Annotated in this window: 42 protein-coding genes, 2 tRNA genes and 4 pseudogenes (1 of these 48 running past the window's edge); 12 read left to right on the forward strand and 36 right to left on the reverse strand. The window is 44.9% G+C overall.

Annotated elements, in window-relative coordinates:
• The 13 genes and pseudogenes from ACPEPR_RS06030 to hrpA all read right to left on the reverse strand — a co-directional run.
• Positions 1 to 690, reverse strand: a pseudogene (locus ACPEPR_RS06030) (HlyD family efflux transporter periplasmic adaptor subunit); it reaches 495 nt to the left of the window's first position.
• Positions 687 to 2,826, reverse strand: a pseudogene (locus ACPEPR_RS06035) (type I secretion system permease/ATPase). Before ACPEPR_RS06035 ends, ACPEPR_RS06030 begins: the two co-directional pseudogenes overlap by 4 nt.
• Positions 2,823 to 4,043 (reverse strand): annotated as a pseudogene (locus ACPEPR_RS06040) (TolC family protein). The pseudogenes ACPEPR_RS06035 and ACPEPR_RS06040 overlap by 4 nt, the downstream one beginning before the upstream one ends.
• A 239-nt stretch (positions 4,044 to 4,282) precedes the next feature.
• Positions 4,283 to 5,026: an LPS export ABC transporter ATP-binding protein gene (lptB, locus tag ACPEPR_RS06045; RefSeq protein WP_075166901.1), complete on the reverse strand. Its 744-nt coding sequence runs from the start codon at positions 5,024 to 5,026 to the stop codon at positions 4,283 to 4,285.
• Positions 5,026 to 5,592, reverse strand: a complete 567-nt coding sequence (gene lptA / locus ACPEPR_RS06050; protein WP_045794900.1) for a lipopolysaccharide transport periplasmic protein LptA — start codon at positions 5,590 to 5,592, stop codon at positions 5,026 to 5,028. Before lptA ends, lptB begins: the two co-directional genes overlap by 1 nt.
• Positions 5,582 to 6,124 (reverse strand): LPS export ABC transporter periplasmic protein LptC, encoded by a 543-nt coding sequence (lptC, locus tag ACPEPR_RS06055; RefSeq protein WP_005178816.1) that lies wholly within the window; start codon positions 6,122 to 6,124, stop codon positions 5,582 to 5,584. The genes lptA and lptC overlap by 11 nt, the downstream gene beginning before the upstream one ends.
• A gap of 40 nt (positions 6,125 to 6,164) precedes the next feature.
• Positions 6,165 to 6,704 (reverse strand): KdsC family phosphatase, encoded by a 540-nt coding sequence (locus tag ACPEPR_RS06060; protein WP_005178818.1) that lies wholly within the window; start codon positions 6,702 to 6,704, stop codon positions 6,165 to 6,167.
• A gap of 3 nt (positions 6,705 to 6,707) precedes the next feature.
• Entirely contained in the window at positions 6,708 to 7,685 is a 978-nt protein-coding gene (locus ACPEPR_RS06065; protein WP_005178820.1) for a KpsF/GutQ family sugar-phosphate isomerase, read from the reverse strand.
• Positions 7,686 to 7,995: 310 nt separating this feature from the next.
• A tRNA-Gly gene (locus tag ACPEPR_RS06070) sits at positions 7,996 to 8,071 on the reverse strand.
• 65 nt (positions 8,072 to 8,136) lie between these two features.
• Positions 8,137 to 9,558, reverse strand: a complete 1,422-nt coding sequence (gene cysS, locus ACPEPR_RS06075; protein WP_423562089.1) for a cysteine--tRNA ligase — start codon at positions 9,556 to 9,558, stop codon at positions 8,137 to 8,139.
• A 127-nt stretch (positions 9,559 to 9,685) separates the two neighbouring features.
• Entirely contained in the window at positions 9,686 to 10,447 is a 762-nt protein-coding gene (locus tag ACPEPR_RS06080; protein WP_423562091.1) for a lysophospholipid acyltransferase family protein, read from the reverse strand.
• A gap of 10 nt (positions 10,448 to 10,457) precedes the next feature.
• Positions 10,458 to 11,573, reverse strand: a complete 1,116-nt coding sequence (locus ACPEPR_RS06085; RefSeq protein ID WP_016659123.1) for a beta-ketoacyl-ACP synthase III — start codon at positions 11,571 to 11,573, stop codon at positions 10,458 to 10,460.
• A 30-nt stretch (positions 11,574 to 11,603) separates the two neighbouring features.
• On the reverse strand, positions 11,604 to 15,521 hold the full coding sequence (gene hrpA / locus ACPEPR_RS06090; protein ID WP_423562093.1) for an ATP-dependent RNA helicase HrpA: 3,918 nt from the start codon (positions 15,519 to 15,521) through the stop codon (positions 11,604 to 11,606).
• Between the two features lie 467 nt (positions 15,522 to 15,988).
• Here hrpA and ahpC point away from each other — a divergent pair, with 467 nt between their 5' ends.
• Both ahpC and ACPEPR_RS06100 read left to right on the forward strand, forming a co-directional pair.
• Positions 15,989 to 16,552 carry an alkyl hydroperoxide reductase subunit C gene (gene ahpC, locus ACPEPR_RS06095; protein ID WP_005178834.1) on the forward strand — a complete coding sequence of 188 codons (564 nt, stop codon included), beginning with the start codon at positions 15,989 to 15,991 and terminating at the stop codon, positions 16,550 to 16,552.
• A 156-nt stretch (positions 16,553 to 16,708) separates the two neighbouring features.
• Entirely contained in the window at positions 16,709 to 17,185 is a 477-nt protein-coding gene (locus tag ACPEPR_RS06100; RefSeq protein WP_168405512.1) for a hypothetical protein, read from the forward strand.
• Between the two features lie 47 nt (positions 17,186 to 17,232).
• Here the strand turns inward: ACPEPR_RS06100 and ACPEPR_RS06105 are convergent, their stop codons facing one another.
• Positions 17,233 to 18,333, reverse strand: a complete 1,101-nt coding sequence (locus ACPEPR_RS06105) for a zinc-binding metallopeptidase family protein (protein ID WP_005178839.1) — start codon at positions 18,331 to 18,333, stop codon at positions 17,233 to 17,235.
• Between the two features lie 280 nt (positions 18,334 to 18,613).
• Between ACPEPR_RS06105 and ACPEPR_RS06110 the strand changes: the two genes are divergently transcribed.
• Positions 18,614 to 18,823, forward strand: coding sequence for a KTSC domain-containing protein (locus ACPEPR_RS06110; protein ID WP_160241797.1), 210 nt, complete (start codon positions 18,614 to 18,616; stop codon positions 18,821 to 18,823).
• Positions 18,824 to 18,847: 24 nt separating this feature from the next.
• Here the strand turns inward: ACPEPR_RS06110 and ACPEPR_RS06115 are convergent, their stop codons facing one another.
• Complete coding sequence (locus tag ACPEPR_RS06115) at positions 18,848 to 19,069, reverse strand: DUF1653 domain-containing protein (RefSeq protein ID WP_005178842.1); 222 nt, start codon at positions 19,067 to 19,069, stop codon at positions 18,848 to 18,850.
• A 296-nt stretch (positions 19,070 to 19,365) separates the two neighbouring features.
• Between ACPEPR_RS06115 and ahpF the strand changes: the two genes are divergently transcribed.
• The 4 genes from ahpF (at position 19,366) to ACPEPR_RS06135 (ending at position 23,652) form a co-directional block, all read left to right on the forward strand.
• Entirely contained in the window at positions 19,366 to 20,931 is a 1,566-nt protein-coding gene (gene ahpF / locus ACPEPR_RS06120; protein ID WP_005179083.1) for an alkyl hydroperoxide reductase subunit F, read from the forward strand.
• A 193-nt stretch (positions 20,932 to 21,124) separates the two neighbouring features.
• Positions 21,125 to 21,469, forward strand: coding sequence for a hypothetical protein (locus ACPEPR_RS06125; protein WP_005178845.1), 345 nt, complete (start codon positions 21,125 to 21,127; stop codon positions 21,467 to 21,469).
• A 177-nt stretch (positions 21,470 to 21,646) separates the two neighbouring features.
• Positions 21,647 to 22,858 (forward strand): YeeE/YedE family protein, encoded by a 1,212-nt coding sequence (locus ACPEPR_RS06130; RefSeq protein WP_104498578.1) that lies wholly within the window; start codon positions 21,647 to 21,649, stop codon positions 22,856 to 22,858.
• A gap of 92 nt (positions 22,859 to 22,950) precedes the next feature.
• Positions 22,951 to 23,652, forward strand: a complete 702-nt coding sequence (locus ACPEPR_RS06135) for a VIT1/CCC1 transporter family protein (RefSeq protein WP_005178853.1) — start codon at positions 22,951 to 22,953, stop codon at positions 23,650 to 23,652.
• 47 nt (positions 23,653 to 23,699) lie between these two features.
• Here ACPEPR_RS06135 and ACPEPR_RS06140 read toward each other — a convergent pair whose 3' ends face one another.
• The 3 genes from ACPEPR_RS06140 to ACPEPR_RS06150 all read right to left on the reverse strand — a co-directional run bounded on the left by ACPEPR_RS06140 (position 23,700) and on the right by ACPEPR_RS06150 (position 26,319).
• Positions 23,700 to 24,218, reverse strand: coding sequence for a hypothetical protein (locus tag ACPEPR_RS06140; protein WP_005178855.1), 519 nt, complete (start codon positions 24,216 to 24,218; stop codon positions 23,700 to 23,702).
• Between the two features lie 62 nt (positions 24,219 to 24,280).
• A complete protein-coding gene (locus ACPEPR_RS06145) occupies positions 24,281 to 25,060 on the reverse strand; it encodes a TIGR03915 family putative DNA repair protein (protein WP_423562098.1) in 780 nt (259 codons plus the stop codon).
• The gene (locus tag ACPEPR_RS06150; RefSeq protein WP_423562100.1) at positions 25,060 to 26,319 is read right to left on the reverse strand and encodes a putative DNA modification/repair radical SAM protein; all 1,260 of its coding nucleotides are present in this window, start codon (positions 26,317 to 26,319) and stop codon (positions 25,060 to 25,062) included. The genes ACPEPR_RS06145 and ACPEPR_RS06150 overlap by 1 nt, the downstream gene beginning before the upstream one ends.
• Positions 26,320 to 26,528: 209 nt before the next feature.
• Here ACPEPR_RS06150 and ACPEPR_RS06155 point away from each other — a divergent pair, with 209 nt between their 5' ends.
• Complete coding sequence (locus ACPEPR_RS06155; RefSeq protein WP_423562102.1) at positions 26,529 to 27,572, forward strand: NAD(P)H-dependent flavin oxidoreductase; 1,044 nt, start codon at positions 26,529 to 26,531, stop codon at positions 27,570 to 27,572.
• A gap of 65 nt (positions 27,573 to 27,637) precedes the next feature.
• On the opposite strand, the gene ACPEPR_RS06160 is transcribed toward ACPEPR_RS06155, so the two are convergent.
• The 6 genes and pseudogenes from ACPEPR_RS06160 to ACPEPR_RS06185 form a co-directional block, all read right to left on the reverse strand.
• Positions 27,638 to 28,228 (reverse strand): hypothetical protein, encoded by a 591-nt coding sequence (locus tag ACPEPR_RS06160; protein WP_005178874.1) that lies wholly within the window; start codon positions 28,226 to 28,228, stop codon positions 27,638 to 27,640.
• A gap of 173 nt (positions 28,229 to 28,401) precedes the next feature.
• Positions 28,402 to 29,469 (reverse strand): annotated as a pseudogene (locus ACPEPR_RS06165) (RNA-guided endonuclease InsQ/TnpB family protein).
• Positions 29,470 to 29,642: 173 nt separating this feature from the next.
• On the reverse strand, positions 29,643 to 30,662 hold the full coding sequence (gene dusB, locus ACPEPR_RS06170) for a tRNA dihydrouridine synthase DusB (RefSeq protein ID WP_257219151.1): 1,020 nt from the start codon (positions 30,660 to 30,662) through the stop codon (positions 29,643 to 29,645).
• 229 nt (positions 30,663 to 30,891) lie between these two features.
• Entirely contained in the window at positions 30,892 to 31,101 is a 210-nt protein-coding gene (locus tag ACPEPR_RS06175; RefSeq protein WP_005178879.1) for a cold-shock protein, read from the reverse strand.
• A 200-nt stretch (positions 31,102 to 31,301) separates the two neighbouring features.
• Entirely contained in the window at positions 31,302 to 31,523 is a 222-nt protein-coding gene (locus ACPEPR_RS06180) for a hypothetical protein (protein ID WP_005178882.1), read from the reverse strand.
• Positions 31,524 to 31,698: 175 nt separating this feature from the next.
• A tRNA-Met gene (locus ACPEPR_RS06185) sits at positions 31,699 to 31,775 on the reverse strand.
• A gap of 407 nt (positions 31,776 to 32,182) precedes the next feature.
• Between ACPEPR_RS06185 and ACPEPR_RS06190 the strand changes: the two genes are divergently transcribed.
• Together ACPEPR_RS06190 and ACPEPR_RS06195 are read left to right on the forward strand one after the other, a co-directional pair.
• The gene (locus tag ACPEPR_RS06190) at positions 32,183 to 33,388 is read left to right on the forward strand and encodes a DUF1615 domain-containing protein (RefSeq protein WP_423562105.1); all 1,206 of its coding nucleotides are present in this window, start codon (positions 32,183 to 32,185) and stop codon (positions 33,386 to 33,388) included.
• Positions 33,355 to 34,029, forward strand: coding sequence for an HAD family hydrolase (locus tag ACPEPR_RS06195; RefSeq protein ID WP_423562107.1), 675 nt, complete (start codon positions 33,355 to 33,357; stop codon positions 34,027 to 34,029). Before ACPEPR_RS06190 ends, ACPEPR_RS06195 begins: the two co-directional genes overlap by 34 nt.
• 68 nt (positions 34,030 to 34,097) lie before the next feature.
• Here ACPEPR_RS06195 and ACPEPR_RS06200 read toward each other — a convergent pair whose 3' ends face one another.
• The 7 genes from ACPEPR_RS06200 to ACPEPR_RS06230 all read right to left on the reverse strand — a co-directional run bounded on the left by ACPEPR_RS06200 (position 34,098) and on the right by ACPEPR_RS06230 (position 40,339).
• Entirely contained in the window at positions 34,098 to 35,252 is a 1,155-nt protein-coding gene (locus tag ACPEPR_RS06200) for a hypothetical protein (RefSeq protein ID WP_423562109.1), read from the reverse strand.
• Positions 35,253 to 35,384: 132 nt separating this feature from the next.
• Positions 35,385 to 36,227: a PilW family protein gene (locus ACPEPR_RS06205; RefSeq protein ID WP_423562111.1), complete on the reverse strand. Its 843-nt coding sequence runs from the start codon at positions 36,225 to 36,227 to the stop codon at positions 35,385 to 35,387.
• 20 nt (positions 36,228 to 36,247) lie between these two features.
• Positions 36,248 to 36,697: a type IV pilus modification PilV family protein gene (locus ACPEPR_RS06210; protein WP_423562113.1), complete on the reverse strand. Its 450-nt coding sequence runs from the start codon at positions 36,695 to 36,697 to the stop codon at positions 36,248 to 36,250.
• On the reverse strand, positions 36,694 to 37,191 hold the full coding sequence (locus ACPEPR_RS06215) for a GspH/FimT family pseudopilin (protein ID WP_423562115.1): 498 nt from the start codon (positions 37,189 to 37,191) through the stop codon (positions 36,694 to 36,696). The genes ACPEPR_RS06210 and ACPEPR_RS06215 overlap by 4 nt, the downstream gene beginning before the upstream one ends.
• Positions 37,188 to 37,613 carry a type IV pilin protein gene (locus ACPEPR_RS06220; protein ID WP_423562117.1) on the reverse strand — a complete coding sequence of 142 codons (426 nt, stop codon included), beginning with the start codon at positions 37,611 to 37,613 and terminating at the stop codon, positions 37,188 to 37,190. The genes ACPEPR_RS06215 and ACPEPR_RS06220 overlap by 4 nt, the downstream gene beginning before the upstream one ends.
• A gap of 545 nt (positions 37,614 to 38,158) precedes the next feature.
• Positions 38,159 to 39,253, reverse strand: coding sequence for a fatty acid desaturase family protein (locus tag ACPEPR_RS06225; RefSeq protein WP_180048587.1), 1,095 nt, complete (start codon positions 39,251 to 39,253; stop codon positions 38,159 to 38,161).
• 15 nt (positions 39,254 to 39,268) lie between these two features.
• Positions 39,269 to 40,339 carry a ferredoxin reductase gene (locus tag ACPEPR_RS06230; RefSeq protein WP_156189208.1) on the reverse strand — a complete coding sequence of 357 codons (1,071 nt, stop codon included), beginning with the start codon at positions 40,337 to 40,339 and terminating at the stop codon, positions 39,269 to 39,271.
• Positions 40,340 to 40,546: 207 nt separating this feature from the next.
• Between ACPEPR_RS06230 and fabR the strand changes: the two genes are divergently transcribed.
• The gene (gene fabR, locus ACPEPR_RS06235) at positions 40,547 to 41,173 is read left to right on the forward strand and encodes an HTH-type transcriptional repressor FabR (protein WP_228151050.1); all 627 of its coding nucleotides are present in this window, start codon (positions 40,547 to 40,549) and stop codon (positions 41,171 to 41,173) included.
• Between the two features lie 20 nt (positions 41,174 to 41,193).
• On the opposite strand, the gene ACPEPR_RS06240 is transcribed toward fabR, so the two are convergent.
• The 5 genes from ACPEPR_RS06240 to ACPEPR_RS06260 all read right to left on the reverse strand — a co-directional run bounded on the left by ACPEPR_RS06240 (position 41,194) and on the right by ACPEPR_RS06260 (position 47,016).
• A complete protein-coding gene (locus ACPEPR_RS06240) occupies positions 41,194 to 41,994 on the reverse strand; it encodes an alpha/beta hydrolase (RefSeq protein ID WP_016659144.1) in 801 nt (266 codons plus the stop codon).
• A 108-nt stretch (positions 41,995 to 42,102) separates the two neighbouring features.
• Entirely contained in the window at positions 42,103 to 42,369 is a 267-nt protein-coding gene (locus ACPEPR_RS06245) for a PAAR domain-containing protein (RefSeq protein ID WP_005178913.1), read from the reverse strand.
• Between the two features lie 185 nt (positions 42,370 to 42,554).
• Complete coding sequence (rapA, locus tag ACPEPR_RS06250; RefSeq protein ID WP_104513564.1) at positions 42,555 to 45,392, reverse strand: RNA polymerase-associated protein RapA; 2,838 nt, start codon at positions 45,390 to 45,392, stop codon at positions 42,555 to 42,557.
• 139 nt (positions 45,393 to 45,531) lie between these two features.
• Entirely contained in the window at positions 45,532 to 46,176 is a 645-nt protein-coding gene (locus tag ACPEPR_RS06255; protein ID WP_163145690.1) for an RluA family pseudouridine synthase, read from the reverse strand.
• 141 nt (positions 46,177 to 46,317) lie between these two features.
• Complete coding sequence (locus ACPEPR_RS06260) at positions 46,318 to 47,016, reverse strand: phosphopantetheine-binding protein (protein WP_423562121.1); 699 nt, start codon at positions 47,014 to 47,016, stop codon at positions 46,318 to 46,320.
• 205 nt (positions 47,017 to 47,221) lie between these two features.
• Between ACPEPR_RS06260 and ACPEPR_RS06265 the strand changes: the two genes are divergently transcribed.
• Positions 47,222 to 47,818: a hypothetical protein gene (locus tag ACPEPR_RS06265; RefSeq protein WP_423562123.1), complete on the forward strand. Its 597-nt coding sequence runs from the start codon at positions 47,222 to 47,224 to the stop codon at positions 47,816 to 47,818.
• Positions 47,819 to 47,871: the final 53 nt, after the last annotated feature.

Below are 47,871 nucleotides of genomic sequence, written 5' to 3' on the forward strand. Positions count from 1 at the left end.
CTGTTGCTGGGTCTGTACATCGGTACTGGACTTGGACAGCTCTTCACGCGCTTTGACATAATACTGGTTACGAATATCATTCATCTGGTTGCGCAGGTCATTGGCCTCGCGTTTCAGACGCAGCACTTCCACCTCACTGGCCGCACCTTTGGCCACCAACGGCTCGGTCATACGCAATTCCTGCTCGACCAGCACCAGAGCCTGCCGTAAACCGGCCAGCGATTCTTCTAAGTTGGCCCGGCGCGAATTGTATAAAGCAGTTTCCTGCTGTACCAGTTTTGGCTCTTTCAGCACTTCTTCAGGAAAAACCAGAGGCGTGCCATTTACTTCAGCGCGTAACCGGGCCGAAGTGGCCAAGGAAGATACCAGTAAAGATTCCGATTCACCCACATTAGAAGCAAACCGGGTCGGGTCCAGCTGGGCCAGCACCTGACCCCGATTGACAATTTCCCCTTCACGGACATTCAAGGTGGTGAGAATCCCGCCTTCTAAAGACTGTACCACCTGCTCTTTCGAAGATGGCACCACTTTACCAGTGCCGGTGGATACTTCTTCCAGCTTGAACAGCCAGGCCCAGAGTAACAAAACTGCCAGTCCAATACAGATAATCCAGATAAACAGACTGGCTTTAGGTAAAGGTGGCTCCAGCTCGGTCACCTGCATTGAACGTTTGCTTAATTGTTCACTCATGACTTCGCTCCTGCCATCTGACGCGGTTGAGATGCAGACTGATTAAGAATCTGATCTCGTGGCCCGTCCATCACAATTTTCCCATCATTGACCACAATAATCCGGTCCACCAGCTCTAAGACTGCACGGCGATGGGTGGCCACCACCAAAGTCCGGTGCCCAAGCCACATTTTCAAATGATCAATCAACTGTTTCTCGGAGACATCATCAATTGCAGCCGTTGGTTCATCCAGCAATAAAATATTCGGCTGACGCAGCAGCAAACGGGCCAGCAACAAGGCCTGTTTCTGGCCACCAGAGAACCCCACACCACCTTCCAGAATCAGATGGTCCAGCCCTTCTTTCTTTTCCTGCACAAAAGCCAGCGCACCGGTAATTCGAAGTGCCTGTAAAATATCGTCATCATTGGCCAATGGTGCACCCAAAGTCAGGTTTTCCCGTACCGTGCCAAAAAACAGATGCGCATTCTGATTCAATAGCCCCATATCACGGCGTACATCAGCAGGATCAATCAGGCCCAACTCTACGCCATCGAGTTTAATTTTGCCCTGATTCGGGGTTTGCATGCCGGAAAAAAGCTGCAACAAGGTGGACTTTCCGGCACCATTCCGGCCCAGAATGGCAATTTTTTCACCGGCTTTAATTTCGAGCTTGGGTACCATCAAGGTTGGTTTAGGATCATCTTCGCCATATTTAAAGCTGACCCCGCTTAATTCATAATGACCATTTAACACCGGACGATGAATTAAGTGGCTATGTTCCGGCTGATCAACCGGTTTTTTCATTAATTCATCCAGTCCCTGTTTCGCCACTTTGGCCTGTTGCAAACGGCCCAGCACGCCGGCAATCTGTGAAATTGGCGCCAGCATCCGTGAAGATAAAATTGAACAGGCCACCAGAGCACCCGTGGTCATTTCCCCATCCATCACCGCAAAACAGCCCACCAGCACCACAATCGCAAAGGTCAGCCCCTGAATTTTCTGGGTCCAGGCGGTCATGACACCGACAATTTTACGCTGACGCATGGCAATATCGGCGGAAACTTCATTCATATGATTCCACTGATTCTGGAAGCGGGTTTCGGCGCGTAATAACTTGATGTCTTCAATGCCCTGTACCGATTCCACCAGCATGGCATTGCGGATTGCGCCTTCACGCATCCCCTCGTTGGCCAGTTTAGCCAGAGGCTTTTGCGCCAGAATGCCCGGAATAATCATGAGCGGTACCACAATCAGCATCACCCAGAACAGGTTCCCACCAATCACCCAGAACACGCCAAGGAACAGCAGGAAGAAAGGCAAATCAGCGATTGCAGAAATGGTGGTCGACGTCACCAGTTCACGCACCCCTTCTAGTTCACGGATTTGTGAAATAAAGGTCCCAGTCGATTTGGAGCGTTCACTGTTTTTAATCCGTAGCGCATGCCCATAGACCCGGTCTGAAATACGCAGATCAGCGCGCTTGCCGACAATATCGGAGAGATAAATCCGTGTGACCCTTAAACTAAACTCGAAAATGGCCGCAATCAGCACCCCGCCTGCCAATACCCACAAGGTTGGAACCGATTGCGCCGGAATTACCCGGTCATAGACATTCATCGAAAACAGGATGGTGGCCAGTGCCAGAATATTGGCCATCAGGGATGGCAAACATTACATCGATATAACGTTTCCAGTCCCGTAGCACAATTGACCAGAACCAGTTATCTTCATAGGGTTTGACATATTCATCTACCCGCGCATCGGGAACCGATTTTTCCGGGCGCAGGATATAGACATGCCACACATGCTCCGCCAAAGTATCGCTGGCCAGCGTTTGTGATAAACTCTGATCGCCACTGAACTGAATGCTCAGGTTGCCTTCGGCATCGACCTTGTCAATTACGCCCACCTGACCATCCTGGAATTCAACCAGTACCGGCAAACGCCAGGGATTGATCACTTCGGCGCTAAAGTCGGTTTTGCGCAGACTTAGGCCCACCTGACGGGCAATCAGATTTAAAATATCATCAATATTCTGGTTCGGATTCCAGTCCAGCTGCAAGCGGATACGTTCTGCGGATGGTTCAATCCGGTAATGCTTGGCAATGCTCAGTACTGCTTGAAGCCACGGTTGATAATTTATTTTAGTACTCATGGCTGAACTTCAAGCCCCTGAATGGATATATGGTTTAAATCATAAATATCGCGTGTCCGTCCGGTAATGGAGATATAGCGCGCAATGGCGGCTTAAATATCAAAACGCGTATTTTCAATTTCCTGGGCGGCACTATGAATTGCCTGTTCGGCATTCAGTAAATCGACAGCTGAGCGCGTGCCTAATTTATATTGTTCCTGATACAGCTCTTTGGTCTGGATGGTGGTGGCCTGACGCTTGACCAGAATATTCATCTGGCGCTGCTTGTTCTGGATTTCTTCACGCAGCATGCGGGTTTCATCCAGCACCTCTAGATACACACTATTGACCCGTGCCTTGGCCGCTTCTTCTGCATAACTGGCCGCCCGGGTTTGTGACGCAATTGCGCCGCCCTGATAAAAGTTGCTATTGGCTTCCAGCATGATCGAATTATAGAGGCCATCATCTTCATTGTTATTTGGATTACGACCATTGATGGCCTGACTTATAGAACCTTTCACATTTAAAGTGGGATAAGCACTTAAACGTGATTGCTGCTTGCGTAATTTGGCCACTTCAACTTCAGCCTGAGCAGCGATTAGTCCGGGAATCTGCTGAAAAACCGGCTCTGAATATAATTGCGCCTCTTTCACCAGCCGCTCTGGAATCTGCCAGTTACGCTATTGGTGATTTCCGCAATGCGGGCAATCCCCTGAATCTGCTCTTCAGCAATGCGGGTAATTTCCTGATAGCGTTTGATATTAATCATGGCATTGGCAGTCTGGTAAGCAATTGACCTTGCCGAAATCATAAAGCATTTGCGTGGCATTCAGGCTCAGCAGCTGACAGCCACGCTCGCCTTTGGTCAGGTCTGCTGTGGAAATACCACCAGATAATTGTGGATAATAACCGGACTTCGCCACATCAATACTGGCATTCTGGGCTGCCAGAGTGGAAATGGCCTGGGAAATTTCAGGATGACGCTGAACAGCGGTCCGAATGGTGTCATTAAAACTCAAAGGCTGTTGCACAGAGGATCGGGCTGATGCCGCTGTTTCTGGAACAGATGATGCTGGTACGACCCGAGGCATTTCCTGAATGTTTTGTGTATCGAGCTGAAACTGGCTCAGTTCACTAATACGGACACGATGAAAATTCTGGTCAGATTGGGGGCTAAAAATAGAGGCAAAATGCTGTTTTAAAGATGAATCTTCATGCGTGGAACTTTGTTCGGCCATCGACGGTTCCGTCAGACCACTGAACAATAAGATTCCCCCCAAATAGCATATACTTAACTTTATTTTTTTGGCCTATTACGGCTCTTGTATTACTCATCATTATAATTAAACGAATACGATGAAATATTTTGTGAAAGTTTAATGCTTTTTTAATTTAATTTTTTATATTTTTTCAACTTTATGACATTTAACAGATAAAACACACATCACAGCGAACCATGATGTGTATATTTTAATAACTACACCCTAAAATCTTCACCTAGGTAGACCTGTTTCACAGTTTCATTTTCCAGAATTTCCTGTGGGGTTCCTTCGGCAATCACTGCACCTTCACTGACAATATAAGCACGCTCACAAATTGCCAATGTTTCGCGCACGTTATGGTCGGTAATTAATACACCAATTCCGCGATCTTTAAGGGTGCTAATAATATCTTTAATATCCCCGACAGAAATCGGGTCCACCCCGGCAAAAGGTTCATCCAGCAACATGAATTTCGGATCGGCAGCCAAAGCACGGGCGATTTCTGCACGACGTCGCTCACCACCCGATACACTCATGCCCAGTGAATCTTTAATATGGGTAATTTTAAAGTCGGCCAGCAGTTCGGTTAAACGTTGCTGACGCTGCTGCTTGTTTAAGTCTTTACGGGTTTCCAGAATCGACATGATATTTTCAGCAATGGTCAGTTTTCTGAAAATTGACGCCTCTTGTGGCAGGTAACCGATGCCTTTGCGCGCACGTTCATGCATGGCCAGGTCAGATAAATCCAGTTCATCCAGATGAATTTCCCCCTTGTCCATACGCACCAGGCCAACCACCATATAGAAGCTGGTAGTTTTACCTGCACCATTTGGGCCAAGCAAGCCGACAATCTGGCCACTTTGCATACAGAAAGAAACATCTTTCACCACCCAGCGCTTACTGTAGTTTTTGGCCAGGTGTTTGATTGTCAGAGTTTGTGGCTGTACGACCTGATCCATTAATCGCGTGCTCCCGGGAATGATTTTGAACTGGATGGTGGAATCACAATCTGTACGCGACCTGAAGATGATCCGGTGTTGTTTGGCGTACCAATGGCTTCAATATCGCCTTTGTTCATACTATAACGCAAGGTATTGCCGCGAATACTGGCCCCATCCTGCTGTAAAAATGCCCCGCCCGACAAAGTAATAATACCGGTTTCCGCATTGTAGACAATTTTCTGCGCCTGACCTTTGGCCAGACCTTTATTCGGGTCAGTCTTTTGCTGGAACTGTGCCGGACTACCATTGGCGGTAATGGTGCTGATTTCTTTTTTACTGTTCAGATTGGCCACAATTGAATTGGCCTGCAAGCGCATTGTGCCCTGCTCGATAATCACATTACCGGTATAGGTGGTAATACCGGTACGCTCATTAAATGTCGCACGGTCAGCCACCAAGGTAATTGGCTGGTTCCGGTCTGAAGGCAAGGCCCAGGCTGTAGCTGAGGACAATACTGCCAAACCTACAAGCGCGGCTTTCTGCAGGAAAGTACGAGGTGTTGCAAGCTTCGGGTTAACGTTCATATGTTCCTCGAATATTAAAAAATTCGTATTGACCATCATTCAAATTGGCTTTCAGTCCTTGGCTTACAAATTCAGCTTGTGGAGACTGCACCATCACCTGTTTATCGGTTTCAATTTCCCGACTGTCCGGATAGCCCGTCAATTCTGTCGTCTGCAGTTCTAATTGACCTTGCGCTAAGATTTTGGTGGCACGCACCTGGTCAGATAACACCACTTTTTCATTGTCATTATAGCCATGCGCCTGCTTGGCATAAAAAGTGGCATCAACTTTCCCTTCTTTATACATCGACGCATTCAGGTTCTGTAATTGAGAGGTCTGCTTTTGCATATCCTGCTCTAAACGGTCAACCTGAGCGCGAACATATAAATTCCCCTGTTCATCGGTTTGAGTCAGGTTAATCTGCTCCGCCGTATAGGTCATACTTCTGGAACCCTCGGTATCCAGTTTATTGCCTTTACCGCTGTAATAGTAATAACCACCACTTACAGCTGCAATTGCAATCGCAGTAATATATAAAACTCGGGTATCCATAAGTGGGGTTTTAACTCAACTCAATCAGAGGAATATCTTATTAATGAGGGATCGCGGTATACTTTTCAAGTAACTGTTCGTATACGCCTTTTGACATTAGGATCATATCGCAGATTTCACGTACCGCACCGCGGCCACCCTGCGCCTGAGTCACCAGATCAGCACGACGACGCACTTCAACATGACCATTCGGCACCGTGACTTTCATCCCGGCAATGGCAAAGGCAGATAAATCTGGCCAGTCATCGCCCATATACAGACAGTCTTCTGGTGCCAGATTCAGCTGGGCACAGGCTTCACGTAAAGCTACGCCTTTATCTTCACGGCCCTGATAAATCAGGTCCACACCCAAGGCATTCATACGTTTTTCAACAATATGGCTGGTACGCCCGGTAATGATGATGACTTTCACCCCGGCCTGCTGCACCAGTTTCATGCCCAGACCATCACGAATATCAAAGTTTTTAATTTCATCACCGCTATTGGTTAAGGTAACAAAGCCATCACTTAAAATACCATCGACATCTAAAACCAAAGCCTCAACGTGACGTGCCTGTTCCAATAAAATATACGATGCCATTTTTTAATTTACCCCGGCCTGAATCAGGTCATGCATACTGATCACACCAATCACCTGATGTGCATCATTGACCACTACAAATTGATTAATTTTTTTATCGCGTAACTGTGCCAGTGCTTCAACCGCACGGGCTTCCTGAGAAATGGTCGCAGGCTGCTTGATCATGACTTCAGCCACCGGCAGATGAATATCAAAGCCCTGCTGTTTGTCGATTAAACGGCGCAAATCACCATCAGTGAAAATTCCCAATAAGGTGTCCTGTTCATCCACCACCGTGGTCAGCCCCAAACGCTTGTCGGAAATTTCATACAGCACTTTGTTCATTGGGGTTTCTGGCGCGACTTTTGGCAGCTCGGCGCCGGTATGCATTAAGTGTTTGACATGCAACAGCAAGCGTTTACCCAAAGCACCCGCAGGATGGGAACGGGCGAAATCATCTGCGGTAAACCCACGCGCATCAAGTAAGGCCACAGCCAGTGCATCCCCTAAAGCCAATGTTGCGGTGGTGCTCGAGGTCGGTGCCAGACCCAGTGGGCAGGCTTCCTGAATGTTCCCTAAAGTTAAAGCCACATCGGCATTTTGTGGCATTGGGCCGCTGTCATCTCCGCTGATGGTAATTAACGGCACTTGCAGATGTTTGATGAGCGGCATCAGCATCATGATTTCATCACTTTTGCCAGAATTGGAGATGGCAATCAGCACATCACCCCGTACCAGCATGCCTAAATCGCCATGTCCTGCTTCGCCCGGATGCATAAAGAATGAAGGTGTACCGGTCGAGGCAAAAGTCGCCGCCATTTTACGGCCAATATGCCCGGATTTCCCCATACCGGTGATCACCACACGGCCTTTACATTGCAAAATAATTTCGCAGGCGCGGCTAAAGCGCTCATCAATTTGTGTGGCCAGTGTTTGCAAAGCTTGTTCTTCTATACGCAAGGTACTGAGCGCCACACCTTGAAAATCAATCGGGTTTGACATGTTTTCAGAATTCAAATTTTTAACCTTCGTTCAGGGCTGAACGGTCTTCATCCAAGCAGAAATTAATTTTCGCAATTTTAGCATATCTATGCAAATGTCACGTTTTTAAATGTATAAGATTTCACACGATTTCTTCATGATTCCGCCTGTTGCTGATAAACCACAGCACAGGAAGATGGTGAACATCAATCTCATTTTTTTAGTTCAAGCAGTTAAGGCGATTTTTAGTAAAGATAATGGATAATATTTCATATCTAGATAAAAACGCATAAAAAAAGCCCGAATCAGATGATTCAGGCTTTTAAAATTTTGGAGCGGGAAACGAGACTCGAACTCGCGACCCCAACCTTGGCAAGGTTGTGCTCTACCAACTGAGCTATTCCCGCAATATGGAAGTGCATTATAGAGAGTTTCATACAACTGTCAACTCTTTATGCTTCCAAGTGGCGATTTAATCAGCACGACGCCAAACGGTACCTTGACGGGTATCTTCCAGCACTACGCCCTGATCGAGCAAAGACTGACGGATTTCATCGGCACGGGTAAAGTTTTTGTCTTTTTTGGCATCTTTACGCTGTTGAATCAGATCTTCAATCTGTTCTTCAGATAAACCAAGTGCATCCTGGCCAATGTCTGACTTCAGGAATTCATCGACATTGTGCTGTACCAAACCAAGAATATTGGTCAGATGACGCAAGGTAGCATAGAAGATTGCTGCCTGTTCGGCATTTTCTTCTTTCACCGCGCGGTTCAGTTCTTTATTGACTTCAAACAGCACTGCAATCGCTTCCGCGGTATTAAAATCATCCCGCATTGCGGTATTAAAGCGTTCGACCAATGTGTCATCTAGCGTTTCTAACAGCTTGTCGCCATACACGGCCTGATAGGCTTTAAATGAATGATAGAAACGGGACAGCGCCGTCTTGGCTTCTTTTAGTGCTACATCCGAGAAGTTCACCGGACTACGATAGTGTGAAGACACGATGAAATAACGGATCACTTCCGGATGGAATTTCTCCATCACATCCCGAATGGTGAAGAAGTTGCCGAGCGATTTTGACATTTTCTCGCCATCGACATTAATAAAGCCCACATGCATCCAGTAATTAACATACTGCTCACCGGTAGAGGCTTCAGACTGGGCAATTTCATTTTCATGATGCGGGAACATCAGGTCTGAACCACCACCATGAATATCAAAATGATTGCCCAGGCAGCAGGTCGACATCGCCGAACATTCAATATGCCAGCCCGGACGACCTTTGCCCCACGGTGATGGCCAGGCCGGTTCATTTTCTTTGGCATGTTTCCAGAGCACAAAGTCAAATGGATGTTTTTTCTCTACTTCGACATCGACACGCTCTGAAGCACCAGCCTGCATCTCTTCCAGTTTACGACCAGACAAACGGCCATATTTTGCAAATTTTTCAACCTGGAAATAAACATCACCATTTGAAGCCGGATAAGCGGTGCCCTTGTCAACCAGATTGCCAATCATGTTTTGCATCTGGTCGATATAGTCAGTGGCACGCGGTGCTTCATCCGGAGCCAGACAGCCGAGGTTTTCTGCATCTTCATTCATGGCCTGAATAAAGCGGTCGGTTAAAGCGGTAATACTCTCGCCATTTTCATTGGCACGTTTGATAATTTTGTCGTCAATATCGGTGATATTGCGTACATATTTGACTTTCCAGCCCTGACTCCGCAAGAAACGGATGATGTAGTCAAATGCAACCATGACACGCGCGTGACCAATATGACAGTAGTCATACACGGTCATACCGCAGACATACATGTCGATCTGTCCATCGACGCGTGGCACGAATTCTACTTTTTTGCGCTGCTCTGAGTTATAGAGAACAAATGGTTGCATAGCTGTTCAAAAGACTTCAAATAAAAGGATGGTTCATCTTAACCTAAGCATTATTTTTCATAAAGTTTTCTCGTTATTTTTATCAAAAATCACTTATGCGGGCTTAAACTCAGGCACAACCCGGCTATTATGAGGATGAGTGCCCAGTTGAACGGGCTTTTAGCTGCGCTAAGCTCTGGTAAATTTGCTGAGCGATTTCCTCTCGCAGCGTGGTCAAATCTTCAGAACCTAATCTCTGCCCGACCTCTACCGGTGGCAAAAACTGAAAATAAAAAGGTACCCGCTTGGGAATCAGGTGTTTCGGTAATGATGGAATCACATCGCCATGACGTAATAATTTATCCAGTTGAGGGACTTTGAGCAGTTTCTGAAACAGACGATGCTGCACCACGGTTCTGGCATCAAAACCAAACTCGAAAATATCATCGGGGCCAAAGGCAGCAAAAGGAATAATGTCGTACTGAAATTCCTGTGCCAACTGTAAAAAGCCGTAGCGCTGCTTCCAGATCAGTTGATACTGCTCACCCGGATGTTTCAGCACTTCACGTCCGCCACCCGGAAAGACCAGAATCGAATAGCCCTGCTGCATCAAGGCACGCACATATTCACGCTGGCCATCGACTGCGCCGAACTTTTTGACAATATCGCGCCAGATCAGCAAATAAAAGTGGCTATGGTCAGCAATACTAACCACAGCCACCTGATGTTCATTGAACAAATAATCAATAATGACGGGGGCATCAAAAATCCCGTAAAGGGAATGATTGCCCACATACATGGCAGGTCGGGATGCATCAATATATTCACTGCCTAAAAAGGTCGGCGTGAAATAGCGCTTAGATAAGGCGCTCAGCGTCTTGATCCATTTTGCATCATGCTGGACCTGCAATCTGTACTCCTTAAACCACGTGTTTTTGTACCAGGATACAGCCCACCGAGTAGCCGGCACCAAATGAACATAACACGCCATATTCGCCATCATTCACTTCATGCGCAGTACGATGCAAGGCAATGATGACCCCGGCAGATGAAGTATTGGCAAACTCATCAAGAATAATTGGCACCAACGCCGGATCTGCTTCCGCAGCCGCTTTACCAACCACCAGTTTCAGAATCAGTTCGTTCATGCTGGCATTGGCCTGATGCAACCAGAAACGTTTTACATCGGCTGGTGCAATCGCATTTTTCTCCAGCTGCGCGGTAATCATTTTCGCAACCAGTGGACACACTTCTTTAAAGACTTTACGGCCGTCCTGACGGAAACGCTTGTCATCAATATCGGCATTTTCAGACAGATTCAGGAAACCGAAGTTGTTACGGATGTTGTTCGAGAACTGGGTAAATAACTGAGTGTCCACAATTTCAAAACCGGTTTTGCTGTCGGTGTCTTCAATAATTGACGCAGTGGCAACATCGCCAAAAATAAAGTGGCTGTCACGCGAACGGAAATCATTGTGTGCCGATGTAATTTCGACATTCACCAGCAAGACACGGCGCGCACCGCTTTTAATGGCATCATACGCCTGTTTTAAACCAAAGGTTGCTGCTGAACAGGCCACGTTCATGTCATAGGCATAGCCCTGAATCCCGAGTGCAGTCTGAATTTCAATGGCCACCGCCGGATAGGCACGCTGCATATTCGAGCAGGCCAGAATCACCACATCAATGTCTTCAGCCGTGACACCGGCATTTTCCATTGCCTGTTTGGCTGCAATTACGCCCCACTCGGCCTGAAGCGAGATTTCATCATCAGCGCGTTCTTTTAAATGTGGACGTAAACGGTTTGGATCAAGCAGACCGGTTTTCTCTGACACGTAGCGACGTTTCACGCCAGAGGCTTTTTCAATAAATTCTGCACTTGAGCCACGGCGTGCTTCTAACTCGCCCGCTGCAATTTTGTCAGCATTGGCCGAGTTATACTGTTCCACATAAGCATTTAAACTTTCAACTAACTCTTCATTGGTAATGACATCTTCAGGATGGAATAAGCCCGTACCGGTAATGCGAATGCCCATGTAAAACTCCTTTTTGAAATTCTCTCTATCTTAACCGATTCCCAGCTTTTCCCATACTTTTTGTAGCCGGTTTGGCGAAATTGGCATCTTGGTCTTCATTGGCTGCGAGAATAACGAGATGCGCAATTCTTCCACCATAAAGTACAATTCTTTCAAGCGGCTGTCATTTTTAAACTTGAACAGTTTGTCCATCCACGGGTCAATCTGCACAATGGCGGCATCATCACGTTGCAGGTTATTCGGCAAACGTTCCAGACGCAGCACCAGCGCTTTCAGATAACGTGGATATTCGCTCCAGACGTCTGCTGGCTTGCTATACACGAAATCGGCCAGGTTCATGAGGTCCAGCTGATCTTCAATATCATCCATATTTTTGGCAAAGACCGACTCATCCAGCATCAGCAGTTTACGGCGGATATCCTGCCATTGAATATAAATCTCATTAAAGCTGAGCAGCGCTTGCTGTCCATGACTGAGGAATGATTTTTTTACCTCAAGTAGCAGCGTTTGGAATTGCTCAGCGTTGACTGGCAAGTCATCAATTGACATCTGCAAGGTGGCATAGACCAGCATCTGTTCCAGCTGTGCTTTATCGCCCAACGGAGAATAAGCCAGCGCCAGCGGTTTAGAAATCTGTTTTTTCAGCTGGCGGATTAAATCACCCAGCTGCATATGAATCAGGCGAATCACGCCGGCCCGATGCTGTTTAATTGCCTCTGCCTGATCATTAAAGGTTTGAATCACCACACCAGATTCATCTTTCTGTTCCAGCGCAGCAAAGTCTTTGGTCGGTACCAGCGCCTGATACTGCTTGACCACCACGCCAGTGACTTTTTGCGAGGCTTCAAACACAAAGTTGTCAGGGAAGGTTTTAAATTCACCTTTCAGCTGTTTCACCGGACTATGGGTTTCGGTGCGGCAGCGGGCTTTCAACTCACTCAGGTCACGGCCCTGTTCGATGACCCGGCCTTTTTCATCAATCACTTTAATAAACGGCAGCAGATACTGATCGATCCGTTCAAAGCTAAAGTCTTTTTCAGTGATCTGATCGCCGCGCAGCTGAAAAGCCAGGAAGCTGAAAATATGCTCACGCAGATGTGTCGCATCAATTCGCGCAGTCAGTTTGCGCGCAGTATCCGGAATTGGCACCAGGTTACGGCGTTTATCTTTCGGTAAGGCTTTAAGTAGCGCTTCAATCAGCTCTTCACGCCAGCCCGGAATCCCCCAGGACCAGATGTTTTCATCGACCTGTGGCAGGGCCTGAACCGGAATTTTTACCGTTGCGCCATCTTCATCATGGCTCGGATCAAAACGATAGCTGGCCGCCAGACGCAATTCGCCATTACGCAGATAATCCGGGAATTGCTGCGTGGTCGGGCGATCATTCAGCCACAAGGCATCATCATCAACAAATAAATAACGTGGCTCTTTCGGCTCGACGGTCGCGCGCCAGTCTTCAAAAGAACGGCGGCTGGCCACATCTGTCGGCACTTTTGCGGCATAGAACTGATAGATGGTTTCTTCATCTACCACCAGATCGCGGCGGCGCAGCTTGTCTTCGACCCGCTCCACTTCTTCCAGTTTGAGTAAATTATGCTTTAAGAACGGCGGCATAATTCCCAAGTTACCGGTAGTCAAGGCATCGCGCAGGAAAATCTCATGCGCCGCCGGCTGATCGACCTTTTCATAATTCACCTGACGTTTCGGTTCAATGATTAAACCAAACAGTGAAATCTGATCATAGGCATTGACCACTCCGGCTTTTTTCGACCAGTGCGGTTCAAAATAATGATGTTTTAACAGATCACGTGCCGCCAGAAGAATCCACTCCGGCTCAATTTTGGCCAGGGTCCGCAAATACACCTGCGAGGTTTCCACCATCTCAAAAGCCATCACCCACGGGGTATTGGTCTTATGCAAGGTTGAGGCCGGGAAAACCCGCGCTTTTTGCTGACGCACTGCCATAAACACATTACGTTCATCGGTTTTATTGGCAATAAACGATAACAGTCCGGTTAATAAAGCCCGATGCAGATTTTCATAACTGGCTTTCTTTTCATTGAAAGACAGTTTTAACCCCTGTGCCAGATCGACCAGCTGCTCATGGGTTTTCTTCCATTCACGTAAACGTAACCAGCTCAGGAAATGGTTACGGGCAAAGCTTCGGCGCTTGTTTTCACTCAAGTCACGATTGGCCAGCAAGGCATCCCAGAGTTTGAGATAAAACAGGAAATCGGAATCGGCTTCACGGAACAAGGCATGTTTTTGATCGGCCTGCATCTGTTTGTCGGCCGGGCGTTCCCGTGGGTCCTGCACCGCCAGTGCCGCCACAATTACCAGAATTTCATTTAAGGCACCAAAATGTGCCCCGCCCAGAATCATTCGTGCCAGACGTGGATCAATCGGCATTTTTGCCATTTGCTGGCCAATTTTGGTTAAGGAATCTCCCCCAACCCCTCTTTTAGACAGAGGGAGATTATTATTTTCGTCAGTCGCTTTAGACGGATTCGCTTTCTTCTCCGTCATTGCGCCAAGCTCAATCAAAAGCTTGCGACCATCATTGACCAGTCGATGATCTGGGGGCTCGATAAAATCAAAATCTTCCAGCGAACCGAGGCCCAGACTTTGCATCTGCAAAATCACCGAAGCTAAGTTGGTGCGTTTAATTTCCGGTTCGGTAAATTCCGGACGGCTTAAGAAATCTTCTTCCGAATACAGACGGATACAGACACCCGGTGCAATACGGCCACAACGGCCTTTACGCTGGTTGGCTGCGGCTTGCGAAACTGCTTCAATTGGCAGACGCTGTACACGTGAACGATAGTTATAACGTGAAATCCGAGCAAAACCACTGTCAATCACATAGCGGATATTCGGTACAGTTAACGCCGTTTCCGCGACGTTGGTAGCAATAATAATCCGTCGGCCACCGCCCGATGGATTAAAGATTTTCTGCTGCTCGGCCAGGGCCAGACGTGCATATAGCGGCAACACTTCCGTATGGCGCGGGCCATGCTTGATTAAGGTTTCCTGTAATTCACGAATTTCCTGCTCGGTGCTGGCAAACACCAGAATATCGGCATGTTCAGGATGACCTTTTTCCTGTGCATCGGCAAAGCATTCTTCCACCGCCTGCACCACTGCACGCGGCAGGTTTTCTTCAAAGTCATCAAACTCATCATCATCACTGCCGCCAATGCTCAGTTCGGAAATGGGACGGTAACGTACCTCAACCGGATAGCTGCGCCCTTCGACTTCAAAAATCGGCGCGCCATTAAAGTAATTGCTGAAACGGTTTACGTCCAAAGTCGCTGAGGTAATGATGACTTTGAGATCTTTACGCCGTGGCAACAGCTGCTTTAAATAACCCATGATGAAGTCAATATTCAGGGAACGTTCATGCGCTTCATCAATAATAATGGTGTCGTATTTGCTTAAGTAACGGTCATTGGCCAGCTCTGCCAATAAAATACCATCGGTCATTAAGCGGACAAGCGAATCCTGCGAGCCCTGTTCATTAAAACGGACTTTAAAGGAAATGGATTCACCAAGTTTTTCACCGACTTCTTCGGCAATCCGCTGCGAGACACTGCGCGCGGCCAGACGACGCGGCTGGGTATGACCAATCAGACCGGTTAAACCGCGCCCGGCCAGCATGGCAATTTGCGGCAACTGGGTAGTTTTCCCCGAACCGGTTTCCCCCGCCACAATAATCACCTGATGTTTTTGAATTGCCTCAACCAGCTTGTCGGCGTATTGGGTGACCGGCAAATCCTGATTCAGTTTGATGTTTGGAATACGGCCCAGGCGTTCCCGAACTTTCAGATTGGATTTTTCAAATAGCTCAGAATATTGTTTTTCATTTGCATCTTTTCCTTTACGCAGTCGATTTAAACGATGACGGTCACGCGCCATAACGAGTTGATCTACATTTAAATGACTCTGCACAGAACAAGATTCCTAATTTAAATAAAAAAATATCAATCGGCTATTTTACGCTGTAATGACAGCCAGCGGAAGAATCCGCCCATGAAATGAACGAACAGACCCTCCAGCCTGTCTGCTTTTGCAGCGAATCCGCTGTCCGCAAACTGAGTACGGTGGCTTCTAGATTGTGACGATGACGAACATTTCCAAGCAGTCTGCCTAAAAATAAAAAATATTTTTGCTTTACCCTTGAATTTTACCGAGCTTGACATCATGTTTGATGAGGAATGAAAAAGGTGTACTTTTTAATTGTCATGTGGTCATCATATTTTTCGGCTACATAATAATACACACCGCCTGAATATGGCTTAAACAATCATCAATTCGGTTTTTCCGATGGTGGTAATGTAAAAATACCATTTCAGCAATAAAGCAAATTTCTATAATCTAATTGAAATTCAAAACAAACCTCAATCATGGAGACAATGATGAGCTTAATTAATACTGAAGTTAAACCATTTAAAGCAAATGCCTACCACAACGGTCAATTCGTTGAAGTAACTGAAGCTGATCTTAAAGGCAAATGGTCAGTTGTATTCTTCTACCCAGCTGACTTCACTTTCGTTTGCCCAACTGAGCTTGGTGACCTTGCTGACAACTACGCTGAATTCCAAAAATTAGGCGTTGAAATCTATGCAGTTTCTACTGACACTCACTTCACGCACAAAGCTTGGCACGATTCTTCAGAAGAAATCAAAAAAATCCAATACGTAATGGTTGGCGACCCAACTTGGACACTGTCTAAAAACTTCGAAGTATTAATTGAAGCTGACGGTCTTGCTGATCGTGGTACTTTCGTCATCGATCCAGAAGGCAAAATCCAGATCATCGAAATCAACGCGGGTGGTATCGGCCGTGACGCGCAAGAACTTCTTCGCAAAGTAAAAGCTGCTCAATACGTTCACGCTCACCCAGGTGAAGTTTGCCCAGCAAAATGGAAAGAAGGCGACGCAACACTTGCTCCTTCAATCGACCTAGTTGGTAAAATCTAATCTGTATTAGATTAAACTGATTGAAAAAAACCACGCTTGATCGCGTGGTTTTTTTATTGATGCGCTTACATTTTTACTCAATTTTAGCTGCTGTAGATTCTTTTTATTTTCATCTGCGTTGATTAAGCTACTGAAAAATGCGCTATGGATAGACCGATGAAAACCCTATTAATTGCAGCCTTATTCACCACCCTGTCCCTGCCGGCCTGGGCTGATGTGCAGTGTAGCGGCAGCTTAAAAGATCGTTCGATTTCCGACAATATTTTCGTTGGCAAGCAATGCACCTTAATTAATGTGCAGGTCGATGGCAATGTCATGCTGGCCGATAGTGCCAAAGCCATTCTCCGAAACAGCCATATTGATGGCAATCTGGAATCCAAAGGCCGTTTTGCACAGCTGGTGGCGACCAATAACCGCATTGAAGGCAATATTCAACTGGAACGCGGCAAGCTGACCCAGCTGCACAATAACCGTGTAAATGGCAATATCCAGCTCAAAAACAATCGGGGTACGCTGAGTATTAGCCGTAATCAGGTCGATGGCAATCTGGAATGTGAAAATAACGCGACACCACCGGTGGGTGGACGTAACACGGTACAGGGCGATAAAACAGGACAATGCCGCCGTTTATAAGGTGGGATGATTTTATGATAGATGAGGGTTTGATGATGGATCAAGCATTAACCATCTACAGGAATTGGATTGTCCGAAACTGGCGGCAAACCATGGATCACCTGATGAATCAGTTGTAATTTTTCCATCACCTTCGGACTAATCACAAAGGGATAAAAATCTTCCTGCCCCATACTCCGATTCACACTATTCATGGCAAAAGCCACTGGCAACCAGGCCTGAAAAATCTCGTTAAAGTCGGTCAAAAAATACGGATTTTCACGTTGCTTGAAGTACATAAAATGCTGCTCTTCATGCACAATTTGCGGATGAATACTCATGCCAAAAGAAGTTGCCGTTTCCAGCACATCAACAATATGTAAATAATGCGCCCAGCTTTCCGCCCAGTCTTCCCACGGATGCATGGTGGCATAGGCACTAATATAGGCATCCATCCAGTTGCTCGGCGCACCGTGCTGATAATAGTCCTTCACCGCCTGCTGATAACAGGCGCGCTCATCCCCAAAAAGTTGCCGAAAGCGTGCCAGATAATCACTGTTCGCCACCAGAACATCCCAATAATAATGGCCAATTTCATGCCGGAAATGCCCCAGCAAAGTCCGGTACACTTCGGCCATATTCTGCTTGGCCATCATCCGCTCGACATCATCGGCTTCGGCAATATTTAAAGTAATCACCCCGCTGGCATGGCCGGTCATGACTTTGGGAGCACGATCATCATTCGGATTGGCCTTAAAGTCGAACACCAGCCCACGTTCAGGACTTTCCAGCTTGCTCAGTAAAGGCAAATTCCAGCGCAGCAAGGCATAAACCAGACGATGCTTGGCCAACTCGATTTTTTGCCAGCGGCAGTAATATTGCGGCTGGTTTAAATCCGGGATAATCCGGTTTAAACGGCAGGCCGGACAAAACTGCTCCGGACTGTCAAACGGAATAATCCAGTTACAGACCTGATGCTGATGATTCTGGCAAAAACGGTAAGCCTTTTGCGTGACCGCTTCAACAAATTCCCCTGCCCGCTGACCCGGTTGCAACGCCAGCATATGCATATATTGCGCATCAAAACCTAAATGATGCTGGCACACGGTACACTGGGTATTGTCGAAATAAATCGGATGCTGACAATAACTGCACTGAAAAAGTTGCATGAGAATGGCTCAGTCGATTGTTTTTATTACAGAGATGCCGCTCAGCTTAGAAGATTCTGATTTTTCTGAGTGTAGTTTTTTGCAGTGAATGTTTAGTGTTGCTGCAACCGTGGTGCAGATTGTCCCCATACGCTGCGCTTTGACCGGGAGTGTTGGCACACAACACTCGACTTTCGCGGATAAAGTTGAAAATTCTTACAAATCAGTAATACATCCGGCTCTGCATTTGGCATATGGTCAAACTATAACGATTCCAAACACAATAAAGGAGGAATGGCTAATGGAAACTGTCCTGACTGTAACCTTCTGCAAATACAATACCTCAACACGCTACTTAAAAATATTTTATAACAATGGGTTGGCAGAGCTTTATCATCCTGTGCCAGAATTTATCTATAACAATCTGCTACGCAGTCATGATAAAGCTGCTTTTGTGCAAAAATATCTGGAGTACGATTTACACTTTAACAAGATCTCGTTGCGACCTTGAATTGAGGTGCAGCAATTTCACCTCTCACATCATTTCCTGAACCAGTTTAAAACGCGGTAATTCACGATCATCTTCCAGACTGATCGATTCGGTAAACATGCTCAGTGGTCGAACCCAAATGGAATAATCACCATATAAACACTGGTAGACCACCAGCTTTTCCTCGGTTTCACTGTGCGTGGCCACATGCAACACCTGATACAACTGCCCTTTATAATGCTGATAAATGCCTCGGCTTAAACTCATCTTGATACTCACCTTTGTAATTTTAAATGCCATTGCTCAGGATAATGCCTAGTTTTAGTCACAAATAGCAAATCTTTGATTTTCTTATTGTCAATTCTTGAAAATTCCAGTGACAAGCCACATCTTAGAAGATAAAGCCATACATTTTTATGTGCAACTTCCGCATAAATACATGATTTTTATTATTTGATTTAAAAAACCGATTGTTTTGATAAAAACAAACCGTTTCACCAATTAAATATTTTCTCCTATCATGTCTTTATCAAATATATTTTACTCCTCTGGAGACGTTAGCAATGTTAGATCAAAATACTACAGCCCAATTAAAAGCCTTGTTAGAACGCCTTGAAGGTCCAATCGAATTAGTGGCCACTTTAGATAGCTCTGACAAATCAGACAAAATCAAAGAACTGGTAACTGAAATTGCCGCCCTGTCTGATCAGGTGACTGCACGCTTCGATGGTAACAACAAACGTGCACCAAGCTTTGGTGTCGCCAAAGCCGGTGAGCAACCGCGTGTATTCTTCGCAGGTTTGCCAATGGGCCATGAGTTCACCTCTTTGATTCTGGCATTGTTACAAACCTCAGGCTATGCACCAAAAGTGTCTGATGAAGTATTAGCTTCTATTAAAGACTTGGGCATCCAATCGGACTTTGATGTGTTCGTATCGTTAAGCTGTCACAACTGTCCAGACGTGGTGCAGGCATTGAACCTGATTGCGATTTATAACCCCGGCACTACTGCCACCATGATTGATGGTGCATTCTTCCAGGATGAAGTGGAAGAACGCAAAATCATGGCGGTACCTATGGTATTCCAGGATGGTAACCACATCGGTCAGGGTCGTATGACACTGGAAGAAATCATCGCCAAATTAGATACCAACTCTGCAGCCAAAGAAGCGGAAAAGCTGAATGCCAAAGCGGCCTTTGATGTACTGGTGATTGGTGGTGGACCTGCTGGAAACACTGCAGCGATTTATGCAGCACGTAAAGGCATTAACACCGGTATCGTGGCAGAACGTTTTGGCGGTCAGGTGATGGACACCATGGACATTGAAAACTTCACTTCAATCAAGAAAACCCAAGGTCCAAAATTTGCCGCTGAAATGGAAGCACACGTACGTGAATACGGTGTCGACATCATGAACCTACAACGTGTATCTGACATTAAAGGTGCAGATGAAACAGCCAACGGTTTAGTTGAAGTGACCTTAGAAAACGGTGCTAAACTGGAATCGAAAACTGTGGTGCTTTCAACCGGTGCACGCTGGAGAGAGATGAATGTCCCAGGTGAAGCAGAATACCGTACCCGTGGTGTGGCGTATTGCCCACACTGTGATGGTCCTTTATTCAAAGGCAAACGTGTTGCAGTCATTGGTGGGGGTAACTCGGGTGTAGAAGCGGCGATTGACTTGGCGGGTATTGTTGAGCATGTGACCTTAGTAGAGTTTGATACCAAGTTACGTGCGGATCAGGTATTGCAAGACAAGCTAAACAGCTTGCCAAACACCACTGTCATCAAAAATGCACTTTCAACAGAAGTCGTGGGTGATGGTTCACAAGTGACAGCGCTGAAATACAAAGACCGTGCAACGGATGAAGAGCATACGGTTGAACTGGCGGGGATCTTTGTACAGATCGGTTTGTTACCAAATACCGATTTCTTGAAAGAAACAGCAGTTGAGCTGAGCAACCGTGGTGAAATTGTGATTAATGACCGCAACGAAACCAACGTCAAAGGTGTATTTGCGGCGGGTGACTGTACTACAGTCCCATATAAGCAGATTATTATTGCCACAGGTGAAGGCGCGAAAGCATCGTTGTCTGCCTTTGATTACATCATCCGTTCGGGGCAATAATTCTGCTGAATTAACTCTAGAACGCCACAAGCCTATAGCGTGCACTACCCTATAGGCTTTTTTTGTATTTCATTTTCTTACATTTAATCAACAATTTGTTATCTATTGCCAGATCAGAACTGGTTTATATTTTTGAATATTCACTGCTGTTGTGGATATTTGCCTTGAGAATAGAATTAAAAGGAATATGACAATGAATAAATTACTTGTTGCTTTAGGTCTTGCTGCTACCGTTGCTTTAGTGGGCTGTAACCGTGATCAGGCGCCTGAAACAGGTGCAACCACTGGCGAGCATCTGGAAAATGCTGCTGAACAGGCAGGTCATGATATTTCCGGTGCTGCTGAAGAAGCTTCAGCTGAAATGGATGCTGCAACGGATGAAGCTGCTGCAGAGTTAGATCAGGCCGCGGATAATGCCGCTGCGGCAACCAGTCAGGCTTGGGATGAAACCAAGGAAGCCACCAAAGATGCAACTGCAACCGCAGCCGGTGCTGTTGAACAAGGTGCTGCGAACGTGCGTGAAGAAGCCCAGCAATAAAATTCACTTCCTCGCTAAAAGCTCCCTTCCGGGAGCTTTTTTTATTATTCATTTTACTAATATTTTAAATTAGAAATTTAAAATTAAAAATAGCTTAAATGACTGTTTCTATCAGGTTAAAAGTTTAAATTTCCACTAAAATACTCAGGATTCTGATTTCTCTCCCTGTTATTGTCTATGTCTATTATTGCTGCAAAAGCCGACCGGTCGAATCGCTCGATCTGGGTCGCGCTGGTGTTATTGTTTATTGGCTGTATTGGCGCCTATCAGGTGGTGGGCATTAACCAGGCACTATTATTCCTGATTGGTGGTGCACTGGGGATGACCCTGTACCATGCTTCTTTTGGTTTTACCTCAAGCTGGCGGGTGTTTATCAAGCAAGGTCGTGGTCGCGGTCTGCGTGCACAAATGATCATGCTTGGTCTGGCAGTACTGCTGTTTTTCCCAGCCTTAGGTGCAGGTGAACTGTTTGGCAATCCGGTCAATGGTTTTGTTAGCCCAGTGTCAATGTCGGTGATGATTGGTGCCTTTATTTTTGGTATTGGCATGCAGCTCGGCGGCGGCTGTGCTTCTGGTACGCTGTATACCGTGGGTGGTGGTAGCGCACGCATGCTGGTAACACTGGTATTCTTCTGCTTAGGCTCACTGATTGCCACCACGCATTTAGACTGGTGGTTTAACCTGCCGCATCTGGCACCTATTTCACTGGTCACCAGCTTAGGTGTGATGCCGGCGTTATTGCTGAACTTTGTGCTGTTTGCCCTGATTGCCTTGGTTACCGTATGGTATGAAAAGAAACGTCATGGCAGTCTGGAGGTTGAACCGGCTGCACAGTATCAGGGCTGGAAACGCTTCTTACGTGGCCCGTGGCCGTTGGTGTGGGGCGGTATCATCCTGACCCTGCTGAACTTCGCTACTCTTGTGTTGGCTGGACGTCCTTGGGGCGTAACCTCTGCGCTGGCCGTCTGGGCCGCCAAATCGGCCAGTTTTGTGGGTGTTGATGTAGCCTCCTGGAGCTACTGGCAGCAACCGGCCAATGCCAAAGCGCTGACAGAGTCGTTATGGTTTGATATTACCTCGATGATGAACTTCGGGATTATGCTCGGCGCCCTGCTGGCAGCCAGTCTGGCCGGTAAATTCGCACCGAACTTTAATATTCCAAAACGCTCCCTGATGGCGGCAATCGTTGGCGGTTTGCTGTTAGGTTATGGCGCACGTCTGGCCTACGGCTGTAATATTGGTGCCTATTTCAGTGGTATTGCTTCTGGCAGTTTACATGGCTGGCTGTGGCTGGTATTTGCCTTTATTGGCAATGGCATTGGGGTCAAATTGCGTCCATTCTTCTTCCCGGAAGAACGCCCACAACCGGAAAAGCTGACCGGCTGTTAATTCCTGACTCGCTGTTAAAAAAGCCCCAAAAGTTGGGGCTTTTTTCATCTCTGGGTTAAGATAGCCGCATACAATAAAAATTCAGGCGGGCTATGAGTTATTCACATCATCATGAAAAACATTATATTTTAAGAACGGGCTGGTTACGTGCTGCGGTGTTGGGGGCCAATGACGGGATTATCTCGGTGACCAGTCTGGTGATCGGGATGGCGGCCAGTGGTGCTTCCAGCCAGACTCTGCTGATTACTTGTATTGCCGGCCTGATTTCAGGCGCCAGTTCCATGGCTGCCGGCGAATATATTTCGGTCAAATCCCAGGAAGATATCGAGCAGGCTGATCTGCACATGGAATCCAGAGAACTGCGTAAAAACCCCGATCTGGAACTGAAAGAGCTGACCCATATTTATACCTTGCGCGGCCTGACGCCTGAGCTAGCGCATGAAGTGGCGGTACAGCTGACCGCCAAAGATGCCCTAGCCGCCCACGCCCGCGATGAAATCGGCATTCATGAAAATACTGCCGCCAATGCGGTACAGGCGGCGGCATCCTCGGCGATTGCATTTTCTTTAGGGGCGCTGTTGCCTTTACTGACCATTGTCTTTAGTCCGGTGGAATATCTGGACCGAAGCATTGTGATTGTAGGTGTCTTATCGCTGGCCTTACTCGGTGCCCTGTCCAGCTATTTTGCCGGCACCTCCATGCTCAGAGGCAGCTTGCGGGTCACGGTCTGGGGCGTGGTGGCCATGCTATTCGCACACTGGATTGGCTCGTTGTTCCATGTCACACCTTTATAAAAAAACCGCCCAGCAAATCGGGCGGTTTTTTTACCTTAGGGCTGTGTTTACTGTAAAGCCGCTTTCAGGTTACAGCCATAATTCATGGTTTGCTGCACCTGACGATAGCTGGTATAGCGGTTTAAAATAAAATCATAAAAATTGTCGGCATTGGCAAAATTCTGCTTTAAATTTTCCTGTTGAGCCTGGGGCAGCTGGATCTGATCAAGCAGTTCCAGATTATAATGTCCGAGACGATACATCTCGGCAAAATAGCCATTCATCATATCGCAATAGCCGGCTTTGGTCGGCTTTAAGGCGGTACTGCTGACCAGATGCTGGTTCAAGGTCATCAGATTATCGGCATCTAAAGGAAACTGCTGGGCAAAGGCAATACTTTCCAGCTGCTTAAACTGCTGAAAATCGGCTTCCAGTTGACGGTTTAAGGCACTAAAGCGCTGCTGTAGCTGCTCTGCACTGGCCACCTGGTACTGTTCAGGCTGGACCTGTACCTGCTCTGCCTCATGTGGTCCACATGCTGTCAAACCTGTTATTGTGAGCAAAACAGCCCCTACATACCCCTTCATGCTTTTACCTTTTCCACGATACAACCCGGGCATTATACTGATGAAACCGGCCGGGATGAAAGTTAGAGCGACTTTTCATTCATATAGCGCCAGTAACGTTTCGGTACATACTGAATATGCAGCTTCATGTTCTGCCGTGCCTGAATATTGACGCTGTGAAAATAATCTTTCCACAGCTGGTCATATAAAAATTCTTCAGCATCCAGCTCGATACTAAAGGCCTGACTGTGGCCACTGTCCAGCTGGAGATCCAGCTGCCGGGCATTCATCTGAACCTGATGCACATCATCCAGATCATAATAAATGCCGTAATCACGCTGTTCGTCATAAATCAGCCAGCGCTGATCTTGGTAACGCGCCTTAAAATGCCGCTCGATCAGCGGTAATACATTAAAATCTGGCCGCACCAGACTTAAGAACAGACCATCCTGACATTTTTTAAAGCGTACAAAAGCTTCCATGCGATGTTTTTCCCGGCCCACCTGCTTGGCCCACTGTGCCATGCCCAACACCGCCGGATGGCCATAATTACCATCCACCGCATGGCCGTGTTGAAAAACATAAATGCAAAAATCAAACAGATGCTGAAAGGCCTGTTCCTGCTCCGACAAAAAGCACAGATAAAACTGACGCAAGCTGCCGGGCTGGATTTTCTGTTTCAAGTCCTGCCAGACCCGCTGTCCCTGCTCATCCTGTGAAGACACGACAATAAACTCATCAAACAGGCCATGCTGGGACTGCGGATTGGCGGTAATGTGTACATCAAACTCTTGAAAGCGAAATGCCCGAAACACACAGCAAAGCAAGCCGGTGAGCGTGCCATCAAAGCAGTAGGTGGCCATTAAAAAGCAAAGCCCAGTTGTGGCGAGAGCTGCTGCTGATATTTGGATTGCCCCGACTGTAAAATCTGCTGGCGAATCTGCTGCGCTGGCGGCTCTTTTTTAAATTTCGGGCTGTCGGCACAGCGAATAAAATGCTGGGCACGGTTATAGGCCACGCCCATGCGTTTTAGCTGATCTATATGAATGTGCCCAAACCGGCGCGCCTGCACAATTTTCTGCGCCGAACGCACGCCTATACCCGGCACCCGTAAAATCAACTGGTAGTCGGCACGGTTGATATCTACCGGAAAAGCCTCTGGATGACGCAGTGCCCAGCCCAATTTCGGGTCGACATCCAGGTCTAAATTGGGATGTTGATCATCCACCAGTTCATGCGCAGCAAAACCATAAAAACGCATTAACCAGTCACTTTGATAGAGCCGGTTTTCACGCAGCAACGGCGGCGCTGAACCGACAGCGGGCAAGGCCTTTTCCTGTGTATTAATTGGAATATAACCAGAAAAATAAACCCGTTTTAGCTTGAATTCTTTGTAGTGCCGATCGGCCATTATAATAATGTCTTGGTCGGTTTCATTATGTGCACCCACCACCATCTGCGTGGTTTGTCCGGCCGGAACAAACTTCGGTACCGATTTGATGATTTTCGATTCATCTTTCAGTTGAATCAGGCGATCGCGGACAATACCCAAATCCTTCTGCACTTCGGCATGACTTTTTTCCGGGGCAAACTGCTGTAGTCCGGCTTCGGTCGGCATTTCCAGATTAATACTCATCCGGTCAACATATAAACCGGCTTCGGTAATAATTTCCTGAGATGCGCCCGGGATGGTTTTTAAATGAATATATCCATTAAAGTTTTCTTCCAGCCGCAGCTTTTTCACCACCTGTAGCACTCGTTCCATGGTGTAATCGGCCGATTTAAAAATACCGGAACTTAAAAACAGCCCTTCAATATAATTGCGCCGGTAAAAATTTATGGTCAGATCGACCACTTCCTGTACGGTAAAGGCTGCGCGTTTCACATCATTGGAACGCCGCGACACGCAATAGGCACAGTCATAAATGCAAACATTGGAGAACAGGATTTTAAGCAGCGAAACACAGCGCCCATCTTCGGTATAGCTGTGACAGATGCCATTACCGGTATTGCCCAGCCCTTGGTCTTTATTTTTGCACCGACTGCCACTCGATGAGCAGGACACATCATATTTGGCAGCATCGGCTAAAATTTGCAGTTTTTCACGGATACGTTCAGACATGCGTTTCAGCAGAAATCAGGAGATAAGCTGATTATAAAAAAGCGAAAATGTTGCGCCTAGCAAGCCGATGCGTTAGCACGACCCAGCTTGTCGCAACGAATGTAACTACTGTGTAAAAACCGGCAGATTATTTAAAAAATAAATAATGATTATGATTTGCTAATTTTGTTCAGCTTGGGCAAAGTGTAGGAAGAATAAGGAGAAATCGCATGTCTATATTGGAACAGCTCGGCATTAAACATCCTATTTTTTTAGCGCCGATGGCCGGTGTTTCGACACCTGAACTGGCTGCCGAAGTTTCCAACCAGGGCGGCTTGGGTTCACTGGGTTTAGGGGCCAGTTCAGTGGCGTCTGCCCGAGAACAGATTTTAAAAATCCAGGACCTGACCGACTGCCCTTTTCAGGTCAATTTCTTCTGTCATCAACCCGAGCCGCTGGATGAAGCTGCTGCTCAGGTCTGGCTGGATTATTTAAGTCCGCATTTTGTCCATTATGGCGTAGCGCTGCCGATCCAGCTCAAAAATCTGTATCCTAGTTTTTTAAGCAATGATGATTATCTGAATCTGGTGCTGGAAACCCGTCCTCAGGCGGTGAGTTTTCATTTTGGTATTCCGCACGCGCATCAGATTCAGGCGCTAAAACAGGCCGGGATTATCACCATGGTCTCTGCCACCAATCTGGCCGAAGCACAAGCCATTGAAGCGGCGGGTATTGATATTATTATTGCCCAAGGCGTAGAGGCTGGCGGTCATCGTGGCCTGTTTAATGCCGCTATTGATGGCGGTATCCGCACGGTAGATTTAGTGACTTTACTGACCCAGCACTGTCAGATTCCGGTGGTTGCGGCTGGTGGAATTATGAATGGTCAACATGCACAACGTGTCATGAACCTTGGCGCAGTCGCGGTACAGCTCGGGACCGCCTTTGTGCAATGTAAATCTTCCAATGCCAATGAGGCGTATCGCAAGGCTTTATTTAGCCAGAGCTGTACCCAAATTACCGATTCAATTTCCGGCCGTCCGGCACGTGGTCTGGTCAATCAGTGGCACCGTCTGGTGGATACGCCAAACCGTCCGCCGGTACCGACCTATCCGTATACTTATGATATTGGCAAGCAGTTACATGCCGCAGCCAGCCAGCAAGGCGAACAGGGATTTGGCGCATTCTGGGCCGGTGCCAACGTGGGCCTGATTCGTGACATGGAAGCCGGTGATTTAATTAATCAACTGGTGCTGGAAATGACCAGTCACTAAGCGAGAACAATAAAAAACATCTCCGCGGAGATGTTTTTTATTGGCCTGATAGTGTCTTGAATGCTTTAACGGGTGACACGTTGCCAGGCATCTTTGGCTGCAAATTTTGCTTCTTCCCAGTTCAGACGGGAATCGCCTTTCATCTGTTCCCATTTGGTGCGCAGTTCTGGCTCGGCCCGGTCAAAATCGACATTTTGTTCATATAAAGGCCGGTTTTCATAGCCCAGACGATAGGCGCCGCGATAATCACGATCATAGTCGACATCGGCATAGACACTGCGGGTTTCATTATAATATGGACGGTTCTGGTACTGATCACGCCAGTACACATCTTCTGCAGTCGGATCAATCGCATCGGCAATTTCATTACCGGCCAATCCACCGACCACACCACCGGCAATACCGCCCACTACGGCACCGACCGGTCCAGCTGCAGCACCCACGGCCGCACCGGTTGCCGCGCCCCCTAATACACCGACACTGGTGCCAACAGGATGATCGCCTGCTTCATTCATATCCGGGACACGATTGGTGTCCAAATCTGGACGTGCATTGACATCGGTCGGGTCGACATTTAAACCCTGGCTTCGTTCTTGTGGTAATTCTGTTGAGGTCTTATGGCTAAATTCAGTCACAGGACGATTAGTATTGGTCATGTTGAAACTCCCTGGATCATTGTTATGAACAAGACTGGAATATCATCTTGCCAAGTGAAGACTTACCTAGCATAGAGCAAGCCAAGCCCTGCAATGTCCAAGTCCTGTCCGTGTTCAGTGAGCGTATGTTGCCCTGTGTTCAGGCCTGTAGAGATTGTAAACGGTTGACATCCTCACCCACCTGAAAGGAGGGTGATTCCTACTGCTAGACGCTTATGCCCAAGCGCAAGTATGTTCTTGGCGGAGTTTAAATCGCGTTGATTTACACTTCCGCATTCACATTCCCATACTCTTATTCGCAAATCTGCTCTACCTCTCGGACTGCTTGCGGTGATTGCACCGCAGCTCGAACAGGTTTGGGTTGTGAATCTCTCGTTGACTTCCTCAAACATGACCCCTGCGTTCTCGCATTTATACTTGAGCATGGTTTTGAGTGCTGAAAATCCTGTATCTAAAACAGATTTCGCCATTTTAGTTTTTACAAGTTTGTTCGCACTTAGATCACCAACGACAATCAGTGCATTGTCTTTCACCAGCTGGGTGCTAGCCTTGTGCAAATGGTCTTTACGACAGTTTGCAATCTTGGCGTGTAATGCACGGACACGCTTTTTATTTCTCGCTCTCTGAGCAACCCCTAATTTCTGTTCATATTGATGGTAGAACTTGGGATTGGAAATGATCGTACCATCTGAACAAGTAGCAATATCTTTTAAGCCTAGATCAATGCCCACGGCTTTTGTGGCGGTAGGTTTGTCTTGTTTGGGTGAATCAACCACTAAGCAGACATACCAACGTCCACGACTATCCTCTACAAATGAACCTGTTTGAATGCTGTATTTCGATAGTCCGTAACTATCCCATAGCTTGAATTGATGCTTGCCATACTGAACGTATCCATCGGCGTATTTAATAGCGACCTTTTTAAAGGGTATCCAACCTAGTGATCTTCTTGCTGATTTCTTATTACTGACACGTCATCTCAATTTTGATTTTTTGAACTGTTTTCTGCGAGTGACCAATTCTTCTGTTACAGCCTGAATGGTTTGGCTATGAAGATTACATTCCTTTGATGCGCCTTTCGTATATTTAGCAATATCATATGCTGAAAAGAATTGTTATTTGCGCTGTAGATGTTTGAAACACAAATCATTGACATAGTTCCAGACAAAATTAACTTCAGATGCCAATTGGTCTAGCACCTTTGTGTGACTGTCTTTTATACGTAATTTAAGTGTTTTCATGGGCTTATATTAGCTCCTATCAGGCTTAATATATTGTTTTTTAGCAATTAAATGACATTTCATGTCGTGTCGCTTATATCTCTGACCTGAAAGACAGAGGTTTACGCTCCATTTGATAAAGTCGGGGATAAAAAATGGCGCTCTGAAGCGCCATAATTATGATAGATATTTAATCATTTGGTTTCTAACAGATTCACCTGCTCAACCTGCACATCACTCATGATGTTGCCATGTTCTAACAGTTGATTAAAATAGTTTTCCACCACCTGATACTGCTCGGCCGTGCTTTCCACACGGTACATATTCTGGCGGAATTCATTGCTAGAACGCAGTCCTTTGGTGTACCAGGCAATATGTTTACGTGAAATACGGCAGCCTGAATATTCTCCATAAAAGCTATAAAGTTCAGATAAATGCCCAAGCAATACCTGTTTGACTTCTTCAATACTCGGTGCGGCCAAATGCTCACCGGTCGTCAGGTAATGGGCAATTTCACGGAAAATCCAGGGACGGCCTTGTGCCGCACGGCCAATCATAATTGCATCTGCACCAGTATAATCCAGCACCATTTTGGCTTTTTCCGGACTGTCGATGTCGCCATTGGCAATGAGGGGAATATTCAGCTCGGCCTTAACCTGCTTGATTAACTCATAACGCGCCGTGTTCAGGTACATATCTTCACGGGTACGGCCATGCAGGGCCAGCGCGGCAATACCGGCCTGCTCTGCACGCTTGGCCACACGCAGAATATTTTCCTGACCGTTTAAAAAACCGAGTCGGGTTTTTAAGGTTACCGGCACATCGACTGCTTCTACAACTGCATCTAAAATCCGGGCAACCAGATCTTCATCTTGCAGCAACGCCGAACCGGCCAGCTTATTACATACTTTTTTGGCAGGACAGCCCATATTAATATCGACAATCTGTGCACCATTGGCCACCTGATAACGCGCAGCTTCAGCCAGATCAGCCGGATCGGAGCCGGCAATTTGTGCAGAAATTGGGGCGATTTCGCCATCAAAATTGGCCCGATACAGACTTTTTTTGCTCATGCGCAAAGTCTTGTCCGAGGTCATCATTTCACTGACTGCATGGCCTGCGCCAAAATATTTGCACAGCGTTCTAAACGGCCGATCCGTGACGCCTGCCATTGGTGCCACCCACAGCTTTCGCTCAATAGGACGATCAAACAGTTCTTGAATGACAGGATGTGAACTCAATGTAGGAACCTCGGGAAACAGAAAATGCGCAGCTTATCCTGACCTGGGAGAAAACTGGATACGGCGCTAAAAACCGGGCTAGTTTAAAGCCTTCTGACCAAAATTTCTATGCATCTGTACCGACCACAGCACATCTGTTTTTAGCAGATGCTAAAAAACAAAAGCCCATCAGAAGATGAGCTTTTTGCAGCGAAACCGGCAATTAGATTGCAGTAATACCGCTGGCCTGGTCGCCTTTTTTACCCGCTACGATGGTAAATTCAACGCGCTGGCCTTCATGTAAAGTTTTGAAGCCCTGGTTGGTAATTTCGCTGTAATGAGCAAAAACGTCCTGACCTGAATCTGCCTGAATAAAACCAAAACCTTTAGTTTCATTAAACCATTTCACAGTACCAGTAACTGTATTTGACATAAGATAATCCTGTATTAAAAAACTTTTAAATTGGTCATAGATAAACCAATAATTAACTGGAAAATGACTTTGAAACTAAAAATCTGATACTACGAAGGATATTAAAAAACGACGGAGGGAAAAGATTTGCTGAAACAATAGTAATTCTTCTAGTTAACTACCACTATACAGATTTCTGTTCTGAATGCAATAAAAATAAATTAATTCAATTTATATAACTGATTTAAAGCAATATAAAAACTTTTACCATCCAGGTTAAATTCTACCTGCTGTCCGGACTGAAGCTCAATCATTTTACCGACTTCCACCCAGATAAAACCCTGGCTCGAGCGCTGCTTCTTTTTCAGCGGCATTACTTTTACAAAAATTTCCTGACCATTGACTGCAGTGGCCAACTGCCAATTTTCTACATTATTCAACATAACTGACTCATTATATGAGCTTAGGTGATCATTTAAGAAAGCTGTTCAATTTTATTAAAATTTCATCTTTCAAAAATCGGATAAAAACACAATCAAATTTGATTATTTTAAACTTTTCACTGTCCCAATTCTCACAATTATGGACAAATATTCAATCACTATAAGCATTAAAAGTTGGATGCGGGGGCCGGATTTGAACCAACGACCTTCGGGTTATGAGCCCGACGAGCTACCAGACTGCTCCACCCCGCAAAGGAGAGTTAGCTTTATACGCTCTATATTTGCTAAACACAAGGTTTATTTAAAATAACCACGGTTCTACGCTAAAATAATTCCCTTTATTTTGATTAGAAAATTTTGCAATCATTAAAAAATAATTCAGATGATTTTATACAGCATCTCCCTTATTTATTTAAATATTTTCTTAAAATAACAGAAGATCATCAAATTAAAATCAGCGCTTTATTTTGAAATAGAATTCAGTATCTAATTCCACACTTATTCACTTTTTTGAGCTACTCAATTCTCTGACTGTTTGCAGATAAAAATTGACAGTGCAACGTAGGCCGTATACATATATATTCACACCTGTATAGCCGAATTTCTGTATACTTCATCTGCCCTGTAGGCTGACCCGTCTGGACCGAGTTTTCCTGTTTATGAAACACACCTTCCTGTCATCTGTAATCAAACCTTTAAGCCTGATTGCGTTATCTTTAAGTTTAGCTGCCTGTGGCGACAGCGCCTGGTGGAATAAAGGCGATGAGCCAAGTCTAGATGCAGATCAGATCAAGCGACTGATTCCTTCCCGCGTGAAAGATCGTGATTCATGGGCCAAAGATATTTACGATATTAGTGAACAATTGGGTATTCCGCAGACCAAGGAAAATATGTGTACCATTGTCGCCGTGGTCGATCAGGAATCCAACTTTGTTGCCGATCCACAGGTTTATGGTTTAGGTGAAAAAGCAGTTAAAGAAGTCCAAGAACGTTTAGACGAGAAGTTTAAAGATAAACTCGGTGAAGCCATTGGAGGCACCATTGCCGGCTATTTTCAGGATGTACTGAAAAACCATCCAAGCCCGGAAGATAACTATTTAAGCCAGATGCGCCGGGTCAAAACCGAACGGGAACTGGATGAACTTTATCGTGAAATTTTTGACTATATGGCCAAGCATTATCATGTGTCGGCCCTGACCGGCGCCGCCAAGCTGTTTGGTCAAAATATCGGAGAAAAGCTGAATCCGATTACCACCTTAGGTTCGATGCAGGTGCATATCAGTTATGCCAAGGAACATAAACGCCAAGGCGGCAATATTGCAGAATTACGTACCGATTTATACAGCCAATATGGTGGCCTGTATTATGGTATTCACCGTCTGATGATGTATCCGGCCGACTATGATAAACCGCTATATCGCTTTGCCGATTATAACTCGGGTATGTATTCCAGCCGTAATGCCGCTTTTCAGAGCATGCTCAATGATTTAACCGAAGCCGAATTATCTCTAGATGGTGATTTACTGCTCTATAGCAAAGATGGCGGTATTCGCAGTGCCAAGAGTCAATCTGAACGCGAGCTGATTAGCGTTTTTGCCAAACATAATATTGTGCTCACCCCACGTCAAATCCGCTCCGATCTGAAAAAAGAAAAAGAGCAGGATTTTGAAGATACCGCTTCGTATCGCGCCTTATTAAAACTGTATCAGGAACAAACTAGCAAAGAACCATTTTATGCGATAATGCCAGAGGTGGTAATTTCCGGGCCAAAACTCAGCCGTGATTATAATACCAACTGGTTTGCTACTCGGGTCAACGGGCGATATACCACATGCATGCAAAAAGCCAAAAATATAAAAATCTAGCCTTATTCGATTTTGATGGAACCCTGTATGAGCATGACAGTTTTACCGGCTTTATTTTCTACAGTCTGGGCAAACGGCATATTCTCAAGCGTGGACTGACCACCCTCCCCTGGATTATAGCTTATTATTTAAAGCTCTATCCGGCGCATAAAATGCGCCCCAAGCTTTACTCTGCCATGTTTAAAGGTTCTGATCTCAAGACAATTCAGCCTTTGGCTCAACAATATGCTGATAAAATATTAAAAGGCCTTGAACCTTCTTTACTCAAACAATTAAATCAACATCAGCAACTCGGACATAAGGTGATCCTGGTTTCTGCAACGATTGATCTATATCTGGAAATGATTGCTCAGGCTTTAAGTGTTGAATTAATTTGCTCTAAAGTTGAAATTAAAAATGGAAAATTGACCGGAAAATATTTGACTCCTGACTGTAGCTGTTTGCAAAAAAAGTTGCGGATTTTAGAAGCGGTTAATCTTGCAGATTATGAAACGATTTATGCGTATGGGAATAGTGAGGAGGATGCGGAGATGCTGAGTTTGGCCACTTATTCATATATGGTAGGTACTGATCAGGTATTACCTAAAATTATTGATTGTAGAAAATTCAGGCAATTACACAATTTAATTTACAGTCTCTAGTACGCACAAATTAAAGCCTCAAAAAATTTTAATAATATTGAGGCTTACGATAATTCCCATTTAACTTACTATATTACATCTTTCCATGAAAGAATTTTAGCACTCGTTGGTTCGGTATCCGTGAATTCGGTATTTGAATTATTTCCAAAATATTTACTATTATACTGAATAATAAAATTACCACCGCCGTTAATAATAGAAGATTGTGTTCCAAATTGAAATTTAGGCGTTTCAGTATTTCCTACATTTTGAATATTACCAGCAAAAATAGCCCCATCAATATTCATTCCTCCAGAACCATTTACATCAAATTTCTCACCTAAGGCTAAAATGATACCTTGGAATTTTTTATTACATTTATTGAAAGCGTTACCACTAATAGTTAAGTTTTTATACGCAATGATTATGCCTGAACATGGTAATTTCCCCGCATAATCTTCTCTATAGACCGTTGCTTCTTTTAAAGATGCTAATTGATCAGCAAGGTTCTTTACCTTTTCAGCATTACCCCAATCTTTTAAATCTGCAACTGATACACATGGCGTTGAACAATCTTTGCCTGAATAATTATCTTCGTTTTGCTCTTTTATATTTGTAGTTATTTTATCTTGTGCATCATAATTTCCTGTAGCAACTGCTATTTTATCACCACCATTAATTGAAGCACCTGAGCTTGGAGCTTTAAACCCATTTAAAGTTCCTGCATATGTTAATGCTGCTGGTAACTCTGGCAATGAAAAAGGCTTACCACCTTCCAGAGTTGCCAACTCGATTTTATAAATGCTTTCTCCCAAAATTGCTGAACTGTCACCTTTATCTTTAACGAGATTCCCTGTTATGAACACAGTAACAGTTTTATTAATATTATCCCAGCAAGGATTTGCATCACATGGATTTTCATAATCAGGATCAATCCAATAATATCCATTGTCCCCAAAATTAGCTTCCAATTTACCCGTGTTAATATAAGGTATTGCATTTTTCCATGCACTCTGCACTGATTCATCTGTGGGCCAACCATGAACTTTCAAGTGATTTTCAAACCAGCTTAAAAAAACAGTAGCTCCCTGTTCAACAGTATTTGTCGTGATGGTTTTATTATAAATATTTGCGGTCATTTTATCCTGCATAATGGTACTTCGCATAGCATACAAACCCAAGATCGCTGCAACGAGAAGCAAAACTACGGTAAAGACCAATACGAAACCTTGCTGTTTCTTCATAATCAACTCTTCATTAGGGGTTCATATTTAAAGATATCTATATTAAGCATGTGAGAGTTCTCAGATAAATTATCACATGAATCTTTAATTACTTGATTCTCATAAATATATTTAATACTTATAAATCTCATTCTATCTATTGCCATTATTGCCATTATTGCCATTATTGCCATTATTGCCATTATTGCCATTATTGCCATTATTGCCATTATTGCCATTATTGCCATTATTGCCATTATTGCCATTATTGCCATTTTCCTCCAATTTCTCTAATTCTTCCTCAGCTCTTTTATCAGCTTCTTCTTGTTCTTTAAGTAATTCCTTTAATTCTTCTTCAGTTAATTGAGACTCACCACCACTAGATAAATTGGCTATACTACTTTTCTGATGAGATGTTGCAATAAATTCAAGTGCAGGTTGCTTGGCTAAACCAGCCTGTACAATACCGATTTTTGTTTGAACACTCGTAATATCATTCCATACATATTCCACAACTGTATCGACACTAGCATCGCTCTTGAAATATGGCGTATAGGCCACAATACCCGATTTCCGGATACCGTAAGAAAAATTCAAATTACCTATATTTTTAGCCAACACATAGGATTTATCTGGGTCATTATTCCGGATACAAAGCAACTGATTATTTTCTAACTTAAGCTTATTGGTCACTGACACACCAGATACCCCCAAACAATCTCTTTGACTACTGTCAAAATTAATTACCAACTCATTATTCGAAGCAGGGACTGAAAAAGAATTTGCTTGACGGATCAAACGGGTAATGGTCGTGGTGGCGAAACGGAATTCTTCCTGGGTACGGTCCAATCTTCCTTTTTCCAGCAGCATTTTCTGATTGCCAAACAAAATTGCCATGGCTCCACCAGTCACAACTAACCCAACTGTCAGACCAATCATTAATTCAACTAATGTCACACCGGCCTGAGTATGCTTGAGAGAAGACATTTTTTTCATTGATCAAATCCGAATAATGATTAGGTGGCACATGCTGGAAGTGTAAAATTATAAGTAAAACTTTGTTGGGTGACTGCAGTGCCAGCAGCAGCTTTATCATTAACCCATGAAATTTCGATTGTATATTGTCGTTGATTGGCTGCTGGATCAGGAGTAATCTCTCCTTTCCAATCTTGTAAAAGCTGATTCAAGGCGATTTGATCAGTTTCTGCCATTCCATCTTGTTCAAAATCCCAACGCTCGGTCCAATCAGTCTCAATCTTTGATGAAAGAGAACACCTATTTGCCCACATACTATCAATAAAATCATTTGCCTGAATATTAGCAATTGTTCTTTGCATCGCTAATTGACTTTGCTGTACAGACTTAATATGTAAAATCCCAAGGCCCAAGATTGCTCCTGCTGTCAGAAACATAGCAATTAGTGCTTCCAATAAAGTAAAGCCCTGTTGAACATTAAAACTTTTCATGGGCATGCACTTCCTTTGATTTTTTCAGCTCGACCAGAAACCGGAATACAAACAGAATAGGTATCTTGGCCTATCATCTTTACTGTAACCTGATGTACTCCCGTCGTTGCTCCAACACTATTGAGTACAACATCACTATCAGTATTATTTGGGCCGGTAATCTCAATATTTGGATCATCAAATTTCAAAACAGAATAATTAACCGAAGCATCTGGATTGGTAATCTGCATCACCAATCCAACATTCCATTGATCTTTATCCTCATCCACACACGTTGAACCATTTGAACTGGCACAAACCGTTACTGGACGGCCAGTACGGATCGCCTCACTACGTGCTTGCTGTATAAAATCAACAATCGCACTAGAAGTTGTTTTTACTTTACTTGATTTGATCAAGTTCACCATAGATGGTGCTGCAATCATAGCCAAAATAGCCAGTACAGCTACCGTGACAATCAACTCAAATAAGGTAAAGCCTTTATTGGGTTTCATTTCCAGCAACCACTTGTATTCGGAGTTTTTACCCCCTGTTCATTTAAAGTTAATGTTCCACATTGACTATCTTTTTGTTTAGAGGTGGGTGTTGCTGTAATGGTGAAATTTTGCCCTGATGTCGTAGCATCATCAAAATCAAAGGTGTAATAATCACTCACATTTGAAGGTGACATCAGACTGCTAGGGATGTTCGCTTTAGCAGGATAACTAAAACTGGCATTATATTGGCTCTCCATATACTGAGCCAAATTCAGCATAGCTGCCTGAGCATCTGTGCGGTGTGCTCTTACAACATAATTACTATAATTAGGGAGAACAATTGCTGCCAGAATCGCAATAATCGCAACCGTGATCATTAATTCAATTAGAGTGAAACCCGCCTGCATAGATCGACGATTACCATCTCTATTTCTATACATTTTGTTACTCTCTTCACCATCTACATACAATTGATGAAAATTACCACAATTTCAAAAATACAAAGCTCGCAAAAATGCTCATTATTTTTAATTGGTAGTCAATTTAATTTAGATAGTAATAATGATTATTATTAATGCCTTAATAATTCATAAGAGTATAATTTATTCTCAATAAAATTTATTAAAAGCATTAAAATCAATTTATTATGAATATAAATTCATATCGATTTACTTCAATAAATTTTAAAAAATCGATATACATATCACTTAAAAAAACCCCATGGGAGTATATAAAAATCAATTTACTGTTTCTCTAACTTAACATTTGGCAAAAGTGCTCAAAACAAGAGTTTAAATAAAAATATTTCTTATCAAAATTTAACAAAAAACAACCAATTTCAAGTCCACCCTATTAAAACTATAATTTTTATTAAGTATAACTATACTTGAGAATCTAAGGTATGGAATTAAATCCACTTATACACATACAAACATTACCAATAAAAAACCACTTCAAAAGAAGTGGTTCTTAGTCCCAAGAAAGACTATTTCTTGAATGGGAAAGCATACTTCACAATACGTTTAATCACACTGCCATACTGTTTAACCAGACTGGCATTGTTATAGTTTAGCCCGTATTTTTCACATACTGCTTGAACCTTTGGTGCCATCTGACGGTAACGGCGTGCCGGCACATCCGGATATAAATGGTGTTCAATCTGATGGCTTAAATGGCCAGTCAGAATATGGAACGCTTCTGAACCGGTCAGGTTAGAAGAACCGCGAATCTGGCGCATATACCAGTGACCACGGCTTTCATTTTTCAGTACCGATTTTGGGAATACCTCAACATCTTTGGTGAAGTGACCACAGAAAATAATACTGAAGGTCCAGATGTTACGAATCCCGTTGGCCACCAGGTTGCCAGTGAATACCGGTAACGCAGCAGGACCAGCAATCAGCGGGAAGAACACATAGTCTTTAAACAGCTGTTTAGAGATTTTGCTCTGTAAAGGTTTCCACTCTTCTTTCAGCTCAGCCTTGGTTTTACGGCCCATCCACACTTTACCGAGTTCCAGGTTTTGAATCGCCACACCCCACTGGAACAGTAAACAGAATGGAATACTGTAAACCGGTTGTAGCAGATGACCCGGTTTCCAGCGTTGTTCTGGGAACAGACGTACCAGACCATAGCCGATATCATCATCCATACCTTTAATATTGGTATAGGTATGATGCTTGTAGTTGTGGGTTTGACGCCAGTTTTCAGATGTACCGACAATATCCCACTCATAGGTCTGACCGTTGAATTTTGGATCGTTCATCCAGTCATATTGACCGTGCATGACGTTATGGCCAAGTTCCATATTTTCCATGATTTTGGCAAAGCCGAGCAGACCAGTACCCAAAATCCAGGCTGGCGGGAACCAGCCAGCAAACAGGCAGGCACGACCCGCAATAGAAGCATAACGGATGGTTGAGTATACACGGCGGATGTATTTGGCATCTTTTTCGCCTAAATCATCCAGCACTTCCTGCTTGATGGCGTCTAATTCACGCGCCAATTCATCCAGTTCTAATTGGGTTAATTCGCGGTTTTTAGGATTTTTAAAATATTCAAATTTTACTGGCATATTCATAGTGAGTGTACCCGCTTATAAGTCAATAACTAAGTCTGTTTGTGCCGAATTCACGCAAAGCTTGAGCAAATTACCCGGTTCGGTGTTTTGTGCACCATTCACCAGATTTTTGGTCGAGCCTTCGACTTTGTTGCAGGCACATTTATTACAAATTCCCATACGGCAGCCATGCTTCGGTTGAATATTCTGCTGCTCCAGGCTGGTCAAAATAGATTGACCTTTGGGAATGGTCACGGTTTTATTCGATTGGGTTAAGGTCACCTGCACAAAACCAGCTTCTTCATTGAGCATTGGGCTCATGCTAAAGGCTTCAGTTTTTAATTGCTGTGCATGCGCAAACAGTTCTTCTACCCGTGCAGCAAAACCCGATGGACCACAGGCATAGACTGCGCTCTGTTCAATCTGCTCAAGGGCTTGCAGATGGCTTTCATTCAGACGCTGTGCCGGTGTTTCCCCTGCCTGGGTATAAAACACGTCAAAGCTAAAGTGTGGATATTGTGTCGCCCATTGTTCAAACTGGGTTTTAAAAGCAACATCGGCAAAGGTTTTTACCCAGTACATCAGTTTAACCGGGGTCTGCTTTAATTGACCCGATTTGGCCAAAGCATCGACCAGGCTATACATTGGGGTAATACCACTACCGGCAGCCAGCAAAATGAGTGGCTGTGTCGCTTCAGGCAACAACATATCGCCATAAGGCTGGCCAAATTCCAGAATATCGCCCACATTGGCCTGATTGACCAACCAGCTGCTGACTTTACCCTGATCGACTTTTTTAACGGTTAACAGCACATGCTGAGTATCCAGTTGCGTCAGGCTGTAGGTACGCTCATAGCGAATTCCTTCAATGGTGACAAAGACCGGGTGATGTTGGCCCGCCTGTCCAAGCTGGAATTTCTGATTGAACTGCACCATCAGGCTGACCGTGTCCTGCGCGGTCTGCTGCTTTTGCACAATCTTGCCCAATGCCTGATTCACAGACCACAACGGATTGATTTTTTGTAACCAGAAGTTTGCCGAGTACGGATCAACAATCGCACTCGCAAGAGATTTGAGGGGAGATTTCGACTTTTCGATAACGTGCATAGCCTACACCACGCGATGAATTCTCAATTATTATACACATGTATATATATTTGTATATACGCTTGTATTGTTTCTATTCATTTCACAAGTTCACACACAACGGCTATACTACTGAAAAGCCTTTCAGCTCTGGACCCTATGACTCAGCCTGCCATGAAAATAAGTAATGATGTTCTTGCCCAAGATGTTCCCAACATCCGTGAACCCATGACGGTGCGTACGGTCGGCAGGAAAGCGACCATTACCAAGGAAGAGCTGTTTCAGGCTGCACTGAATCTGATCGGACCCCAAAAAAGTATTGCCTCTTTAAGCCTGCGTGAAGTCGCGCGCGAAGCCGGTATTGCACCGAATAGTTTTTATCGTCACTTTAAAGATATTGATGAGCTGGCCATTGCCCTGATTGACCGGGCCGGCCATGTGCTGCGTCAGATTCTGAATCAGGCACGTTTAAAAGCATCCAAACAGAACAGCATTATCCGCACCTCGGTTGAAGTCTTTATTGAACAGCTAGATGCTGATGAAGGTAATTTAAGTCTGCTGTTGCGTGAAGGCTATACCGGATCGACGTCTTATAAGCAGGCAGTGGAACGTCAGCTGAACTATTTCCAGCAGGAACTGAAAGATGACCTGATTCGTCTGGAGCGTTTGAATAACAGCAAACTGTCCCATCCGGAGATTGTTTCTTCAGCCATTACCCAGCTGGTGTTTAATATGGGTGCCAAAGTGATTGATATGCCCGCCAATGAACGTAAAATCATTGCCGAGCAAACCATGATCATGATCCGGATGCTGCTCGAAGGCGCACGCCATTTAGATGAAGCACAAATCCGTTAACTGGATTTTAAACTGCTTATTTAAAGTGTTGATCGAATCCGCTGCTGCACATCGCGTGCGCTCTGCTCAGGAGATTCCAGCGGGAACATATGCCCACCCGCTACAACACTAAACTCAATGCCATATATCTTTTTTAGTCCCTGCGGGAAACCTTGCTTATAAAAAGCACTCTGCTCTGCCGTGATTAAATGCACCGGTAAATTTGGGGCTTTACGCGGCCAACGCCACCACCAGCTTGGTACAGTTCTAAAAATATCTGCCTCGACCTGTTTTGGAATCTGTAAGCTGATGCCGGCCTCATCTTCTCTAAGACCATGCCGGATAAAATCCTGAAAACAGCGCTCATCAAACTGTTTAAACAAGGCATTGCCACGTAACTGCTGATAAGCCTGCTCACGGCTAGACCAGGCGTCTTTACGTTTCAGACTCAGCCCGGCCGGGGTTAAACGGTCAATCTGTTTTGAACCCAGCTTTTGCAATAACTCGAATATCGGCGCTGTTTTACCAATCACAAAAGGCGGGTCCATTAAAATCAGCTGGCTAAATAAATCTGGCCGTTGATAAGATGCCATCAGCAACACCAGCGCGCCAAAAGAATGCCCCAAACCGACCACTGCCTGTTTTGGTGTTTGTAACTCGATATCGGCAATGACCTGCGCCACCAGTTTTTCCCATTTTGGCTCAACCGGATAGTCCGGATTCAGGCCAATGACCGGAATATATTTCAGCTCAATATCGGCATCAAAATAATCAAAAAAGGTCTGATAGCAAGGACTGGCGATGCCATTGGCATGGGCAAAATAAACAACAGTTTTGGTCATAAAGGTATTTGAAGCAGATAATCCATTTTGCAGGAGGTAATTTTAATTTTTGCTGCGATTCTCAAGATTAGCCAGGCTGGTTCAACACTCTACGCCTGACCAATATATTTATTTGGCCGACACCACCAGATTCTGGCTAGGCAAGAAAGTTGCACCGCAGGTGGTTTTATCACCAACAATCACCACGCCACGCCCTTTGACCTGGGTGGTTGGATCAGCCGCAATGGCAGCTACAGTGGTTTTACATTTTGGACAATAATGCTTCATGCCATTTAAATGCACGGCAATGCCATTAATAACAAATGAACTTTCACATTCAGCAACCACACCGCCATGTGAAGTTTTAGAGCCTAAAGTGACTAATGCTTTACCCATCGTTGTTATATCTTTTAAAAATTTGGCTCATCTTAGCATGAACATTTTACCGGACTCTAGTGCACTGATCGCCGGGCTGTTCATGTCCGGCAAATCAGTATTAAAAAAGCACCCTTCAAATTAGACTAAAAGTGTCCAACTTTCGGGGTGCAGTTCAGAAGGTGCTTTTCTAAAAATTACGACTGTTATGGTTTAACCACCACCATCACCTGAATTGCTTCCGGGGTAACCGCAATACCGTCAAGCAGGCTTAAACCTTCTTTTTGCAATTTCTGCAAACGGCTGATTTCATCTTCACGGATGCTTGGGTTAAATTGCTTCAGATACGTTAGACGGTCAATTTCATATTGCCATTTCGCGCCATACATTTCTTTGGCCTGCTCTTTTAAGCCCGGCAAGGCAGTTTTGGCAATGTCCAATGCCTGTGCATAACGCTGCTCAATCACCTCGCGGCGTGCTTTTACCACCTGACGGCAGCTATTGCCATCTAAATGATGTAAATATGGTTTTAAGATTTCAGGGGCAATTTTTTGCGACAGATCCTGACCTTTTTCACTCAGCAATACACGAATCAATTGCTGCGGCAAGCTTGATGGCAAGTTCAGCGCTTTCGGTGCAATCACATCAACCTTGAACCACACTTCCAGCAGCACCGAACCTTGCGGTAATGCAGCTGACTTTAACACCGCCACATTGGTACTACCAAAGCTTTGGGTATTGATCATTTCCATCACGCTTTCGGTAAATGGATGTTCCAAAGTCAGATATTGTGCATCTTCACGGATTTGAGCCTGATCACGATAGAAAGTCGCAGTCATGCCCTCTTCATCTAAAGTCAGACCTTGCACCTGCATCTGGTCTGTTGGCTTGATGATGACTGTGCCATTGCTTTGTTCATCAAAGTCGATGTTGGTTGAAGCCATAAAGCGCTTCATGAACATTGGCAAGGTAGTGTTGTCATCATAATCTTCCAGCGCCTGGACAATTTCCTGCGCCACCACCGGACGGCAAGAGTTGTATTCCAGCAGGCGGTCACGGCCTTCCTGCAGTTCAGCTTCCAAGGCTTCGCGCTGTACGCTAACCGCTTCCAGCAATTCTTCAAACTGCTGGCCTTGATCTGCCAGTAAGCAGTCTTTTAATTCAACAATGAAGTTTTCCTGCAAGGTCTGCGCCGTTGGGGAAATATTGCTGAATATATTCAACGCTTCGTTATACCAGCGGAACATGCGTTCTTGCGCCGTGCCAAGTAAATACGGCACGTGAATCTGAATCCGGTTTTCCTGACCAATCCGGTCTAGACGGCCAATTCGCTGTTCCAGTACGTCCGGGTTCGCCGGTAAATCAAATAAAATTAAATCCGATGCAAACTGGAAGTTACGCCCTTCTGAACCAATTTCCGAACAGAGCAGGATTTGCGCACCATAGGAATCTTCTGCGAAATACGCCGCCGCCTGGTCACGTTCCAGCAGGCTCATACCTTCATGGAACATCGCAGTACGAATACCGGCGTGTAAACGCAGTGCATTTTCTAGCGCTTCCACCACCGGACCACTACGTGCAATCAGTAGCACTTTTTTGTGTTTTAAATCGCTGCGCAGCTTTTCCATCAGCCACATTACACGCGGATCGGTTTCCATCCACGCACCATCAAGCTGGCCTTCTTCTGGCCACATCTGTTCACGCAACTTGCCCTCTTTGGCCCAGTGCTCTGGGGCTGGCAGTGGTGCTGGCTGACAGTCCCGTCCCGGGAAGCCCTGAATCGCTTCACGGGTGTTACGGAATAAAATACGGCCGGTACCATGACGGTCTAACAGTTCATGAATGGCGCGGAAACGCTGTTCCGGATGGTCTTCAATGCGATGGCCCAGTAAGCCTTCCAAAGCGGCCAGATGACCTTCTTCCAGTGGCATGTCGGACATCAGCACTTCGGCAATTTTGGCTGTTTGCTGATATTGCGCTTCTTCATCCAGGAAACGGTCCAACGAACTGAAACGTTGAGGATCGAGCAGGCGTAAACGGGCAAAGTGACTTTCAACACCCAACTGTTCTGGGGTTGCAGTTAAGAGCAACACACCGGCCGTTTGTTCAGCAAATTCTTCGACCAGATCATAACGGTCATTGCCGCCTTCTTCTTCTGACCACATCAGGTGATGCGCTTCATCAACCACCAGTAAATCAAAACCAGCTTCAAGTGCCTGCTCACGCAGATCTTCGTGGTCAATCATCAGGTCAATAGAAGCAATAATACATTGCTCGGTCAGGAACGGGTTTAAATCCGGGTCATGTTCTTTAATTGACGCTGTACGGGTCAGATCAAATAAAGAGAACTGCAGGTTGAAACGGCGGCGCATTTCAATCATCCACTGATATTGCAGTGAATCTGGCACCAAAATTAAAATACGTTCAGAACGGCCGGTTTTGAGCTGCTGATGGATAATCAGACCGGCTTCAATGGTTTTACCCAAACCCACTTCATCGGCCAGTAATACACGCGGTGCAAAACGCTTACCGACTTCGTGGGCAATATAGAGTTGATGCGGAATCAGGCCAACGCGTGAACCAATCAGGCCACGCAGCGGACTGCTGTGCATATTGGCCTGCATCAACAGCGCTTCAATACGCAGGTCGTACCATTCTTTATAGTCAATCTGGCTGGCCAGTAAACGGTCTAAGGGTTTAGACAGCTGGATTTGCGCGCCAATTCGGGTTTCATTCAGCGATTTCTGTTCTTCTGAACCATCTTCCAGCTGACGTACCACGTTATAACGCACCACGCCACCGCGATCTTCCAGACTCTGAACCGTCCATTTCAGGCCTTCCTGGTCCTGTACTTCATCGCCCGCATTAAACACGATACGGGACAAAGGTGCATTGTTACGTGCATAGACACGGGTTTCGTCACTCTTGGGGAATAAAATGCTGATTGAACGTTCATCTACATCAATAAGAACGCCTAAGCCCAGTTCTGTTTCTGTATCTGACAACCAACGTTGACCAATAGCAAACTGCTGCAATTTTTCCACCTTTTTCTAGAAGTTAGGACTGTCGCGTTATCACTCAAGGACTGCTTGCCATTTGAGCAAAATTTGACATCGTAAAGCAATATATTTTGACATAAAGCCCACCAAAAAGTGAGCTTAAATTCATGAGGATATGTTTCCCTTAAAACGGCACCGGGCAATTAAACTCCAGTGTTTCTCCCGTTTGAGGATGTTGAAAACTTAAATACGCCGCATGCAAACACAGGCGTGGAGACAGCTGTTGCTGCTCTGGCGTGGCATATAAGGTATCGCCAATAATTGGATGACCCAGATATTGCATATGCACCCGCAGCTGATGCGAACGGCCGGTAATTGGAATAAGTTTGACCCGCGTAACCGCCTGTCCATTTATTTCAAACTGTTCCAGCGCCTGCCAGTGGGTAAGCGCCGGTTTCGAATGAGAAGGATCGGCCATATGCAACGGCGGACGGGTTGGATCATAGACCACCGGCACATCAATGGTGCCTTCGCCGTATAGATGCCCGGCCACCACTGCCTGATAATGCTTATCGGTCTGGCGTTCCTGAAACTGGCGTGAAATCTTGTTTTGCCCCAAGCGGCTAAGACCAAACACCAAAATACCTGAGGTGTCACGATCCAGACGATGAATTAACAGGGTTTTAGGCTCAATGGCGACCAAACGGCTGATCAGGCAGTCTTGTAAATCTGCTGTTTTTCCTGGCACTGTGAGTAAGCCGGCCGGTTTATGGATGAGCATAAAATCTTCATCTCGATAAATCAGGTGTTCGGTTAGAAAATTACTCAAAGTACACTTCCAGGCTGATCGCGAAAATAAGGCGGCAATGATAAAAACCTTGCACCACAATTACAATGCAATTTGCGCAAATTGCAGACGTTTTTTCCGATTTTGCTGAATAAAAATGTCAATTTTCTGAAAATGGCAAATTTAGCCCGTTAAAATCTGCAGCAATCCGTGTAGTGTGGGTTTGGACTGCAGATCTTCATAGCGAATATTGGCGCCATTGGCACGCCATAAACCGACCAGACTCACCATCGCTACCGAATCCAGACCATAATTTTTTAGGTCGACATAAGGATCAATTTCCAAGGCATCCATATCCAGCTGTTCTGCGACAGCCAACATAATGCCTTTGGTCGACAATACATATTCTGACGGCGCACTTAAATCCCATAAGCGAGTCAGGCTATAGGTATTTAAGTGATGTATCCCCTGTGCCGAAATATTTTCAATCCACTGAATATGCTGTTCCTGATTCACCAATAAAATCGCATCGTCGACCACACCGATTTGATCCGTCACACTCATCAGATGCGGCAAAATCTGTTTCAGCATTGGCGTGACCTGACCGGCAAAAATGAGTTGTGGATGCATTGAGGCATATTCGCCGAGTTGCTGCATCCCCTGCATCAGATCATCGCCGTATAGATCGACAATAGGAATGTCCAGTGCTTTGGCTTTATTGCTGATCTGGATCAGATGAGTCATCAGGTCGCTGTCCTGTATACCTACCATCATCCTTAGGTTTTGCAGTCCTACCAGTACCAAAACAGATTCATTTGATGCAAGCTGCCATTTGGCTTGAGATGGTACGAGTTGGATTTTTTTGGGCATGAGGTACAGCATGGAAGGCTCTTATAAATACAAAATAGCATGATGATTCATGCTATTTTAGTTTAGCATCGATTTAAAAAACACTTTGATTTCACAGACGTTTATTGTTCTAATTTCGTATAATCGCCATTATCTTAAATAAGCATAATTCAATACAAGCAATTGATCGAACTATAGATTAATTTAGGTAGTTAAATCATTAACCCTATTTGAAACAATGAAAATAAAAACTTACTCTTCTAAAGGCTTTATCGGAGTTTTATTGCTCATAATATTTATGGCATGGTTTGTACTTAAATGCATTCCTCTATCAGAGCAAGAACAAAATGCAAAAATTAGTAGCAAAATGGAAAGACAACGGCTTCGATTGGCTCAAGAATTTGATAGGTACACTCTAGAGGAACAAGCACGATTGCCAAAATATGATTCCCGTAAATATGCCCTAATTAAACGTAATAGCAGATTCTGGTTAATACCTAGAGAATATTTTAGTGATAATGGTTTTCATATAAGGTTGCCAAATACGGTAAATAGGCTACTAAAAAGAAATTGGGAAAATAAATCTAATAAAAAATACCCTATTGTGCGAGTCTTGATGGAGTCACGACAATTTAATGCATCTACAGGTTATGCAGGTAATGATAAATTTCTAAATGTAGAGCCATGCAAAAATGGAAATGATTGGTTTATTTGGAATGGAATAAATGTTCGGATATACCCGAGTGATGTACCTAATCTTTCAGATAGGCAGCGTTTAGATATATGTTTAACAGTATTGAAAATACTCAATGAGGAAATAAAGGAAATAAGTTAATTAACTTTAAGATTTCCTTAAATTAACATAATACACGTTATACGAAATTCTTT

It is taken from the genome of Acinetobacter sp. AND/436 (assembly GCF_049546925.1).
GTDB classification, from domain to species: Bacteria; Pseudomonadota; Gammaproteobacteria; order Pseudomonadales; family Moraxellaceae; genus Acinetobacter; species Acinetobacter indicus.

Coding starts and splice junctions, on each gene's coding strand:
- lptB (WP_075166901.1), bottom strand. CDS start 5,026: ATGGATCAGGTCGTACAGCCACAAACTCTGACAATCAAACACCTGGCC.
- lptA (WP_045794900.1), bottom strand. CDS start 5,592: ATGAACGTTAACCCGAAGCTTGCAACACCTCGTACTTTCCTGCAGAAA.
- lptC (WP_005178816.1), bottom strand. CDS start 6,124: ATGGATACCCGAGTTTTATATATTACTGCGATTGCAATTGCAGCTGTA.
- ACPEPR_RS06060 (WP_005178818.1), bottom strand. CDS start 6,704: ATGGCATCGTATATTTTATTGGAACAGGCACGTCACGTTGAGGCTTTG.
- ACPEPR_RS06065 (WP_005178820.1), bottom strand. CDS start 7,685: ATGTCAAACCCGATTGATTTTCAAGGTGTGGCGCTCAGTACCTTGCGT.
- cysS (WP_423562089.1), bottom strand. CDS start 9,558: ATGCAACCATTTGTTCTCTATAACTCAGAGCAGCGCAAAAAAGTAGAA.
- ACPEPR_RS06085 (WP_016659123.1), bottom strand. CDS start 11,573: ATGGGCATTCGCATTACCGGTACGGGCTTATTCCATCCTGAAGATGTC.
- ahpC (WP_005178834.1), top strand. CDS start 15,989: ATGAGCTTAATTAATACTGAAGTTAAACCATTTAAAGCAAATGCCTAC.
- ACPEPR_RS06100 (WP_168405512.1), top strand. CDS start 16,709: ATGAAAACCCTATTAATTGCAGCCTTATTCACCACCCTGTCCCTGCCG.
- ACPEPR_RS06105 (WP_005178839.1), bottom strand. CDS start 18,333: ATGCAACTTTTTCAGTGCAGTTATTGTCAGCATCCGATTTATTTCGAC.
- ACPEPR_RS06110 (WP_160241797.1), top strand. CDS start 18,614: ATGGAAACTGTCCTGACTGTAACCTTCTGCAAATACAATACCTCAACA.
- ACPEPR_RS06115 (WP_005178842.1), bottom strand. CDS start 19,069: ATGAGTTTAAGCCGAGGCATTTATCAGCATTATAAAGGGCAGTTGTAT.
- ahpF (WP_005179083.1), top strand. CDS start 19,366: ATGTTAGATCAAAATACTACAGCCCAATTAAAAGCCTTGTTAGAACGC.
- ACPEPR_RS06125 (WP_005178845.1), top strand. CDS start 21,125: ATGAATAAATTACTTGTTGCTTTAGGTCTTGCTGCTACCGTTGCTTTA.
- ACPEPR_RS06130 (WP_104498578.1), top strand. CDS start 21,647: ATGTCTATTATTGCTGCAAAAGCCGACCGGTCGAATCGCTCGATCTGG.
- ACPEPR_RS06135 (WP_005178853.1), top strand. CDS start 22,951: ATGAGTTATTCACATCATCATGAAAAACATTATATTTTAAGAACGGGC.
- ACPEPR_RS06140 (WP_005178855.1), bottom strand. CDS start 24,218: ATGAAGGGGTATGTAGGGGCTGTTTTGCTCACAATAACAGGTTTGACA.
- ACPEPR_RS06145 (WP_423562098.1), bottom strand. CDS start 25,060: ATGGCCACCTACTGCTTTGATGGCACGCTCACCGGCTTGCTTTGCTGT.
- ACPEPR_RS06150 (WP_423562100.1), bottom strand. CDS start 26,319: ATGTCTGAACGTATCCGTGAAAAACTGCAAATTTTAGCCGATGCTGCC.
- ACPEPR_RS06155 (WP_423562102.1), top strand. CDS start 26,529: ATGTCTATATTGGAACAGCTCGGCATTAAACATCCTATTTTTTTAGCG.
- ACPEPR_RS06160 (WP_005178874.1), bottom strand. CDS start 28,228: ATGACCAATACTAATCGTCCTGTGACTGAATTTAGCCATAAGACCTCA.
- ACPEPR_RS06175 (WP_005178879.1), bottom strand. CDS start 31,101: ATGTCAAATACAGTTACTGGTACTGTGAAATGGTTTAATGAAACTAAA.
- ACPEPR_RS06180 (WP_005178882.1), bottom strand. CDS start 31,523: ATGTTGAATAATGTAGAAAATTGGCAGTTGGCCACTGCAGTCAATGGT.
- ACPEPR_RS06190 (WP_423562105.1), top strand. CDS start 32,183: ATGAAACACACCTTCCTGTCATCTGTAATCAAACCTTTAAGCCTGATT.
- ACPEPR_RS06195 (WP_423562107.1), top strand. CDS start 33,355: ATGCATGCAAAAAGCCAAAAATATAAAAATCTAGCCTTATTCGATTTT.
- ACPEPR_RS06200 (WP_423562109.1), bottom strand. CDS start 35,252: ATGAAGAAACAGCAAGGTTTCGTATTGGTCTTTACCGTAGTTTTGCTT.
- ACPEPR_RS06205 (WP_423562111.1), bottom strand. CDS start 36,227: ATGAAAAAAATGTCTTCTCTCAAGCATACTCAGGCCGGTGTGACATTA.
- ACPEPR_RS06210 (WP_423562113.1), bottom strand. CDS start 36,697: ATGAAAAGTTTTAATGTTCAACAGGGCTTTACTTTATTGGAAGCACTA.
- ACPEPR_RS06215 (WP_423562115.1), bottom strand. CDS start 37,191: ATGAAACCCAATAAAGGCTTTACCTTATTTGAGTTGATTGTCACGGTA.
- ACPEPR_RS06220 (WP_423562117.1), bottom strand. CDS start 37,613: ATGTATAGAAATAGAGATGGTAATCGTCGATCTATGCAGGCGGGTTTC.
- ACPEPR_RS06225 (WP_180048587.1), bottom strand. CDS start 39,253: ATGAATATGCCAGTAAAATTTGAATATTTTAAAAATCCTAAAAACCGC.
- ACPEPR_RS06230 (WP_156189208.1), bottom strand. CDS start 40,339: ATGCACGTTATCGAAAAGTCGAAATCTCCCCTCAAATCTCTTGCGAGT.
- fabR (WP_228151050.1), top strand. CDS start 40,547: ATGACGGTGCGTACGGTCGGCAGGAAAGCGACCATTACCAAGGAAGAG.
- ACPEPR_RS06240 (WP_016659144.1), bottom strand. CDS start 41,994: ATGACCAAAACTGTTGTTTATTTTGCCCATGCCAATGGCATCGCCAGT.
- ACPEPR_RS06245 (WP_005178913.1), bottom strand. CDS start 42,369: ATGGGTAAAGCATTAGTCACTTTAGGCTCTAAAACTTCACATGGCGGT.
- ACPEPR_RS06260 (WP_423562121.1), bottom strand. CDS start 47,016: ATGCTGTACCTCATGCCCAAAAAAATCCAACTCGTACCATCTCAAGCC.
- ACPEPR_RS06265 (WP_423562123.1), top strand. CDS start 47,222: ATGAAAATAAAAACTTACTCTTCTAAAGGCTTTATCGGAGTTTTATTG.